Raw genomic sequence first — 54,276 nt, 5'->3', positions numbered from 1 at the left:
GATGTCCTCGTGCTTCATCACGCCGATGCAGCCGGCGTTGACCAGCGGGTTGCCCTGGTAGCAGGAGTCGAAGACGACCTCGCCGCCGATGTTCGGCAGGCCCAGGCAGTTGCCGTAGCCGCCGATGCCGGCGACGACGCCGGGCAGCACGCGCTTGGTGTCGGGGTGGTCGGCGGCACCGAAGCGCAGCGGGTCGACCACGGCGACCGGGCGGGCACCCATGGCGAGGATGTCGCGGACGATGCCGCCGACGCCGGTGGCCGCGCCCTGGTAGGGCTCGATGTAGCTGGGGTGGTTGTGCGACTCGACCTTGAAGGTGACCGCGTAACCCTGGCCGACGTCGACGACGCCCGCGTTCTCGCCGATGCCGACGAGCATGGCGTCGTTCTCGGGGGTCTTCTCGCCGAACTGCTTCAGGTGGACCTTGCTGCTCTTGTAGGAGCAGTGCTCGGACCACATGACGGAGTACATGGCGAGCTCGGCACCGGTGGGGCGGCGGCCGAGGATCTCGCGGATGCGCGCGTACTCGTCCTCCTTGAGGCCGAGCTCCTGCCAGGGCTGCTCGACGTCCGGGGTCTCGGTGGCGTGCTTGACGGTGTCGAGGCTCATCAGGCGTTGACCAGCTTCTTGAGGATCGAGGTGAAGAATCCGAGCCCGTCGGTCTTGCCGGTGCCGACCAGCGGCTCCACGGCGTGCTCGGGGTGCGGCATGAGGCCGACGACGTTGCCCGCGGCGTTGGTGATGCCCGCGATGTCGCGCAGCGAGCCGTTGGGGTTCATGTCCAGGTAGCGGAAGGCCACCCGCCCCTCGGCCTCCAGCTCGTCGAGCGTGCGCTCGTCGGCGACGTAACGGCCGTCCATGTTCTTGAGCGGGACCTCGATCTCCTGGCCCTCGGTGTAGTCCGAGGTCCAGGCGGTCTCCGCGTTCTCCACCCGCAGCTTCTGGTCGCGGCAGATGAAGTGGAGGTGGTTGTTGCGCAGCATGGCGCCCGGCAGCAGGTGGGCTTCGGTGAGGATCTGGAAGCCGTTGCAGATGCCGAGGACGGGCATGCCCGCCTTCGCCTGCTCGATGATCGGCTCCATGACCGGCGAGAAGCGGGAGATGGCTCCGGCCCGCAGGTAGTCGCCGTAGGAGAAGCCGCCCGCGAGGACCACGGCGTCGACCTGCTTGAGGTCCTTGTCGCGGTGCCAGAGCGAGACGGGCTCGGCGCCCGCGAGGCGGGCGGCGCGCAGCGCGTCCTGGTCGTCGAGCGTTCCGGGGAACGTGACGACGCCGATGCGTGCGGTCACGACTCCACCTTCACGATGAAGTCCTCGATCACGGTGTTGGCAAGGAAGGTTTCGGCCATCTCATGGATGCGGGCGAGGGCGGCCTCGTCGACCGGTCCCTCCACCTCGAGCTCGAAGCGCTTTCCCTGGCGGACGTCGGCGATGCCCTCGAATCCAAGGCGGGGCAGTGCACGCTGCACCGCCTGCCCCTGGGGGTCGAGGATCTCCGGCTTGAGCATGACGTCGACTACGACGCGTGCCACTGGCACTCCCGGTGGTGTGTTGCGTGGGCGGTTCCCTCAGCGTACCTGCCTCCAAATTCTACGCGGGTAGAAGTCTGAAGGATCCTACAAAGCGCCCTCAAACACCGAGCCGGTGAATTCATGCGGAATATCGCCCGCCGGCCGTGACACGCGGAAACAATTGCCTGGGCTTCACAATGCGACACCTGCGGCTGTACAAAGGGAATACAGAGACTCGCAGGGGAACGGCAACATTACCCCCGGGGAGCCGTCACATCGGCGTCACCGCACGTCAGACGCGGTGAACTTGCCTACGGGACACGGCGATCCGCAGGAAAGGACCGATATCCGTGGCACAGCGTGTGGTGGTCACCCTCTTCGACGACATCGACGGCGGAGAGGCGGCGGAAACGGTCGCGTTCGGCCTCGACGGGAAGACGTACGAGATCGACCTGAATCCCGCCAATGCAGAGAAACTGCGCAAGGCCCTCGCGCCCTACCTCGCAGCCGGGCGCAAGATCACCTCGAAGCCGGGCCGCGGCGCGCGGCCCCTCCGGGCCGACCGGGGTGACTACACGCACACCGCGCTCGCCCCCGACCCCGCCGCCGTCCGCGCCTGGGCCCAGTCCAACAAGCTGGACGTGCCGGCCCGCGGCCGCATCCCCAAGCGCATCTACGAGGCGTTCCAGGCCGCGAGCTGAGCCGCCGCCGGGCCTCGGACCCCGGTCCGGGACCCGGATTTGCGTTCCGGGCCGCAAGATCCGTAGAGTGTGGATCACGCCGAGGGGCGAGGCCGAAAGGCCAAGTCCCGACAGCAGAGCGTGCGGGTGTAGTTCAGTAGTAGAACAGCCCTCTTCCAGAGGGAAGCCGCAGTGTGCAATTCCTGTCACCCGCTCTCTGCATCACGGTTACCGAGCACTCCGGTGCGTCAGGTAGAGTGGTGCACGCACCGCCCGGTGAAAGCCGGTCGGAGCAAAATGCGGACGTGGCTCAGTTGGTAGAGCATCACCTTGCCAAGGTGAGGGTCGCGAGTTCGAATCTCGTCGTCCGCTCAGGGAGCGAAGGCCCCGGTTCTGAGGAACCGGGGCCTTCGTCGTTCCCGGTACCGCACCGTGTGTCGGCCGTCACAGGTCACGACGCAGAAAACCCGGTCATCCGCACCTCGAAACCTGTGTATAGTTAGCAGCGCGCTACGGCGCATGCGGACGTGGCTCAGTTGGTAGAGCATCACCTTGCCAAGGTGAGGGTCGCGAGTTCGAATCTCGTCGTCCGCTCCATGAAGAAGCCCCCGGTCGATCCGACCGGGGGCTTTCTCGTTCCCTCACGGGAGTTCCCTCACGGGAATCCCGGCTCAGGAGTCCCCTCGGGGGAGTCCCCTCCCGCGAGGGAACTCCCCGGGGCATCAGGACCAGGCGTTCCCGGTCAGCAGCTCGTACGCCTCGATGTACTTGCCGCGGGTCTTCTCCACGACCTCCTGCGGCAGCGCCGGCGGCGGCTGCTCGCTCTTGCGGTCCCAGCCGGAGGCCGGCGAGGTCAGCCAGTTCCGCACGATCTGCTTGTCGTACGAAGGCTGGGCGCGGCCCGGCTGCCACTCGGCGGCCGGCCAGAAGCGCGACGAGTCCGGGGTGAGGACCTCGTCGGCGATGACCAGCCGGTCACCGTCCGGGGTGCTCTCGAAGCCGAACTCGAACTTCGTGTCGGCCAGGATGATCCCGCGGTCGCGGGCGATGTCCCGGGCCCGGGCGTAGACGGCGAGGGTCGTCTGGCGCAGCTGCGCCGCCGTCTCGGCGCCCACCTGGCGGGCGACCTCCTCGTACGACACGTTCTCGTCGTGGTCGCCCACGGCGGCCTTGGTCGCCGGGGTGAAGATCGGCGCGGGCAGCTCCGAACCGTCCGTCAGGCCCTCGGGCAGCGCGAGGCCGCAGACCGTGCGGGACTCCTCGTACTCGAGCAGGCCGGAGCCGGTGAGGTAGCCACGGGCCACGCACTCGACCGGCACCATGTTCAGCGACTTGCAGACCAGGGTGCGGCCGGCCCAGTCGGCGGGGGCGCCGGCGGGCAGCTCCGTCGACAGGACATGGTTGGGGACCAGGTCGGTGAGCTTGTCGAACCACCACAGGGAGAGCTGGGTGAGCACCCGGCCCTTGTCGGGGATCTCGGTCGGCAGCACCCAGTCGTACGCGGACATGCGGTCGCTCGCCACCATGACGAGGTCGCCCGCCTCGTCGCGGTACAGGTCGCGGACCTTGCCCGTGTGGAGATGGGTCAGGCCCGGGACCTGGACGGGTTCGGGCTTTTCTACGAATCCGGACACGGTTCCTCCGCGTAGGTTGATCCAGGAGCGTGTCCGATTCTCTCGCACATGGGGACGGATCCGGCCGCCGGGCCCTGTGAGCCGGCGCTCACCCCTCGCGCATCCGGGTCATTCCCGCTTGCAGATCCGGTCGAGCAGGTTCGCGGTGGCGCGCTGGATCCGGGTGTCCACATGGCCCGGCCGGTCCAGCGCCGGCGACCAGGCGAAGGTGCCCGAGGCGAAGACCCACGCCCCGGACGGGGCCCGGTAGAGGCTGGTCTCCTGATGGCGCAGGGCGCCCTCGCCGTCCCGGTAGGGCGAGTGGGCCAGCAGGATGCGGCCCTGGTGCTCGGGGAGCGCGGTGCGCGGGTAGTAGCGGTCGGCCTCGCCCGCGACCAGGCCCGGGATCTCGTCGCCCTCGCCGGCGCCGGTGGCCTCCCAGAGCCAGTGCTCGGCGTTGCGCACGACCAGCGGGTGCGGTTCGGGCACCCGGCCCGCGTACTGGATGCCGAGCAGCTGCTGCTCCGGCCGGTCGACCTCCCGCCAGAGCGCCGGACGGCCCGGGCCGCGGCGCTTGCGGCAGGTGAGCAGCCGGTCCGGGGCGCCGGAGGGCGAAGGGCCGAGCTCCACCTGCCAGTACATGGTGTTCGCGGACAGGAAGACGAGCGAGGTGCCCTGGTCGCGGGCGAGCTCGACGGTCCGGCGCATGGGCACCGACCAGTACTCGTCGTGGCCGGGGAAGACCAGGCCCCGGTAGCGGCTCGGATCGACGCGGCCCGCGTGCAGGTCGCGGGTCTCCGCGTACGCCAGGTCGTAGCCGTACCGCTCGGCCCAGCGGATGAAGTCGTAGGCGTGGCCCACGTGCAGCGGCAGGCCCGCGCCCGCGTACGGGCGGTCGAAGGAGACGGTGACCGCCGCGTCCTCCTCGCCGAGCAGCCGGCCCTCCTCGTCCCACGCGTGGTAGAGGCTGGCGCCGGTGTGGCCGTTCTCCGGATAGAGGTTGTACGCCTGCCAGGTCACGTCCGGCAGGACCAGGAGCAGGTCGGCCGGGTGGCTGTCGCGCACGGTGAAGGGGATGTGGGAGCGGTAGCCGCCGACGGTCGTGAGCACGGCGACGTAGGCGCCGATCGACCAGTACGCGGGGACCTGCAGCCGCCAGGACTGCCACCAGTGGTGACAGGAGACGGTCCGGTCGGCGGTCAGCGGGGCCGGCTGGACGATGCCGGAGAGCCGGGGACTGGTGGTGATCTTGGCGGCGCCGTCGCCGCCGTAGTGCCCGATCCGGTAGATGTCGACCGAGAACTGCTGGGGCGGGTCCACGGTGATGTGGAAATCGATCGCCTCGCCGGGCGCGACCGCCGCGTTCGACACGAAGCCCTTGATCTGGCCGTGCACGTCGTCGGCCGTGCGCGGGCCGCCGGCGCCGCCGCGGGCCAGCGTCTCGTCCGCGTACCACGGGACCATCTGTCCGGTGTCGTCGAAGTAGTTGTCCGAGCCGCGCAGCCACGGCAGCGGGCCCTGGCCGAACGGGTCCGAGACCGCGTGGGCGAGCGCGCCCGACTCCCATCGCCTGATCTGCTCCGCCCCCATGGTGCACCCCTCCCTCGGCTCCCCCGGATCGGCTGGTCCGTGCCGCTGGATACTGCCTCTGTCAGTGCCGGTCTCCAGCACATCACATAACGCACGCACTCCGTCACCCTTCGTCGTGAATTGACGAAGGTGGAAGACGGCCTTCCGGCTGTGGGCGCGGCGGGCCGGCCCTTCAGATCAGGCGGACGGGCTTCTCGGGACGGACGCCGGTCCGGGCCAGCCAGGCCCACAGCGGCTCCGGATCGCCGTCCTCGACCAGCGCCAGGACCGTCCCGGTCAGATCCGTGCACCGCGCGTCACCCACGAACAGCGCGGGCCCGTCCAGCCAGTCGAGGCCCGGTGCCGCCTCCGCCGTGTCCACGGCGGCGCAGCACACCAGCGCCGCCACGTGGTCGGCCAGCAGATCGCGCCCGCTGCGCGGCGGCTGGAGCGGGAACAGCGGCACCGTCCCGTCCGGCCCGCCGGCCGTCGGCGCGACCGGCCGCTGCCCCTCCTCGCGGGCGCTCTGCGCGGTGAGCGCGGCGGCGAGGATGTCGGCGGCACCGTCCTGCGGGGCGGCCAGGTGGGCGATGATCCGCGAGATGGTCGGGCCGTCGTCCGCCGGGTCGGCGGCGCGCTTGGGGCGGGGCTCCGGCTCGGCGGCGTCCGGGTCGGCCGGGCCGAGGCGGTCCAGGACGTGGTGGAGGCGGGCCGCGTCGGCGCGCCACTTCCGGTCGACGACCTCCTCCGCGTACGCCGACCACTCCACCGGCGCCCAGTCGGGGCCGGGCTCCGCCGGGCCGCCGTGGAACAGGTGGGCGGCGAGCAGCGAGGTGGCCTCGTCGACCGCGCCGGGCTCCTCCAGGAGATCGCAGGCCGGGCGCTCGCCGAGCCGGGACGTGAAGCCCTCGGCGAGGCGGTCGCGGCGGGACAGCTCGGTGAGCGCGGAGACCACACCGGCGTCCAGGTGGGCGGGCCAGCGGCCCATCCGCCAGGCGGGCAGCGCGACCCGGGTGAGCAGCCGGTCCCAGCCCGCGTAGGCGAGGCCGACCTGCTCCTGCGCGACGATCCGCACCCCGTAGTCCACCGCCTGGGCCCGCTCCGAGCCGGCCGCCGCGACACCCCGCTCCATCTCGGCGGCGTGGGTCCGGCAGCTCTGGAGCAGCACCCGGGCTATCCGGCCGACACCCTGCGCGCCGAGCCTTCGCACCGGGTCGAGACCCGGCTCCCGCGGCACCGCCACCGCGGCGTCCAGACCGCGGACGAAGCGGCGGGCGGCGGCTATGTCGGAGTGCGCGGCCGGGCCCGTGCCGGCGACGACGGGGGCGAGGACGGCGCGCAGCTCGCCGACGCGCATCCACCACAGGAACGGCGAGCCGATGACGAGGACGGGCGCGTCGCCGGAGCGGTGCAGGCCGTGGGCCCGGTGGGAGCGGTCCTCCAGCCAGCTGTCGCAGTCCGGCGTCAGGGCTATCGCGGAGGGCGCGGGCACGCCGAGCCGGTCGGCGAGGTCGCGCACCAGGCGGTAGAGATCGGGGGCCGCGCTCTCGGCGAGCTCCACGGTCGGCGTCACGGCCGGCCTGGAGCGCGCCACGACGAGCGCGACGGCGGCCGCGACGAGCAGGACGACGACGGCGAGGGCGGTCACCACCCAGCGCGCGGCGTCCCAGCCGGCGCCGGTGAAGTGGCCGGTCACCCCGCCCGCGTACAGGACGACGGCGACGGCGGCGGGAAGCACCGCGAGGCCGAGGGCCCTGCCGCGGACGCGGAGCACGGCGAGTGCGCGGACGCGCGCTGCGCGCGCCCCCAGCTCGTCGCCGGCCGGTGAACCGGTGCTGGTCACGCCGTACATCACCCCCTCCTGCCCTCGTCGGGACGGCCCGTGCGGCCCGTGGCGGTGTTGCTCACTCCCCCACTGTGGCACCCGCCACCGACATCGCAATGTCGGTGGGCCAAGTGCCGGAAGGCCTGCGCCGCACCCTAGTTGGGGCTTCGGCGGTCGTCATCCGGATGGGCGAGCCGTCACTCGATGGAATGGCTTTGGGCAAAGGTGATGACGAGGGCGCGGCGGTGCGGTTGACTGCGCCGCCGCGCCCCCGGGCGCCCCGGGGCACCTGGGGCGTCAGCCCCGGGCGGCCTTCTCGGCGATGTCCGTACGGTGCTGGGAACCGTCAAGGCGGATACGGCCGACCGCCGCGTAGGCGCGCTCGCGGGCCTCGGTCAGGTCCGAACCGGTGGCGGTGACCGACAGCACCCGGCCGCCCGCGCTCACGACGGCGTCGCCGTCCCGCTTCGTACCGGCGTGCAGGACGTACGCGTGCGGCGCGTCCTTCTCCGCGACCTCGGCCAGACCCTCGATCGGGTCGCCGGTGCGCGGGGTGTCCGGGTAGTTGTGCGAGGCCACGACCACGGTCACCGCGGCGTCGTCGCTCCAGCGCAGCGGCTCCTGGTCGGCCAGGGTGCCGTTGGCGGAGTTGAGCAGCACGCCGGCCAGCGGCGTCTTCAGACGGGCGAGCACGACCTGGGTCTCCGGGTCGCCGAAGCGGGCGTTGAACTCGATGACCCGCACACCGCGGCTGGTGATCGCCAGACCCGCGTACAGCAGGCCGGAGAACGGCGTGCCGCGGCGGCGCAGCTCGTCCACGGTCGGCTGGAGCACGGTCTCCAGGACCTCGTCGACCAGGCCGGCGTCGGCCCACGGCAGCGGCGAGTAGGCGCCCATGCCGCCGGTGTTCGGGCCCTCGTCGCCGTCGAGCGCGCGCTTGAAGTCCTGCGCGGGCCGCAGCGGGAGGACGGTGGTGCCGTCGGTGATGGCGAAGAGGGAGACCTCGGGGCCGTCGAGGAACTCCTCGATGACCACGCGGTCGCAGGAGAGCGCGTGCGCGCGGGCCGTGGCGAGGTCGTCGGTCACGACGACGCCCTTGCCGGCCGCGAGACCGTCGTCCTTGACCACGTAGGGGGCGCCGAAGGCGTCGAGCGCCTCGTCGATCTCCTCCGGGGTGGTGCAGACGTAGCTGCGGGCGGTCGGCACGTTCGCGCCGGCCATGACCTCCTTGGCGAACGCCTTGGAGCCCTCCAGCTGCGCGGCCTCCCGCGACGGGCCGAAGACCGGGATGCCGGCCGCGCGCACGGCGTCGGCGACGCCGGCGACCAGCGGGGCCTCCGGGCCGACGACGACCAGGTCGGCGCCGAGCTCTGCGGCGAGCGCGGCGACGGCCACGCCGTCGAGCTGGTCGACCGGGTGGAGCTCGGCGACCTCGGCGATTCCGGCGTTGCCGGGCGCGCAGTGCAGAGCGGTGACGTCGGGATCGAGGGAGAGGGAGCGGCACAGGGCGTGTTCGCGGGCGCCGCCGCCGATGACGAGGACCTTCACGCCAGCCAGGGTAGCCCGAGGGGCCCGGTGCCCCTTGTGCGGGCCACCGAGCGAGACGCGGCTACTCGTTCGTGTATTCCTCCAGGACCGTGGCCCCGAGCTCGCGCACGATCAGCTCGTGCCCGGACAGCGCCGAGTCCACGAGGTCCGGATCGTCCTCCTCCGGCACGTCGTCCTCGGGCGCGACCGGGGGCGGCGCCTGGACGGGCGCGGGGGCCTGCGGCACGGGAGCGGGCGCGGGCGCCTGGGGCGCCGGGGCCGGGGCGTACTGCGCGGGCGGTGCCTGGACGGGGGCGGGGGCCTGCGGACGCGACGGGGCGGGGGCGGACGGGCGGCCGCCGCCGAAGCCGCCGGCGGCCGGCGGCGGGTTGGCGCCGCCCGACGGGTCGACGATCGCCTCGAACTTCCAGTGCACGTTGAACTGCTCGGCCAGGGCCGCCTTCAGGACGTCCTCGCTGCCACTGCTCGCGAAGTTGTCGCGGGCGCCCGCGTTCAGGAAGCCGAGCTGGAGCGTGGTGCCGTCGAAGCCCGCGACCTGCGCGTTCTGCGAGAGCAGGATCCAGGTGAAGCGGCGGCGGTTCTTGACCGCCTCCAGGATCTGGGGCCACATGTTCCGCACCTGGGCGGCGCCGGCGGCCATGTCGCCCGAGGAGCCGGAGGCGGGCTGCTGCTGCGTGGGCGCCGGGGCCTGGGCGTGGGACTGCGGGGCGGGCGCGGGCGCCGGGGCGGCGGGAGCGGCGGCTCCCGGCCAGGCGCCGGGCGCGCCGCTGCCGGGCCGGGCGGCACCGGGCCACGCACCGGGCGCGGACGCGGCGGGCGCCTGGGGCGCGGGGGCTGGTGCGGGGGCCTGCGCGGCGGGGGCGGGCGCGGCGGCGGGCGGCACGGGGGCCGGCTGCGCGGGGGCCTGCTGCGCGGGCGCGGGCGGCACGGGCGCGGCCGGCGGGACGTGGGCCTGCGCCGTCGGCACGTACCCCATCTGCGGCGCGGGCGAGGTGGTCGTGAACACCGCGGCCGGCGGCGCGGCGGCGGCCCCGCGCTCCAGGCGGTCGAGGCGTGCCTGCAGCGAGCGCTCGTCGTCGAAGGCGGCGGGCAGCAGCACGCGCGCGCAGATCAGCTCCAGCTGCAGCCGCGGCGAGGTGGCGCCGCGCATCTCGGTGAGCCCGGCGTTGACCAGGTCGGCGGCCCGGCTGAGCTCGGCCGCGCCGAACACGGACGCCTGCGCCTGCATGCGCTCGATGACGTCGACCGGCGCGTCGATCAGGCCCTTCTCGGCGGCGTCCGGCACCGCGGCGAGGATCACCAGGTCGCGCAGCCGCTCCAGGAGGTCGGCGACGAAGCGGCGCGGGTCGTTGCCGCCCTCGATCACCCGGTCCACGACCTCGAAGGCCGCGGCACCGTCGCCGGCCGCGAACGCGTCCACGACCGAGTCGAGCAGCGAGCCGTCCGTGTAGCCGAGCAGGGAGGTCGCCATGGCGTACGTCACACCGTCGTCGGCGGCGCCGGCGAGCAGCTGGTCCATCACGGACATCGAGTCACGCACGGAGCCGGCGCCCGCGCGCACGACCAGCGGCAGGACCCCGTCCTCGACCGGGATGCCCTCGCGGCCGCAGACCTCGCCCAGGTACTCCCTGAGGGTGCCGGGCGGCACGAGCCGGAACGGGTAGTGGTGGGTGCGCGAGCGGATGGTCCCGATGACCTTCTCGGGCTCCGTCGTCGCGAAGATGAACTTGAGGTGCTCCGGCGGCTCCTCGACCACCTTCAGCAGGGCGTTGAAGCCCGCCGAGGTGACCATGTGCGCCTCGTCGATGATGTAGATCTTGTAGCGGCTCGACGCGGGCCCGAAGAACGCCTTCTCGCGCAGGTCACGGGCGTCGTCCACACCACCGTGCGAGGCCGCGTCGATCTCGATGACGTCGATCGACCCCGGCCCGTTGCGCGCCAGGTCCCGGCAGGACTGGCACTCGCCGCACGGCGTCGGCGTGGGGCCCTTCTCACAGTTCAGACAACGGGCCAGGATCCGCGCGCTGGTCGTCTTGCCACAGCCGCGCGGCCCGCTGAAAAGGTACGCGTGATTGACCCGGTTGTTCCGCAGCGCCTGCTGCAGCGGGTCGGTGACATGCTCCTGCCCGATGACCTCGGCGAAGGACTCGGGGCGGTAGCGGCGGTACAGCGCGAGAGACGACACGTATACGAGGTTATAGGCGCCCACCGACAACCCGGGAAAACCCGGACCCGCGGGCGGTCCCCGACAGGAACGGCCGGCCTCCGGAGCGGGCGGCGGTCCCCGACAGGAACGGCCCGGGAACGCAAGCGCCCCCCACGCACCCGCCAGAGCCGACCTACCCTTGCTGCCTTCCGGCCCTGGGGGAGTTCAGTCAGATAGCGCCACGTGAGGGGCTCCGCCCAGAGTACCCGATCCGAACCCCGTTCCGTCCCCCTCCCCCACTCCCTCCCCGACCTGCGCCCTTCGGCCGGCCCCCGCTCCGGATCATGTGCGCGAGCACCCCTCCCGGTCATGTAATGTTCTCCACGGAGGATTCGCCTAGAGGCCTAGGGCGCACGCTTGGAAAGCGTGTTGGGGGCAACCCCTCACGAGTTCGAATCTCGTATCCTCCGCCAGCCCAGAGGGCCGGACCGCGAAAGCGGCCCGGCCCTCTGGCTTTTCCGGTTCCTGTGCTCGTGCCCTCACGCGGAAACGGGACAGGGGCGGTACTCCAGGCTCAGCTCGCGGTCGACCGCGTAGCTCGTGCGCATGGAGGCGTCGATGACCTTGTCCCAGGAGCCGTACTTCGCGTAGAGCTGGTCGGCCGTCGGGCCGAGGGGGTTGCCGTACTTGGCCATGTTGCGCTCTTCGAGGATGCGGACCTCCTCGGGGGACATGCCGGCGCGGGTGATCTCCTTCGCCTGGTTGCGCATGTCGACGAGCTCGCGGGCGATCTCCTCGTCGGAGGCGCCCTGCGCGCGCATGTCCGCCTCGGTGCGATGCATGTCCTCCAGGAGCCGGTGGTAGCTCATGCGGGTCCGCTGGGCCTCGACCTTCTGGTCCATCGGCATCACGCGGATGCGGCACACGACGGGGTCGGTGCTGGGGCAGGGGTCGTCGGCGGGGACCGGGTCGGCGAGCGGGGCGGTGATGATCGAGCCGCATGCCTGGGCCGCGGTGGCCGTCGTCGCGACGGCGGTGGTCAGGAGGGCGACGGCCGCGACGAACGGGGCCAGGGCGGGTACGAGGGCACGGCGCGGCCGGGCGAGGGAGAGGCGCATGGGCGCATCCTCGGGGCCGCGCCGGGCCCGTACACGCAGGCACACCGATGATCACCGGCGATCACCCCTACGGGTCGTACCGGTCCTTGCCGGTCCTACGGGTCCCGCGCGGCGTCAGCCGATCGGCGTGGTGATCGTCGCGTCGTTGTTGTCCGGCCTCGGGTCCTGCGTGTCGCTGGTCGCGGAGACCTTGTTCGTCACGCCGCCGCCGCTCGCCCGCACCTTCACGGAGATCGTGACGGTCGCGGCCGCGCCCCGGCCCAGGGTGCCGAAGTGGCAGGTCACCGTGTCCGTCGTACCGGTCGGCGGGGTGTCGCAGAAGCCGACCGACGTGCTGGCGCCCGCGTAGCGGGCGTTGGCGGGCAGGTGGTCGGTGAGGACGACGTCGTCCGCGGAGGTCGGACCGTAGTTGTGGACCCGTACGGAATAGGTGAGCGTGCCGCCGTCGGCGACCGGTTCCGGGCTCGCGCTGATCGAGGTGGCGAGGTCGGCGAGCGGGCGGGTGACCGCGAGGGTGTGGCGGTCGCCGGCGCCGATCGCGGTGACGCCTTCGAGCAGGCGCGCGCAGGGCGCGGTCTGGCCGAGGGCGCAGACCCGGATCGGCAGGTGGCGGTCGGTGGTGGTGCCGTCGCCGAGCTGACCGGCGTCGTTGCGTCCCCACGCGCGTACGGAACCGTCGGACCGCAGCGCGACGCTGTGCGTGTCGGTGATCGCGGCGGCCACGGCGGTGACGCCGGACAGGTGCTTGGCGCAGTTGTCCGGAGCGCAGACCTGGACCGGCACGTCCCTGGTCGTGACGGTGCCGTCGCCGAGCTCGCCGTTGTTGTTCACGCCCCAGGAGACGACGCTGCCGTCGGTCCGTGCGGCCAGGTTGTGCGCGGATCCGGCCGCGACGGACTTCACGCCCGTCAGGAACGCGGAGCACGGCGCGGTCTGCCCGACCGCGCACACCTGCACCGGAGAGGCGCTCTGGCCGGACTGGCCGTTGCCCAGCGGATGGCCGGAGCCGAAGGTGTAGACGGTGCCGTCGGTGCGGGCCACGACGCTGTGGTTCAAACCGGCCGCGACGGAGACCGCGTTGTACAGGTTGACCTGCACCGGCGTGGTGCGGGACGTGGTGGTGCCATCGCCGAGCTGGCCGGAGGCGTTGTAGCCCCAGGTGACGACCGAGCCGTCGGAACGCGCCGCGATGCTGTGCGCGTAGCCGGCGGAGAGGGTGGTGACCCGGGTCAGGAAGCTCTGGCACGGCGCGGTCTCGAACTGTTCGCAGACCAGGCCCGGGATGTTCCGGTACGTGTTCGTGCCGTCGCCGAGCTGGCCGGAGGCGTTGCTGCCCCACGAGGCGACGGTTCCGTCGGCGAGCAGCGCGAAGCTGTGGTACTCACCGGCCGCGACGGACACCGCCCCGGTCAGGAACTTCGTACACGGCGCCGTCTCGCCGACCGCGCAGGCGCGGACCGGCGTGCTCCGGTCGGTGTTGCTGCCGTCGCCGAGCTGGCCGGAGGCGTTGTCCCCCCAGGTGAGCACGGAACCGTCCTCCAGCAGCGCCACGCTGTGCCCGTCACCGCCCGCGACCTGCACGACCTTGTCGAGCGGCACGGTGCAGGGGGCGTTCCCGCAGACCCGTCCCGGCACCTTGCTCGCACCGACGGTGTTGCCGTCGCCGAGCTGGCCGAGGTCGTTGGCCCCCCATGTCAGCGCGGTGCCCGGCGGGCCCGTACGGATGTCCCGCGCGTCCGCGCCCGCCCCCGCGTGATCGGCGTACGCGGGGGAGAAGGCGGACAGGACCAGGGCGGCGACCACACCGGTCACGGCGGCGAGTGGTCTTCGGAGGGTGGGGACGTGCATGCGCGTTCCTCTCACCGGGCCGGAACAGCTCCGGCCGACGCGCTCACCATGCGTACGCGCCCGGGCGCGTACGCGTCAGCGACACCTCGCCGCGCCCCGCCTTCACCCGATGCGGTGCGCGGCGCGCAGCCGAGTAGAGGGGGGCGCACGCCGTGCGGCCGGCGCACGTCAGAGCGAGGCTGGAACTCGTACGCGGCGCGCAGCCGAGTAGAGGGGGGCGCACGCCGTGCGGCCGGCGCACGTCAGAGCGAGCGCTGGAACTCGTGCGCCTCGTGCGTCGGCAGATAGCCGAGCGCGTCGTTCACACCGCGCATGTACGGGTTGTTGTCCGCCGTGTCCGTGACGAGGCCGCCGAGCTCCGGCTGCCGCTCGCGCGCCCGCACGATCGAGGCCGCCTTCATCCAGCGGGCGAGCCCGCGGCCGCGGTGCCCGGGCAGCACGGCCGTCCCGTAGTGCAGGCCGTCGCCCGTGCCGCTGCCGGGCGTCACCAGCTCCGTGAAGCCGACGACCGAGCCGCTCGCCGCGTCGACCGCCGCCACCGTGTGCAGCACCTCGCCCCGCGCGGCGACCGCGCCCGCCGCGGCCCGTACCCGGTCGAGGTCCCACACCACCGTGCCGTAGTCGATCGTCCCCACCGGCATGTCGTCCATGGCCCGGCGCGACGCCACGTAGCTCTCCGCAAGCTCGTCCGGCACCAGGCCCTCCCACTCGACGAGCCGGTAGCCCGGGTGCTCCCTGCCGGCCTCCTGCTCGGTCTCCTTCGCGAGCTCCCGCCCGGCCAGCGGCAGCCGCGCGTACGTCAGCCGCATCGCCACCGAGAAGCCGCGCGCGGCGAGGAAGCCCGCCCCCGGCGAGCCCGCCTCCGCCTGCGCGACCAGGCTGCGCCGGCCGTCCTCGCGCGCCGCCGCGACGGCCGCGTCGAGCAGCGCCGAGCCGACGCCGTGGCGCCGCTCGGCCGGGTGGACCCGGACGTCGACCTCGGCGAGGTGGCGCCGGCCTCCCTTCTCGAACAGGCGCAGGTACGCGTTCCCGAGCGGCGTGCCGTCGGGGCCGGCGGCCAGCCAGGCGAGACGGCGGCCGAGAGCGGTGGGCTCCGGGTCGGCGAGGGCGGTGAGGCGTATCGGCAAGGTGGCTCCACGGGAGGGCACGACGGTCGGGGCACAGGGACAGTACGCCGGACGAGCGTGAAGTTCCCTGGGTTTTCCACCGGTTGGCCGGTGGCCTCGAAACCGGTGGCGGCCTCGACCGGCTGACTCGAAACCGGTGGCGGCCTCGACCGGCTGACTCGAAACCGGTGGCGGCCTCGAACGGCTGACTCGAAAGGTGGCGCCCACCCGATGGCCTCAACCCAATGGCCTCAGTCGAAGTTGTCGCTGGCCAGCCGCAGCGCCAGCTCCTGCAGGATGTGCTCGGTGTCCGGCTCCGCGCCCGCCGCGTCATGCGCGTCGGCCACCGCGTCGAAGGCCGTGATGAAGCCGTTGACGAGCGCGCTCAGCGGGTCCGACAACTGGGCCAGGACCGCGAACCCGATCTCCTCGGCGCTCGCCTCGGCCGGCACCGCGAACTGCCCCGGGATGACCTCCCCCAGCAGGTCCGAAACCAGGCTCTCCTCGACCCCGCCGCGCAGGGCCGTCAGTGCGGCGATCGCCTTGAGCTTGATCTCGTTCTCGGTCACGCTCCGAGCCTAGGAGCCCGTACGGGCCCGGGGCCGTAATTCGCGCGACACGCGGGCCGGACGTCTGGCAGCCTGCGCCCGCGACCGACGCCGTGCGAGCAACCGGGGGAAAAGCGATGACGTTCGTGCTGGAAGGCCCGCTCCTGGAGGGCGAGATCGTGCGCCTGGAGCCCCTGGACCACCGTCACACGGCGGACCTCGCCGGGGCGGTGGACGAGGACCGCGGCTCATACGGGTACACCTGGGTGCCGACGGCCGCCGGAGTCGCCGCGTTCGTCGACACCCAGCTCGGCCGCGCCGCGGCCGGCACCCTCGCCCCGTACGCGCAGATCCACCGTGCCACCGGCCGCGCCGTCGGCGTCACCTCCTTCTGGGACCCGCGGCTGCGCCCCTCCGGCGACGCCCTGCAGGCCATCGAGGTCGGCTTCACCTGGCTCGCCGCCTCCGCCCAGGGAACGGGCCTCAACACCGAGGCCAAGTACCTGCTCTACTCCCACGCCTTCGAGCACTGGCGGGTCTCCCGCCTCGACCTCAAGACCGACGCCCGCAACCTCCGCTCCCGCGCCGCCATCGCGAAGACCGGAGCGCGGTTCGAGGGCGTGCTGCGGAACTGGTCGGTGTCGTCCGCGCCGGGCGAGGAGGGGCGGATGCGGGACACGGCGGTCTTCTCGGTGACGGACGAGGAGTGGCCCGAGTGCCGGAAGACGCTGCTGAGGCGACTCGGGAAGTAGCGGCGGGATGCCGGAAACGGGGTGCCGAAACGGGAAGGCGAAACGGGGGAAGGCGAAACGGGAAGGTGAAACGGGAAGGTGAAAGAGACGCCGCCCCACCGATGAGTTCCCGGTGGAGCGGCGGTCTGTCCTCTCGTAAGCCGTCACACACGCCGTCACACAAGCCGTCACCGCGACACAGGAGCCGCACCATGACCACCACCGCAGCCAAGGGTCCCGCCAGCTACTTCCCCTCCATCGAGAAGAAGTACGGGCGCCCCGTCGCCGAGTGGCTGGAGCTCGTCGACGCCTCCCCGCTCACCCGGCACATGGAGCTCGTCGGCTGGCTCAAGTCCGAGCACGGGCTCGGCCACGGGCACGCCAACGCCCTCGTCGCCCACGCCCTCAAGCGCTAGCGGGCGTCCCCCTAGTGCGCCGGCCCGCTGGCGCGAGAGCCGGCCCGCCAGGGCCAGCGTTCCGGCCGCCGCACCGAGGCCGGCGAGCAGCGCCGACCACCAGAGCGCGGCGGGGCCGAGGCTCGTGTAGACGGTGACGCCGAGGGTGAGCGCGGCGAAGCGGGCGACGCCCCAGGTCCAGCTGAAGGCGCCCTGGTAGCGGCCGCGGGCGTGGGCCGGGGCGAGGTTGGAGAAGATCGTCGCGGCGATGCCGGAGACGACGACCTCGCCGAGGGACCAGACGACGACCGAGACCGTGAAGCCGACGATGCCGTCGGCCAGGCCGGTCAGGGCCACGCCGACCGCGATGAGCGCGCTGCCGGCGGCCTGCACCGGAAGCCGGGGCAGCCGGGAGAGACGGGCGACGCTGAAGGGCTGGAGGGCCACGACGAAGACGGCGTTGACCGCCGCCATCGCGCCGTACACCGCGGGCGGCAGGCCGCTGTCGTGGACGGCGAGCGGCAGGGCGACCTCGGTGAGGGAGTAGACGAAGAGCTGGACGCCGAAGAGCGGCAGGAGGACGAGGGCGAGACGGTCGCGGAACACGACGCCGTAGCCGATGCCGCCGTCACCGCCGTCACCGCCGGTCTTGTCCACAGGCCGTGGAGGACGCGCCGGCTCGCTGAGCCGGGTCGCGACGACGACCGCGTACAGCAGCATCGTTCCCGCGTCGACCGCGAACAGCAGCCAGTAGCCCTGTGCCGCCAGCAGGCCGCCGAGCACGCCCGCGACCGCCGTGCCGAGGTTCACGCCCCAGCCGAAGAGGGCGTACGCGCGCTGCCGGCGCTCGGCGTCGACGGCGTCGGCCATCAGGGCGAACGCGGCCGGCGAGACGACCATGCCGCAGGCGCTGACCAGCAGCGCGGCGGCGGCCATCGGCCACACGCCGGGCGCCACGAACAGCGCGCCCTGCGCCACCGCGGAGCCGACGAGACCGATGAGCATGGTGGGACGTCGGCCGATGCGGTCCGCGAGGACGCCGCCGACGGCCGGGCCGAGGAGGTTGCCGGCGCCGAGCGCGCCGAGGACGTAGGTGGTGTCGGTGCCGGTCACCCCGCGCGAGGCGAGGATGAAGACGAGGAAGGGCGTGACGAGGAAGCCGAGTCGGTTGACGACCGTGCCGGCGAAGATCGTCCACACGACGGGCGGGAGGTCTCTGAAGGAGCGGGGCAGCCTGGGCATGCCGGGAGCGTGCTCCTCTGCCCGCACCGCCCTCCAATGATTAAGCTCAGACCGAATCCACGCCCGTAGTGGGGGGCATACGGGGCACGGTGCGTACGTTCCACGGGCCGCACGGCCACGGGCCGTACGGGGCACGGGTCATACGGGGCACGGGTCATACGGGGCACAGGGGTTCGCATGCCGGGGACACCTTGCCGGGGGACGCCGCTGCAAGGGACACCCCTGCCAGGGACCTCTGACGGAGGCAAGCATGACGGAGGTACGCATGGAAGCCGGGCTCGTCTTCTCCGCCGCCGACCTCGCGCAGACGCGCTTCGCCGTCTCGCCCATGTGGGAGGTCGTCACCAGCTTCCGGCAGCTGCTGCGCGGCGCCAACAGCCATCCACTGCACCGCCGTTGGATCGACCAGGTCCGGCCCCGCTTCCAGCGCGCGGGGCTCGATCGGGGGCAGCTCGCCGCGCTGATCCCGGCGCACGGCTACCTCGCCGACTTCCTGAACCCCACCCCCACCGCCCCCTTCATCGCCCTGAGCACCGAACTCGACGCCATCCGGCGCACCCCGGCGGACCGGATCGCCCACGACCTGGCCGTCCTCCAGCGGGACCACGGCATCCGCGCCGCACCCTCCGGCGTCGACCTCGACCGGCTCTGCGACGAGATCGGCACCTACTGGGAACTCGCCCTCGCCCCCTACTGGGCCCGCATCCGCACCCTCCTCGAAGCCGATGTCTTCCACCGCGCACGGCAGGTCGCCGAGCACGGTTCGGCGCGCGTGCTGGGCGAACTCCACGAGACCGTGCGGTGGGACGACGACACCCTGCGGCTCGTCTGGCACGCCTGCGGCCTCACCCGCGACCGGGCGGGGTCCGGGCTGCTGCTGATCCCGTCCGCGTTCGCCTGGCCGAAGGTCCTGACCCGCTCCGTCACCCCCGACCCGCCCCAACTCGCCTATCCGGCACGCGGGATCGGCAACCTGTGGGAGCCCCGCACCACGACCGCCGCCACCGACGCCGTCGCCGCCGTGCTCGGGCGCTCGCGCACCCTGCTGCTCACCGAGCTCGACACGCCCGCCTCGACGACCCGGCTCGCCGCCGTCTTCGGGCTCTCGGCGCCCGCCGTCTCCCAGCACCTCATCGCGCTTCGCAACGCCGGCCTGGTCACCGCCCACCGCAGCGGCCGGTCCGTCCTCTACGCCCGCACCGCCGTCGCCGACGCGCTGCTCTGCCCCGCCAAGGAGCCCGTGTGACCAGCACCGATACCCGTACCCACCCGACCTGGACCGACCGGACGCTTCTCGTACGGGACGGGTCACGGCTCTCCCTGCGCGACTGGGGCGGGGCGGGGCGGCCCCTGCTGCTCCTGCACGGGCTCGCCGGGCACGTCGGCGAATGGGACGCGCTCGCCCGGCTCCTGCGCGCCGACGGACACCGGGTCGTCGCGCTCGACCAGCGCGGTCACGGCGCGAGCGAGCGGCGGCCGAAGGACGTTTCGCGGGCCGCGTACGTCGCCGACATCATCGAGGTGTGCGAACAACTCGGCTTCGAGAAGCCGGTGTTGATCGGCCAGTCGTACGGCGGCCACGCCGCCCTGCTGGCGGCCGGCGCGCACTCCGACCGGATCTCCGGCGCCGTCCTCGTCGAGGCGGGGCCCGGCGGCACCACGCCCGAGGCGCTCGCGGAGATCGGCGGCTGGCTGAAGGCGTGGCCGGTGCCGTTCCCGACGCGCGAGGCGGCCGTCACCCATCTCGGCGGCGGCCCCGGCCCCGTAGGGGAGGGCTGGGCGGACGGCCTCGAGGAACGGGACGGCGGACTGTGGCCCCGATTCGACCCCGAGGTGCTGATCGCCTCGCTCGCCGAGAACGCCGGTCGGGCCTGGTGGGAGGAGTGGGCGGCGATCGACGTGCCCGTCCTCTCCGTGCTCGGCCAGAACGGGATCATCGAGGCGGAGCAGTACGACGCGATGGCGCGGCGGCAGCCCGGGCGGCTGCGGGGCGTCTGCCTGCCCGGCACCGGCCACGACCTGCACCTGGAACGGCCGGACGTGCTCCACTCCCTCGTCGCCGGATTCCTCACCGAAGTCCCTGCCGAAGTCCCTGCCGGAGTCCCTGCCGAGATCCCTACCGGAGTCCCTGCCGAAGCCGGTGCGGAGGCCCGTGCGGAGGCCGCCGCCGGCTGACACCCCGGCGGGCATCCGGGCGTACATCCCGGCAGACATCGCGGCGAACATCCCGGCGGCATCCGGCGGACACTCCGACGGCATCCCAGCGGGCACTCCGGCGGCCTGCCCGGCGGAGATCCCAGCGAACATCCCGGCGGACACTCGGGCGGCCTGCTCGGCGGACTTCGCGACGGTCTGAGGCCATGCTTGGCCCCATGGCTGACACGAGGGTGATCGGTACGGACGAGCGGCGGGCCCGGCTCGCGGTGCGGCACCGGCTGGCCGGGGCCGCGCGGGCGGCGACGGCGGAGGAGGTCGCCGGTTCGCTGGTGGCTCTGCACGCGACCGACCCGGCGACGGTGTTCCTGGCGGCGGGCGCGCGGCTCGCGGCCGGCCGGGACCCGGTGGCGGAGGTGGAGCGGGCGCTGTACGAGGAGCGCACGCTGATCCGGATGCACGGCATGCGGCACACCGTCTTCGTCGTGCCCTCCGCGCTCGCCGCCGTCGTCCACTCCTCCACCGCCGACGCGGCCTCCGCCCGCGAACGCACCACGCTCGTCAAGCACCTGGCCGCCGGCAGCGACTACGACGAGGCCTGGCTCGCCGAGACCGAACACCAGGTCCTGGCCGAGCTGGCCGCCCGCGGCGAGGCCACGGGCACCGAACTCGGCGCGGCCGTACCGCGCCTGCGGGCACAGTTCGTGTACGGCGTCGGCACCAGCCAGGAAGGCCCGCAGTCCGTCTCCAGCCGGCTCCTGCGCGTCCTCGGCATGGAGGGCCGTATCGCCCGCGGCCGTCCGCAGGGCGGCTGGACGTCGAGCCGCTTCCGCTGGTCGCTGCTCCCGGCCCACGAGGACCTGCCGGCTGCCGAGGCCCGCGCGGAACTCGTACGCCACTGGCTGGCGGCGTACGGCCCGGCGACGGAGGCGGACCTGAAGTGGTGGACGGGCTGGAAGGTGACGGACGTCCGCGGGGCGCTGGCCGCGCTCGGAGCGGAGCGCGTCGGGCTCGCGGAGGGCACGGGCTTCGTCCTGCCGGGCGACCTCGGTCCCGTGGCCGTGCCCGACGAACCCTGGGCGGCGCTGCTGCCGGCGCTCGACCCGACGGCGATGGGCTGGCAGTCCCGCGACTGGTACCTCGACCCGGCCCACCGTGCCCCGCTCTTCGACCGGAGCGGGAACATCGGCCCGACGGTGTGGTGGGACGGCCGGATCGTGGGCGGCTGGGCGCAGCGCGCCGACGGCGAGATCGTCTGGCGGCTGCTCACCGGCCTCGGCAAGGACGCCGTACGAGCGGTGGAGGCGGAGGCGGCCCGGCTGGCCGGCTGGGTCGGCGACGTCCGGATCACGCCGCGCTTCCGCACCCCGCTCGAAAGGGAGCTCACCGCATGACCGCCACCGACAGCGACAGCGACACCTCCACCGGCACCGGCACCGGCACCGGCACCGACACCGACAGCCACAGCCACACCGACGCCGCCACCGACACCAACTCCCACACCGACCTCCTCCTCATATCCGCCCAGCGCACCTCCACCGCCCTCCTGCTCACCGAGGCCGCCCGGCGCCGCGGCATGGCGACCCGGGTGTTCGACGGGCGGCCGGCCGACCGGGTCGCGGGCCCGGGCGAGGCCGTGCACTGGCAGGGCGGGCCGCTGCTCGCCGACAAGGTCGCCGGGCCGCTCGGGCTCGGGCTCCTGGAGCCGCCGGACGGCTGGCTGACGGAGCTGCCGCGGGAGTTCACCCGGCGCCGGATCACCCTTGAGCCGTTCTCCTCCGTCTGCCGCGAGGTGTTCGCGCCGGTGTTCCTGAAGCCGCCGTCGGACAAGTCGTTCCGGCCGGGGGTGTACGGCGACCCCGAGCGCGGCTTCTCCGACCTCGCGCGCACCCTGCCCCCGCACACCCCGGTCCTCGTCTCGGACCCGGTGACCTTCACCGCCGAGTACCGCCTCTTCGTCCTCGACGGGCAGGTGGTGACGGGCAGCCGGTACGCCGTGCACGGGCGCCTCGACCCCGGGCCGCTGACGCCGGACGCCCGCCGTTTCGGCGCGGAGCTGCTCGCGGCGGCGGGCGGTTCGCTGCCGAGCGCGGTGGTCGTGGACGCGGGCCCGCTGGAGGACGGCGGGTGGGCGGTGGTGGAGGCGAACATGGCGTGGTTCGCCCAGTGCTACGCGGCGGACCCCGACGCGGTCCTGGACGTCGTCCTGCGCGCGGCGGGCCCGCGCGAGCGGGTCGCGGAGCGGGACCGTTCGTTCCTCCGGGTGACATCGCGGGAGGCATCGGGCTGAGTGTCGAGAAACCCGGCCCGGCTCCGACGTCCCCTGTGAAAGAACCACAGCACACCCTCCGGACGAGGAGAACGTCATGAAGTACCTGGTGATGGTGCAGGGCGCACAGGCCGACTACGACGCCATGATCGGGAAGGCGTCCGCGCACAGCCCGGCCTGGAGCGAGCAGGACCTGAAGGCGATGTTCGCGCACATGAACGCGATCAACGACGATCTCGCCGAGACCGGGGAGCTGGTCGACGCGCAGGGTCTGGTCGAGCCCGGGCGGACCCGGTTCGTCAGCGTCGACGGCACGGGGCGGCCGGTGGTCACGGACGGGCCGTACGGGGAGACGAAGGAGGTGCTCGCCGGGTACTGGATCGTCGACTGCGAGAGCCTGGAGCGGGTGACCGAGATCGCGGCGCGGGCGGCGAGCTGCCCGCAGCCGGCCGGGGCGCCGGTGTATCCGGTGGTGATCCGGCAGATCGACGAGCGGGGCGGGGCGGACCTGCTGGCCGGGCAGGGCTGATCCCCCTTTGGCTCCTCTGACTCCTCCGTACGCCGTCGAGGACCTGCTGCGGCTGCACGCGCCGCAGGTCCTCGGCGCGCTCGTGCGCCGCTACGGGCACTTCGACGCCGCCGAGGACGCCGTGCAGGAGGCGCTGCTCGCCGCCGCCGGGCAGTGGCCGCGGGACGGGGTGCCGGGCAATCCGCGCGGCTGGCTGATCCGGGTGGCGTCGCGGCGCCTGGTGGACGCACTGCGGTCGGAGGAGGCGCGGGCGCGGCGCGAGGAGACGGCGCTGCGGCTCGAACCGCGCGAGGTACGGGCGGCGCCGGCCGACGACGACACGCTCACGCTGCTCTTCCTGTGCTGCGATCCGGTGCTGCCGCCGCCGGGGAGGATCGCGCTGACGCTGCGGGCGGTGGGCGGGCTGACGACGGCGGAGATCGCCCACGCGTTCCTGGTGCCCGAGGCGACGGTGGCGCAGCGGATCAGCCGGGCGAAGGCGCGGCTGCGGGCGACCGGGGCGGACCACCCGTTCCGCCCGCCCCGCCCCGAGGACCGGGACGCCCGCCTGGACTCGGTGCTCCACGTCCTGTACCTGATCTTCAACGAGGGCTACACCGCCACCGCAGGACCCGCCCTGCACCGCGCCGACCTGGCCCGCGAGGCCATCCGGCTGACCCGGGCGGTCCGGCGGCTGCTGCCCCGCGAGGGCGCGGTGACCGGGCTGCTGGCCCTGATGCTGCTGACCGAGGCCCGCAGCGCGGCCCGCACGGGGCCGGAGGGCGAGCTGGTCCCGCTCGACGAGCAGGACCGCTCCCGCTGGGACCGGCCGGCGATCGCGGAGGGCACCGCCCTGGTCGAGGAGGCCCTGACGGAGGGCCCGCCCGGCCCGTACCAGCTCCAGGCCGCCATCGCCGCCCTCCACGACGAGGCCCCGGACCCGGCCCGCACCGACTGGCCCCAGATCCTCGCCCTCTACGACGTCCTCCTCACCAAGCTCCCGGGCGACCCGATGGCGGAGCTCGGCCGCGTGGTCGCGCTCGCGATGGTCGACGGCCCGCAGGCGGCCCTGACCGCCCTCACCGCCCTCGAACCCCGCCTCCCCACCCCGGTGACCGCCCACCGCCTCCCCGCCGTCCGCGCCCACCTCCTCGAACGCACCGGCGCCCACCAAGCCGCGGCCGCCGCCTACCGCACCGCCGCCCGCGCGACCGCGAGCCTCCCGGAACGGCGCTACCTGCAGATGCGGGCGGCCCGACTCGATCCGTGACGCCCGGGCCACCGAAGGCCGCCCTTTGCGGGCGGCCTTCGGTGGCGTCAGCCGTTGCGGAGGCGGGTCAGGGTGGTGTTCAGGTCCATGCCGCAGGAGGTGGCGCGGTTGTAGGGGAGCTTGCCGAGCATCGCCGCCATGCCGCAGGTGTTGGTGAGGGCCGAGAAGACGAGGCCGCCGGCGATGGCCGCCGAGAGGAGCTGGAAGGCGGGGTGGACGAGGAGGGCGAGGAGGAGGCCGACCAGGACGAGGGTGCCGGCGGTGAGGCGGACCTGGCGGTCCATGGCCCAGGGGGTGCGGGCGGGGGCGCCGGCGGGGCGGGCGAGGGTGTGGCCGCGGGTGGCGTAGCCGGCGGTGCCGCCGGTCAGGTCGAGGGTGGGGATGCCCTGGGCGGCGAGGCGGGTGCAGGCGGTGCGGGAGCGGTTGCCGGACTGGCAGACGACGAGGAGCGCGCCGCGGGCGGCGGCCTCCTTGAGGGCGGGGACGGCCTGGTCGAGGCGGTCGAGCGGGACGTTGAGGGCGCCGGGGACGTGGCCGCCGGCGTACTCGGCGGGGCTGCGGACGTCGACGACGGTCAGCTCGGCGAGGCGGGCGTGGGCCTGGTCGGCGTCGAGGGCGGTGGTGAGGGTCATGGCAGGTGTCATCCTTGGTCTTCGACGGGACCCCGAGGCGGGGAGTAAATTACCCCCTGGGGTATCTGTGGAGGAGTGGTCGTGGAACTGGATCTCGCGGGCGCCGAGCTGAAGGCCGTACTGAACCGGCTGCGCCGGGCGCAGGGACAGATCTCCGGAGTCATCCGGATGATCGAGGAGGGTCGCGACTGCGAGGAGGTCGTGACCCAGCTGGCCGCCGCCTCCCGGGCCCTGGACCGGGCCGGGTTCGCGATCATCGCGACCGGTCTCCAGCAGTGCCTCACGGACATGGAGAACGGGCGCAGGACCGGCGAGGACCCCGACCAGATGCGGGCCAGGCTGGAGAAGCTCTTCCTGTCGCTGGCCTAGGACCGGCCTAGAGCAGCAGGTCGACGAGCATCAGGGCGGCCACCAGGAGGAGCAGGAACCCGAAGGCCCGGCGCAGCCTCTCGGCCGGTATCCGGGTGGCCAGCCGCCGGCCGTCCCACGCGCCGAGCACCGCCGCCCCCGCGAACGGTGCGACGACCGCCCAGTCGAGCGGCGCGGCGGTCCCCGAGCGGGCGAGCAGCGCGGCGAGCGCGTTGACGGCGACGACGAGCAGGCTCGTGCCGACGGCCGGGCGCATCCGCAGGCCGACGACCTGGACGAGCGCGGGCACGGTCAGGAAACCGCCGCCCACCCCGAGCACGCCGGTGACCGCGCCGAGCCCGGCGCCCGCACCCGCGACCGCGGGGCCCGAGCGCCGTACCGCCTCGGCCGCCGGGGCGCGGCGGACCATCCGTACCGCCGCGAATCCCGCCACCGCCACGAAGCCGACGGTCAGCAGCCACTCCGGCAGCCGTGCGGCGAGCAGTCCGCCGAGCGCGGCCGGTACGAGGCCGGCCGCGGCGAAGACCGCGCCCGTGCGCCAGCGCACCTGGCCGTCGCGGGCGTGCCCGTACAGCGCGGTCGCGGAGGTCGCGAGCACGATGAGCAGGCTCGCGGTGGCGGCGGCGGTCGGCGTGAAGCCCAGCAGATAGATCAGGGCCGGGACGGCGAGCACACTGCCGCCTCCGCCGAGCGCCCCGAGCGCGAGCCCGACGACGGCGCCGGCCGCGAGGGCGGTCACGGTCACCAACACGCCCGTTCTCCTTCCAGGAACAAGAAACCCTCATTACCCCCCGGGGTATACATCCGACCTTGCCGACGATAACAGAAGTACCCCCGGGGGTATGTAATCCCGAGGCGGCGGAGGGGTAAGCGGATAGCAATCCGTTTTGATCAGGGGGCGGGTATGCTCTGAGACAGGAAACGACCGAGGGGGACAGGCCGGAGAGGCAGGCAGCAGCAGATGGGCACCAAGAAACCGCAGGCCGACGGCGGGCCGACGCCCCGGCCGCCCGCGCCGCTGCTCAGCCTGCTGCCGACCGCCGGCGCCCCCGCCCCCGAGCGCGCCGACGCCGCCCGCAACCGCCGCCGGATCCTCGACGCCGCCGCCCGCATCGTCGCCGACTCGGGCCCCGAGGCGGTCACCATGAACCAGGTCGCGCACGCCAGCGGCATCGGCGTGGGCACCGTCTACCGCCGCTTCGGCGACGTCTCCCAGCTGCTGTGGGCCCTGCTCGACGACCGCGAGCGGCAGTTCCAGGAGGCGTATCTGAGCGGCCCGCCCCCGCTCGGCCCCGGCGCGCCCGCCGCCGAGCGCCTCGACGCCTTCCTCGACGCCCTCGTCGACCGCGTCGTCGAACAGCGCGCGATCCTCCTCGCGGCCCAGACCGCCGCCCCCAGCGCCCGCTACACCAGCGGCGCCTACCTGGCGACGCACGCCCACGTCACGATGCTGGTCACCCAGTCCCGCCCCACCGCGAACGCCCCGCTCCTGGCCCACCTCCTCCTCGCCCCGTTCTCGCCGAGCCTGATGCACCACCTGTCCCAGGAGCAGCGGCTGTCCGCGGAGGAACTGAAGACGGGCGTACGGGAGTTGCTCAGCCTGCGCAGCGCCTGAGCCGCGCGTGCCGGGCCGGGCCCATCCGCAGGCGCGCCCCGCCCCCGGGCCGCCGAGGTCCAGCACCCGGAACGTCTGGACCGGCCCCGCGCCCGCCGCGCATGATCAGGCCATGACGACCACGTTCCTCATCCTCCACGGCTTCCAGAACCACCGCCCGCCCGGCCACTGGCAGCACTGGCTCGCCGGCGCGCTGCGCGAGCGCGGGCACGAGGTGCGCTATCCGCAACTGCCCGAGCCCGACGCGCCGCGGCTCGCCGACTGGCTGGACGCCCTGGAGGAGCACGGCGAACGACCGGCCGGCGAGGGCGAGTTCGTCGTACTCGGACACAGCCTCGGCGTACTGCTGTGGCTGCGCGCGGTAGCCGCCGGACGGGCGCCCGCCGCGGACCGGGTGCTGCTCGTCGCGCCGCCGTCGCCGCAGGTCACGGCCTCGATTCCGGAGATCGCCGGCTTCGCCGACGGCCTGGAGCTCACCGGTCTCGACATGAGGAACGCCCGGCTCGTGTACGGGGACGGCGACCCGTACTGCCCCGAGGGCGCCGACGTCCCCTACGGCACCCCGCTCGGTCTCGACGTCGACCACGTCCCCGGCGGCGGGCACCTCAACCCCGACACCGGGTACGGGGAATGGCCGGATGTGCTCGCCTGGTGCGAAAACGCCGAGGTGCGGGTGGGCGGCAACCGCTAGCGTCGGACGGATGACCGCCGAGCCGCCTCCCGAGCCGTTTCCCGGCCTCGCCCCGTACGACGAGGGCATGCTCGACGTCGGCGACGGCAACCGCGTCCACTGGACCCGGCGGTACGGGCGCGGGCGGCGAACGACTGGTGCGCCTGGGAGGACGCCGTCCTGTCGATGGAGGGCCAGGGCACCCCGTACGGCGACCGCGCCGACGACGCCCGGCTCGGCCTCGTACGGATCTGCTCGCACTACTTCGCCCGGGGCGCGTTCCTGGAGGAGGGCGCCCTGATCAGGGACGCGCACCGGCTCGCCGGCATCCCGGGCGTGCTGGTGCACGGCCGGCTCGACATGGCCGGGCCGCCGGCCACCGCCTGGGAGCTGACCCGGGCCTGGCCGGACGCCGAGCTGCACGTCGTCGAGGCGGCCGGCCACCTCGGCGACGAGGAGACCCGCCGCCATCTGCTCACCGCCCTCGAACGCTTCGCGCCCGAACGCCCCGCCCGGGCTGCGCCGGAGGAGTGACCCACCGGGCGGGCCCGGTCGCCCGACCCGATGATCGGGACATGAGCCCCACCAGCCGCCCCACGAACCCCCAGCACCCCGCGATCCACCTCGCCCAGCAGCCCGACGCCGACGCGCTCCTCGCACGCTCCCCGCTGGCCGCGCTCGTCGGCATGCTCCTCGACCAGCAGGTGCCGATGGAGTGGGCGTTCTCCGGTCCGTACACGATCGCGACCCGCATGGGCCGCGACGACCTCGACGCGGGCGAGATCGCCGCGCAGGACCCGGAGGCCTTCGCCGCGCTGCTCTCGCAGAAGCCGGCCGTGCACCGCTACCCGGGCTCCATGGCCAAGCGGATCCAGCAGCTGTGCCGCTTCCTGGTCGACGAGTACGGCGGCGAGGCGGAGGCGGTGTGGCGGGACGCGGCCACGGGCGAGGAGCTGCGCGCCCGTCTGGAGGCGCTGCCCGGCTTCGGCAAGCAGAAGGCGGGCATCTTCCTGGCGCTGCTCGGCAAGCAGTACGGCGTGCGGCCGAAGGGCTGGCGGGAGGCGGCGGGCCCGTACGGGGAGGACGACTGCTACCGCTCGGCCGCCGACATCACCGGGCCGGAATCACTGGCGAAGGTGCGGGCGCACAAGCAGGAGATGAAGGCTGCTGCCAAGGCCGCGAAATCGGCCACGTCGGCAAAGACGGCCAAGTCGTCCACGCCGTCCACGCCGTCCACGTCGGCAAAGACGGCCGGCTCGGCAAAGTCCGGGAAAAGTGGAGTGAATTGATAATTCCAGATGTCAATCCTGTTCTACCTGACAGGAATTGTGTCGGACGTGTTCACAGAACCACCTCAAGGTCGCTAACTTCCCCTCAACCTCGACCACATCGGGAAGGACTTCTGTGAACGCATCCCAGCGCAGGGCCGCCGCCGTCCTCGCCGCAGCCGCACTCGCCACCCCGCTGGTGCTCGCCGCGCCCGCCACCGCCTCCCCCGCACCCGGGGCCGCCGAGGCCCGGGACGCCGCCCGGCTGTCGAAGAAGCTGGTCCGCGCGACGTCCGCCGAGGACGCGTACAAGCACCTGCAGAAGCTCCAGGCGATAGCCGACTCCGCCGGCGGCAACCGGGCGGCCGGCACCCTCGGCCACGACGCCTCCGCCGCGTACGTCTACACGCAGCTGAAGAAGGCCGGCTACGCCGTCACGTACCAGAAGTTCGACTTCGTCTTCACGCAGACGCTCGCCGAGAAGGCCACCGTCACCTCCGCCACGCCGGCCCGCGACCTCGGCCTGCACGCGATGACGTACACCGCCTCCACCCCGGTCGGCGGCGTCAGGGCCGACCTCGCCGCCGCCCCCGTCGACGCCGACGGCAGCAACGGCTGCGAGCCGGGCGACTTCGCCGCCGGCGCCTTCACCGGCAAGGTCGCGCTGATCAAGCGCGGCGGCTGCACCTTCCTCGTCAAGCAGGCGAACGCCGCCGCGGCCGGCGCCGTCGGCGCGATCATCTACAACAACACCGCGGGCGCGCTCTCGGGCACCCTCGGCGACCCGGCCGGCGTGAAGATCCCGACCGCGGGCCTCTCCCAGGCCGAGGGCGAGCAGCTCACCGCCGAGCTCGCCAAGGGCCCGGTCAGCCTCTCCTTCGAGGTGCGCCAGCTCCAGGAGAAGCGTTCCACCAACAACGTCATCGCGGAGACCCCCGGCGGCAACGCCGCCAACACCGTGATGCTCGGCTCCCACCTCGACTCCGTCACCGCCGGCCCCGGCATCAACGACAACGGCTCCGGCTCCGCCGGCCTCCTCCAGACCGCCCTGGAGCTGTCGAAGACCAAGGAGCTCGGCAAGGTCCGCAACAAGATCCGCTTCGCCTGGTGGTCCGCCGAGGAGAACGGCCTGCTCGGCTCCGAGCACTACGTCGCGAACCTCACGGACCTCGGCAAGAAGGAGATCAAGCTCTACCTCAACTTCGACATGATCGCCTCGCCGAACTACGGGCTGTTCGTCTACGACGGCGACGACTCCGACGGCGTCGGCGCGGGCGCCGGCCCCAAGGGCTCCGCGCAACTGGAGCGCGACATCACCGACTTCATGGACCGCAACGGCACCCCGCACGAGGGCACCGACTTCACCGGCCGCTCCGACTACGGCCCGTTCATCGAGGTCGGCATCCCCTCCGGCGGCACCTTCACCGGCGCCGAGGGCCTCAAGACCGCCGCGCAGGCGGCGAAGTACGGCGGCACGGCGGGCGTCGCGTACGACGTGAACTACCACGCCAAGGGCGACGACATCACCAACATCGACATGCACGCCTTCGACGTCAACATCGACGTCATCGCCAACGCCGTGGGCACCTACGCCCACGACATCAGCTCCCTCACCCGCCCGGTGGCCTTCACACCGACCACCGGCGACGCGGGCAGCGGCGGCGGCCTGCACGCCGACGGCGACGACGTCACCCAGTAGTCACCGCTTACGGCGCGCGGTCCCGAACAGCGAACGGGAGATCTCCCGGCCCAGCTGGGTGCCGACCGACCGCGCCAGGGACTTGAACAGGCCGCTTCCCACCACCTGTTCGACGAGCGAGGGCTCCTCCTGCGGCTGCTCCGGCGCCCTGGGAGCCCTCGCTCCCTCCTTCCCGGGCTCCTTCCCGGGCTCCTTCCCGGCCTGCTTCCCGGCCTCCTTCTCGGCCACGGCCTGCTCGGCCGCCGCCTCCGCCGCCCGCTGCTCCGCCGTCAGCTTCTCGTACGCCGACTCCCGGTCCACCGCCTGCGCGTACCGCCCGTACAGCGGCGAGGCCTTCACCGCCGCCGCCAGGTCGGCCGCCGGGACCGGGCCCATCAGCGACTGCGGCGCGCGCAGCCGGGTCGCCGCGACCGGCGTCGGGGCGCCGTTCTCGCTGAGCACGGTGACGACCGCCTCGCCCGTACCGAGCCCGGTCAGCACCTCCTCCAGGTCGTACGCCGACTTCGGGAACGTCCGCACGGTCGCCTTCAGCGCCTTCGCGTCGTCCGGGGTGAAGGCGCGCAGCGCGTGCTGGACCCGGTTGCCGAGCTGGGCGAGGACGTCCGCGGGCACGTCCCTCGGGGTCTGCGTCACGAAGAAGATCCCGACGCCCTTGGAGCGGATGAGCCGCACGGTCTGCGTGACCGACTCCAGGAACGCCTTCGATGCCCCGTTGAAGAGCAGGTGCGCCTCATCGAAGAAGAACACCAGCTTGGGCTTGTCGAGGTCGCCGACCTCGGGCAGGTCCCCGTACAGGTCCGCGAGCAGCCACATCAGGAAGGTCGAGAAGAGGTGCGGCTTGTCCTGTACGGCGGGGAGTTCGAGTACGGAGACGATGCCGCGTCCGTCGCCGCCCGGCGCGGTCCGCAGCAACTCGCTCGTGTCGAACTCCGGCTCGCCGAAGAAGCCGGCCGCGCCCTGCTGCTCGAAGGCGGTGATCGCGCGCAGGATCACGCCGGCCGTCACCGTCGAGAGCCCGCCGATGCCCTTCAACTCGGCCTTGCCCTGGTCGGAGACGAGGAACGCGACCACCGCCCGCAGGTCCTTGAGGTCGACGAGCTCCAGGCCCTTGGTGTCGGCGTAGTGGAAGATCAGGCCGAGCGACTGCTCCTGGGTCTGGTTGAGCTGGAGCACCTTGGACAGGAGCAGCGGCCCGAAGCCGGTGACGGTGGCCCGGATCGGGATGCCGCCGCCCGCACCGCCGTCGCCCCCGAGCTCGTAGAACTCGCACGGGAAGCCCGTCGCCGTCCACTCCTGCCCCACCTGCCCGGCCCGTTCGCGCACCTTCCCGCCGTCCTGGCCGGGCGCGGAGATGCCGGAGACGTCGCCCTTGATGTCGGCGAGGAAGACGGGCACACCGTTGGCGGAGAGCTGTTCGGCGAGCAGTTGGAGGGTCTTGGTCTTGCCGGTGCCGGTCGCGCCGGCGACGAGGCCGTGCCGGTTGAGCATCGGCAGCGGCACGCGCACCCGCGCGTCCGGGTGACAGGCGCCGTCCCAGAGCACCGCCCCCAGTTCGAGTGCGGCTCCGTCGAAGGCGTACCCGGCGGCGATCCGGTCCCAGGGCTGCGCGCTCTCGGTCATGACGGACCCCTGTCATGGTGTCGTGCGGTCATGTTTCATGCGTTTTGCCCCAGCTTCGCACCGGGGCCGCGTGGCTGCGCCGGGAGCCGCTCGCCCGGTAGGCTTTCCGTGTGATCTTCAAGCGCATCGGAAACGGCCGGCCGTATCCCGACCACGGCCGGGAAAGCACCCGGCAGTGGGCGGACGTGGCACCGCGCCCGGTCCGCCTCGATCAGCTGGTGACCACCAAGGGCCAGCTGGACCTGGAGACGCTGCTCGCCGAGGACTCCACCTTCTACGGCGACCTCTTCGCGCACGTCGTGAAGTGGCGCGGCGATCTCTACCTGGAGGACGGACTGCACCGCGCGGTGCGTGCCGCGCTGCAGCAGCGCCAGGTGCTGCACGCGCGCGTCCTCGAAATGGACTGAGCCCCGGGCCTCCCGGACGGTCTCCGGACCGTCTCCGGGCCACCTCCGGGCGCTCCCCTGCCGGTCCGCGGACCGCCTGCGAACCACCTCCGGACCGCCTCCGGGTGCTCCCTCTGCCGGCCCGCGGACCGCTCCCGGACCGCCTCCGGCTGATCCTTTCGGGGTCTCTTCGCGCCCATCCGGACGCGATCACATGATCATCCAGTAGGCATCCCCGGCGGGTCGCATTACGCTGCGTTCATGAGCATGCTCACTCCCCCCGGAATGGGCGGAAAGTACCGCATCACGGGGGATGTCTACCCCCGCATGCGCCGCCCCCACCGCCGGCGCAGGATCGTCCTCGGGGCGGCGGCCGCCGTGCTCGTGCTCGGCGCGGCCGGCTGGGGGACGCTGCAGCTCGTCGACGTCTTCTCCGGCGGCGACGAGAAGACGACCACGGCAGCCGGCAAGCAGAACGACTGCAAGCCCGCCCCGGCTCCGAGGGCGAGCACGCAGCCCGGCGCCGCCGCGCTGCCCAAGCCGGCCCAGATCACCGTGAACGTCTACAACGCGACCCCGCGCGGCGGGCTCGCGAAGGCGACCGCGGACGAGCTGAAGAAGCGCGGCTTCGTCATCGGCAAGGTCGGCAACGCGCCCGCCGCGTACGACAAGAAGGTCCCCGGCACCGGCCTGCTGCTCGGCGCGCCCGGAGCCACCAAGGGCACCTTCTCGGTCGTCGGTACGCAGCTCAAGGGCGCAACGACGAAGGTCGACACCCGCGCCACGGCGGATGTCGACCTCATCATCGGTACGGCCTTCAAGCAGCTCGACCCGAAGGCCGCGGCGGACGCGGCGCTGATCGCGCTCAACAAGCCGAAACCGGCCGCGCCCTGCAAGAGCTAGCCAAGAGCCGGCCGGGAACCGGCGAAGGCTCCCGGGCCCGGACTACTCGGCGCTGCCGTACATGCGGTCGCCCGCGTCGCCCAGGCCCGGCACGATGTAGCCGTGCTCGTTGAGCCGCTCGTCGACCGAGGCCGTCACGACGGTCACCGGCGTGCCCGCCAGCTCGCGCTCCATGACCTCGACGCCCTCCGGGGCGGCGAGCAGCACGACGGCGGTCACGTCGTCGGCGCCGCGCCGGATCAGCTCCTGGATCGCCGCGACGAGCGTGCCGCCGGTCGCGAGCATCGGGTCGAGGACGTACACCTGGCGGCCGGACAGGTCCTCCGGCATCCGCGTCGCGTAGGTCGACGCCTCCAGCGTCTCCTCGTTGCGGATCATGCCGAGGAAGCCGACCTCGGCGGTCGGCAGCAGCCGCACCATGCCGTCCAGCATGCCGAGACCGGCGCGCAGGATCGGGACCACGAGCGGCCGCGGGTGGGACAGCTTGACGCCGGTCGTCGGCGTCACGGGGGTCTCGATGTCGACCTGCTCGGTCCGCACGTCCCGGGTCGCCTCGTAGGCGAGCAGGGTGACCAGCTCGTCGGCGAGCCGGCGGAAGGTGGCGGAGTCCGTGCGCTTGTCGCGCAGGGTGGTGAGCTTGTGGGCGACCAGCGGGTGATCAACAACATGGAGACGCATGCCTCAACAGTAGCCGGGAACGGTGGCCGGAACTGGCGTCAACCCTCGCGGGGGAGGGAAGGTGGGGGCACAGGGAACCCAGCCTGGGGTGGTGTGGCCCATGCCCGACCCGCAACACGACCCGGAGCGCGACCCGGAGCGCAACCCTCGACGTCCCCGGGAGCGCGCCCCGGAGCGCGACCCGGGGAAGGACCGGCCCGGCGGGGCGGCTCCCGACGAGGAGCCCCGCCGGGAGACCGACGCGGAGCGCCGCAGACGCCGCGCCCAGTTCCTGCGCGAGCTGAACGAGGCCAAGGCGCTGCGCGACCGCGTGCAGCCCCGGCGCGCCCGGGCGGCACGCATGCGACAGGCGATGCGCATGCGCACGTTCCGCTGGTGACGGGCGGGTGACCAGCAGGAAGCCGGCACGTCCGTGCGCCCCCTGTGTGCGCCGGGGTCGCACGCCCGCCCGATCCGGGCGTCGTTCAGACTGATGCACGACGCAAGAGCCGAAGACCTCTCCAACGGGCGAGGTTTCTGTCACGATGCCGATTGGGCGGGGCTCAGCAGCGCGCCGCCGGATCATCACACCTCTGATCAGTGGGAGAGTCAGGTGTACTTCGCCGCACTGCTCGCGCGCACCGAAGACGGGTGGGAAGCGCGCGACATCGAGCTCGACGACGTGGAAACGCTGGCGGACCTCGCCGACCTGGCCCGCGAGTCGGCGGCCGACGACGGCGAGACGGTGATCGTCTTCATCGAGCAGGAGGACGCGTGGTTCGGCCTCGTCCGCGTCGACGGCGAGGACGACCCCCGCGTCTACGTGTCGAACGGCGCCGCCGCGGCCCGCTCCTCGTACGGGGAGATCCTCACCGGCGAACTCCTCGGCAAGGACGACGACGCCCTGTCCGACGAGCTGGACGAGCTGGACCTGGACGGCACCGAGGACGGCGAGCCGGAGGCCCTGGAGGCCGACGCGGACGCGGAGGACGCCGACGGCGGCATCGCGCCCGCCGGTCCGCTCGGCGAGGGCCGCGTCCTGGCCGACCTCGGCATGTCCGAGCGGGACCTGCTCGGCCTGGAGACCGGCGACGCCCTCGGGGAGATCGCGGACGCCATCGGCGCCGGGGAGATCCTGGAGGCCGTGCGCTAGTGCCGCTCGCCGTACGTGGCCCGGGCACGGGCGCGGAGGAGGATCCCGTACGAGACCCGGAGCACGCCCCCGATCCCGTACGGGACCCCTGGCGCGCGTCGATGCGGCGTGCGCTCGCCGAGGCCGACCGGGCCGCGCAGGCCGGTGACGTACCGGTCGGCGCGGTCCTGCTCTCCCCCGACGGTCATGTCCTCGCGCTCGGCCACAACGAGCGCGAGGCGACCGGCGACCCCACGGCCCACGCCGAGGTCCTGGCGCTGCGCCGGGGCGCGGCGGCGCTCGGCGAGTGGCGGCTGACCGGCTGCACGCTCGTCGTGACGCTGGAGCCCTGCGTGATGTGCGCGGGCGCGCTCGTCCAGGCGCGGGTCGAACGGGTGGTGTTCGGCGCCTGGGACGAGAAGGCCGGCGCCACCGGGTCCTTGTGGGACCTGGTCCGCGACCGCCGTCTGAACCACCGGCCCGAGGTGATCCAGGGCGTCCTGGAGGCGGAGTGCTCGGCGCAGCTGACCCGCTTCTTCCGCGACCGCTGACGCTCCCGGGACCCGGCTTCGGTTGCGCTCAAGCCTGCGCTCCGATCTGCGCTCCGATCTGCGCTCCGACCTGCGCTCCGACCTGCGCTCCGACCTGCGCTCCGACCTGCGGAGACATACGGATTTCAGTCCTGGGCGCCTTTGGGCTAAGCTCTCTCTCGGTAGCGTGTCCGAGCGGCCGAAGGAGCTCGCCTCGAAAGCGAGTGTGGGGAAACTCACCGAGGGTTCAAATCCCTCCGCTACCGCTCTGATTGAAGGCCCGGTGTCGTATGACACCGGGCCTTCGTCGTATGCGTGAACGGTCCGGACGGGGGGAGCGGCGTCGGGGGGGCAAGCCGCTCCCCCCGATGAGAACCGGCCCTGCCGATCCGGCGCCGCGGTCAGGGGGGAAGCTCGCGGCGTGGACCCCGCAGTGAGGGCCGGTTCCACAGCCCTTTGGATTCCTGCCAGATCCGCCGGGCTCGTCATCCATCCTGCTCGTCCGCGAGCGTTCCGGGGGTCGGCAAAAGGCCCCCATCGCCGGGCCCTTGGTCCATAAAGGATCGGTCAGGTGCGATCAGGTGCGGCCAGAATGTGCTCGGCTAGACTCGGCGACCGCCCTCGGGCGGCGACAGGGGAGACACACGGGGAGGGGCAGACGGAATGGCGCAGGCGAAGAAGATCGCGCTCTACGCGGTCGTGGTCTTTGTGCTGTACACGATCATCACGTCCCCGGCCCGGGCGGCGGAACTCGTCCAGGTAGGGTTCGAAGGCATATCGAGCGCCGCTCAAGGTGTCGGTCAGTTCATGACCGAGCTCGTGAATTAGGAGACGACAGTGATCCGCCATCTGGTCCTCTTCAAGCTCAACGACGGCGTGCGGCGGGACGAAGCGCGCGTCGTCGCGGGCGTCGAAGCCTTCCGTGCCCTCGGTTCGGAGATCCCCGAGCTGACGTTCTGGGAGTGCGACTGGAACATCACCGACCGGCCGATCGCGTACGACTTCGCCATCAACTCGGCCGTCGCGGACAAGGACGCCCTGCAGCGCTACCTGGACCACCCTGCCCACCAGGCGGGTGTGGCCCTGTGGCGCGAGTTCTCCACGTGGGTCATCGCCGACTACGAGATCGAAGGCTGACCTTTCGCCTTCTGCTTCTGCGGGCCCCTCGCCGACCACGGCGGGGGGCCCGCATTCTTACCCGTCGAACCCACCCTCAACACGTCGATATGCGGTGCTTGCACACAGTGGACATGTCTTGTGATGCTATGACCGCTTTTGACGGATGAGTCGACCGATGTTGACGCGAACGACGTTGACGTGAAGGGGTGGCGTGAACGTGCCGGCCAGTACAGCGCCTCAGGTCCCGCCCCAGAACGAAGCCGGGGCCCCCGACACCCCCCGTCCCCCGGACCCCCCGCGGACCCCGGACGCCCCGCACGCGGCGGACCCGCCCCGCCCCGTGGACACGCCCCGCCCCCGGCCCCAGAGCACCCGCGGCGCCGACACCCGCGCGCTCACCCAGGTGCTCTTCGGGCAGCTGAAGAACCTGGAGCCGGGCACCGCCGAGCACCACCGGGTGCGCGGCGCGCTCATCGAGGCCAACCTGCCCCTCGTGCGCTACGCGGCCGCCCGCTTCCGCTCCCGCAACGAGCCGATGGAGGACGTGGTCCAGGTCGGCACGATCGGCCTGATCAACGCCATCGACCGCTTCGACCCGGACCGGGGCGTGCAGTTCCCGACCTTCGCGATGCCGACCGTCGTCGGCGAGATCAAGCGCTACTTCCGCGACAACGTCCGCACGGTCCACGTCCCGCGCCGCCTCCACGAGCTGTGGGTGCAGGTCAACGGCGCGACCGAGGACCTCACCACGGCCCACGGGCGCTCGCCCACCACCGCCGAGATCGCCGAGCGGCTGAAGATCGGCGAGGACGAGGTGCTCGCCTGCATCGAGGCCGGCCGCTCGTACCACGCCACCTCCCTGGAGGCGGCCCAGGAGGGCGACGGGCTGCCCGGGCTGCTCGACCGGCTCGGCTACGAGGACCCCGCGCTCGCCGGCGTCGAGCACCGCGACCTCGTCCGGCACCTGCTCGTCCAGCTGCCCGAGCGCGAGCAGCGGATCCTGATGCTCCGTTACTACTCGAACCTGACGCAGTCCCAGATCAGCCAGGAGCTGGGCGTCTCGCAGATGCACGTGTCAAGGCTCCTCGCCCGGAGCTTCGCCCGGCTGAGATCCGCAAATCGGATCGAGGCGTAACTGGAACGGGTAAACCGTTTTGGCGTAGTTCAACGGCCTCTCAAATGCCGCACACCCCTTGTTTCCTGCGGATATTCCCCCCCGTTGTGTCGACAAGTCACTACAGCGCGTTGCCGACATGTGACATTCTGCTGGAAGCGCGTTTGCCGCGGCCCTGCCGCCGGTATTCAGGTGGAGGCTGCGTTCCTCAGATGGTCGTGGCCGACACGACCGTCCGCGACCTCAAGGGGGTGGCATGTCCGCAGAACAGGGCAGCTCGAAGGTGCTCACGCTCACGCCCGTTCCCATGCCCGCGCAGACGACGGCGCCCGCCGCGGAGAGCACCGATTCCGCGCCGGAGCACCCGGACAGCGCCGGGACGGCGACGGGACACGACGAGACGCTCGTCGCCGCCCCGCCGGCGGTCGTGACGCCCGAGGCCATCGACACCCGCACCCTCTCCCGCTCCCTGTTCCTGCGCCTGCGCGCCCTCGACGACAAGGGCGCCGCCGAGGACAGCCCCGAGCGGACCTACGTCCGCGACACCCTCATCGAGCTCAACCTCCCCCTCGTGCGCTACGCGGCCGCCCGCTTCCGCTCCCGCAACGAGCCGATGGAGGACATCGTCCAGGTCGGCACCATCGGCCTGATCAAGGCGATCGACCGCTTCGACTGCGAACGCGGCGTGGAGTTCCCGACGTTCGCGATGCCGACCGTCGTCGGCGAGATCAAGCGCTTCTTCCGCGACACCTCCTGGTCCGTCCGCGTCCCGCGCCGCCTCCAGGAGCTGCGCCTCGCGCTCACCAAGGCCAGCGACGAGCTCGCCCAGAAGCTCGACCGCTCGCCGACCGTGCCCGAACTCGCCGCCGTGCTCGGCGTGTCCGAGGAGGACGTCGTCGACGGCCTCGCCGTCGGCAACGCGTACACCGCCTCCTCCCTCGACTCCCCGTCCCCCGAGGACGACGGCGGCGAGGGCTCGCTGGCCGACCGCCTCGGCTACGAGGACACGGCCCTGGAAGGCGTCGAGTACCGCGAGTCGCTCAAGCCGCTGCTCGCCAAACTCCCGCCCCGCGAGCGGCAGATCATCATGCTGCGGTTCTTCGCGAACATGACCCAGTCGCAGATCGGCGAGGAGGTCGGCATCTCGCAGATGCACGTGTCGCGGCTGCTCACGCGGACGCTCGCACAGCTGCGCGAGGGCCTGATCGCGGACTGATCCCGCCTGGAATTCCCTGTTCTGCTTCCTTGCTGACGCTCCGTCAGCCACACTGGCGCCATGCTCCAGAGGAAGCAGCTTGGACTCGTGGTGGTCGCGCTCTGCCTCGGCGGAGCGCTGACCGCGTGCGGCACGGGCGACGACGGCGAGGGGTACGCGGCGGTCGGCGGCGGCCAGACAGGCCCACAGGGCGCGGTGAAGCCGTCGGGCGCGGTGACGCTGGTGCCCCTGGACCCGACGGGCTCCAAGAACCCGGAGCCGACGTCCAGCACGACGTCCCCGTCCCCGGGACCCGCCCCGTCCGGTTCGGGCGGTGGTACGACTCCGAGCACGACGGCGCCACCGCCGGTACGGGCCACGCCGGCCCCGCCGCGTACGTCAGGGGCGGCACCGACCACACCCGTCACGACTCCGGCCCCGCCGCCGGCGCACGTGCCTTCGCCGCAGCCGACCACCACCAGCCCACCGACCACCAAGCCGCCGACGCCCGCCGCGCTCACCCTCTCCGCACCGGTCCTCACCGACACCGACCGGCGCTGGTGCGAGAACGTGACGGTCACCTTCCGCAACACCGGTGGCACGGCGGCCCGTTCGGGCACGGTCGGCTTCGCCACGCATGTGATCGGCGCGCTCGGCATCGACTGGGCCACGGTCAATTCGAGCCAGCCGCTGCCGGCCCCGATCGCGGGCGGGGCGGCGAAGACCCGTACCTACACGGTGTGCGTGGACTCGTGGCGGGTGCCGCTCGGCATGCGGATCGACACCCGCGAGGTCACGGCCTCCTGGCAGTGAGCCGCCCGGCCGTGAGTGCGTCGACGAGCTGCCCGGCGAACTCCTCCGGGTGCTCCACGCACCCCACGTGCCCGCCGGGGAACTCGACCGTCGCGGCCCCGGTCAGCTCGGCGATCCGCCGGGCCGGCCCGACCAGCGCTTCGTGAGCACCGCTCTCCCGGCCGATGCCCAGGACGAGCTTCCCGGCGGCGGCGCGCAGTGAGTCGAGGTCGGGCGCGGAAGAGGAGAAGGGGCACAGGACGTGCTCCAGGAAGACGGGCATGTTGGCCGCCATGCGGGAGGCCATCGGCCGGATGGCGGCCGGGAGTTCGCCGCTCTGCCGCTGCCCGTCCGGCTTCCGCCCGTCGGGCGTCTCGGCGAACCGCGCCATGGCCGGCCCGAGCCCCTGGGTGCGGTGGAGTTCGCGCACCTCGGCGAAGTGGGAGCGGTACGGGGCGGGGTCGGCGAGCAGCTCGACGAGCGGCGGCTCGTGGGCGACGACCCGGCGGACCCGGTCCGGGTGGGCGGCGAGCAGTGCGAGCGCGACGATGGCGCCGGAGCTGCTGCCGAAGACGTAAGCCTCCTCGCCCGGGGCCGTGTCGTCCAGGACCGCGAGGGCGTCCGTGGCCCACTCGGCGACCCGCTGGTCACCGGCCGGCCCGTCGAGCGGGCTGCGCGAGAGCCCGCGCTGGTCGTACGAGACGACGGTGTGCCCGGCGGCGGCGAGCAGGTCCGCCATCCCCTCGAACAGCCCGGCGTCCCCGGCGCCGCCGGGAATCAGCAGCAGCACGGGTCCGCTGCCCCGGACCTCGTAGCGGAGGGTGGCGCCGGGCACCTTCACCGTGCCGGCGTTCACGTCCATGGTCATTCCCCGTTCCCCCAGTTCTGCAGAAGCTCGTGCAGGGCGTCGAGCGAGCGCGCCCAGGAGGCGGCGACGGGGCGCGCGTGCGCGAAGCCGCCGCTCAGTTCGATGTGGATGTATCCGTGGAAGGTGGCGCGCAGCAGGCGCCCGGCGTCGGTCAGTTCGGGCTCGGCAAGGCCGTAGCCGCGCAGCATCCCCTGCGTCAGCTCCACCGCCCGCAGGAACACGGCCGTGTCGGCGACCTCGTCGAGCTCGATCCGCTGCTGGGTGGCCGCGTACCGCCCGGGGTGCGCGAGCGCGTAGTCGCGGTAGGCGTCCGCGAAGGCGACCAGCGCGTCCTTGCCGGAGCGCCCGGCGACGGCCGCCCCGATGGCGTCGTTCATCTCGCCGGAGGCGAGGAGGGCGAGCCGGACGCGGAGGTCGCGGAGGTTCTTGACGTGCGAGTACAGGCTCGCGTCCTTGACCCCGAAGCGCCGGGCGAGCGCGGAGACGGTGACCTTGTCGAACCCGGCCTCGTCGGCGAGTTCGGCGGCGGCGAGGACGAGCCGCTCGGCGGTGATTCCGGCGCGCACCATGCTTTTGCCTCACTTCCTAGAGGAGGCCTTCCTGGGGCTCCTAGGAAGAAACCTAACACCTCTAGGGATGTACGTCAGCCTGGTGGCGGCGCAGAAGGACGTTCGCGTCGGTCTCGGCGCTCCAGTCGAACCGGGCGCGCGCGCCGGCGCGGGAGGCGGCCAGTTCGGTGCACTCGGGGCAGTGCGGTACGGGTACGGGTGGGCGCATCAGCTCGTACGCCGCGCTCGCCCGCTCGTTGACGGCGCGCACCCCGGCGCTCAGCCGCTCGTCCTGCGTCGCCGGCCGCACCCGCTCCGGATCCGCCTGCCACTCGCGACCGCCGCCGATGGGCCGCAGCATCGCGTACGGCCCGGCCTTGCCCCGGAACTCGCCGACCTTCCGCGCCACCAGGTCGTACAGGAAGTCCCCGCGCTCCGGCCCCACGTACGCGCCGCCCGTGCACCCCACGATTCCACCGTTCCTCTCACGTCTCACCCGATCGGGCGATTACTCTGTGTGCCCTCAGCGTTGCTCAATGGAGAGGGCGGCCACAACACTGATCGCGTGACAAGGGCTGCTGTCACGAGGGGGGTTGCTGTGAGCCAGAAGGGCACGACGGTCGCCAATGCGGACGCCGCGACGACGGCGGAGATGTTCGGCGAACTGCTCCGGCATTACAGGGAGTCAGCGGGCCTGACCCAGGAGGTGCTGGCTCGGCAGGTGCACTGCGACCGGTCGCTGGTAGCGCGGGTGGAGGCGGCGAAGCGGGTGCCGGCGGACACGTTCGCGAAGGGGTGCGACGAGGTGCTGGGGACGGGAGGGGTGTTACTGCGGTTGTGGCGGCGGATCGACTGGTATCCGGAGGTGCAGCATCCGGACTGGTTCGAGCGGCGGGCGGCGATGGACGCGGAGGCGGTTGCCTTGCGGGAGTACCAGGTGCAAGTGGTCCCAGGCCTGCTCCAGGCCCCGGACTACGCGTACGCCCTGCTCTCGCAGATCGCCGATCCGGACGAGGCTGAGCGAAGGGTCAGGGCCCGTCTGAGCCGTCAGCAGCGCTTCCTGGCGGAGGACGGCCCGCTGTACATCGCCGTCCTCGACGAGAGTTGCCTGCGGAACGTGGTGGGCGATGCCGCCGTCATGCGCGACCAGTGCGCGCACCTGCTGGAGCTGGGCAGGCGGCCGAACTTCGTGATTCAGGTCGCACCGGCCGACCGGGCTGAACTGGTCCCGCCAAGCACTTCGATGTCGCTGATCCGGCTACCGAAAGGCAAGGAGTGGATCTACTCGGAGTCGCTGGGACAGGGTCATTTCATCGATGATCCAGCCCTCTTCGCACGGCACAGCCAGACCTATGATGTGCTCCGGGCGGACGCTCTGTCAGCGACGGAATCCGCCGCTCTGATCAGCGAGGCGATGGAGAGGTACGAGCAGCATGCAGAGGCACGAACTCGACGCGTCGACCTGGATCAAGAGCAGCTACAGCGGCAACGACGGAGGCAACTGCCTCGAAGTCGCCCCCGGATTCCCCGGCCTCGTCCCCGTACGTGACAGCAAGGCCCCTGAGGGCCCTGCTGTCGTCTTCGGGCGGGTGGCCTGGGGCTCGTTCGTTCGCAGCCTCTAGTCCGGCGCCTCACGCCGCCAGGGCCAGGACCGCGACCGCCGGGGCCATGTAGATCAGCGGGAACGGGATGTGGCCGTACGCGCGGGCGCGGGCGACCGTGATGACGGCGCCGGCGAAGTAGAGGACCAGGCCGATCGCGGCGGCGATCCCGATCGCCGGGATCGCGTACCCGACCAGGAGACCGACCGCGCCCGCCAGCTTCGCGGCGCCCAGGAAGTTCCAGATGGAGCGCGGGACGCCGTACTCGGCGAGCGGCTCGACGACGAACTTGGCGCGGAAGAAGATCGACGCCCCGGAGAACCCGGCCATGAACGCGGCGACGGCGGTGACGACGATGGCGGTGGTGGACATCTCGGGCTCCTCGTTCGTGCGGCGGCGGGCGTTTCCCGCGCTCGCACTGCACTGACACCGCGCGCGACGTACGTGTGACCGCGCCGCCGACTTTTTTTCGGAGCCGTTTTCCGGGCGGCGGCAGAGGCCCTCGGGGTGACCGTTCCTCGTGTCCGCGACGTGTGGCCGCCCTCTCTCCGAGTGTGGCCCCCTCCACCGGCCCCTCAAGGGCGCTCCTTCGTCGCGTCGCTGCGCGATGGCCTTCGGCCACCCTTGACCGTCCGGCTCCGGGAGCCATTTCACACTCGGAGGGCGGCCGGGGGCCGGGCCGCGCGAACAGGCCCGGGTAGCCGCCCCCGCCGTAGGCGAGTGGCCGGCCGGTGGTGGGTGAGCCCGGGTATCGCTCCGCAGCAGGGGTTCGTGCTGCCCGGTGGGTGGGGGCTCGGTTTGTAGCCGAGGTGGGGGATGCCATGTCCGGCGTCCCTGGGTGCGCGGCCGTGGAATGGAGTGCCCCCTCCCTGTTCGGCGAGTGGCCGCCGCCGTCCGGCCGGGGCTCATGCCCCGCTGGTCACTGCCGGTGGGCGGTGGGGGTGGGGCGGTGTCGGGTGAGCCCTTTCTCCGTCATGAACCCACGGCAGGGTTCTTGTTCGGGGGCGTCGGCGGCGCCCCGCCGCGTCAGCGCGCGGTAAGGGCTCGTCGGGCGGGTCGCACCCGGCCGGGCTACCGGGATACCTGCCACCAGCGGTCCGCCTCCGCGCGCGCCACTTCGGCGTCGTACTGACTCGCTTCGAAGTGCAGCTCCGGCGGCGGATAGGGCACCGGGGTGTGCGCCGCCCACGGAACCTCCCAGTCCGACCACTGCACGATCTCCCCGAACCGCTGCACGACCGCAGTCAGGAATCCGCAGCAGCCACCGGTGCAGTCCGGTTCCCCCAGCTCCAGGCGGCGCGCCTCTCCGGTCGCGCGGAACGGGCTGAGGCCGCCGGCCGGCAGCGCGTCCGCCGCGAACGGTCCACGGCCGCCTTCGCCGACCGCCGCTCCGACCACGTCCTCACCGTTGACCCAGAACCGCAGCTGCGCGGCGAACCGGGGGCCCGGCGCCACCACCCTGATCTCCAGACGATCGAACACCGGACGAGCCTAAGGGCGCTCTGGCTCCGAGGCCGTTCCCAGGGCTCATACGGCTGCCTCCCGGGGCGCAGCGGCCGGGACTTCGAGCCCTTTCTCCGCGCTGGTCCCGCATCACCCACACGCGTGGGGCGCATGGGGACTTCTGTGACTCCAGAGGTCGTCCAGCGCGGGGAAAGGGTTCGCACCGCCCCCCACTCCCACCGCCCACCGCCCACCGCCCACCGCCCACCGGCAGTGACCAGCGGGGCATGAGCCCCGGCCGGGACATGGCCGCCAGTCGCCCGCGCCCGCATGGGCACCCCATTCCACGGCCGCGCACCCAGGGACGGCGGACACGGGATCCCCCGCCCGGCCACAAACCGAGCCCCCACCCACCGGGCAGCACGAGCCTCCTCGCGGAGCGATACCCGAAGCCCCACCCACCGGGCCGACGGCCCGCCCACGGGGCCCGGCGGACTCCCGGACCTCCGCGCGGCCCCGCCCCCGGCCGCCCTCCGAGTGTGAAAAGGCTCCCGGAGCCGGACGGTCAAGGGTGGCCGAAGGCCATCGCGCAGCGACGCGACGAAGGAGCGCCCTTGAGGGGCCGGTGGAGGGGGCCACACTCGGAGAGAGGGCGGCCGCACGTCGCCCGTGCAAGGCGCGTTCACCCCGAGGACCTCGCGGTCACTCCCGGTGGGGGTTTCCCCGCCGTTGCCCCGTCGTTAGTCAGGGCGTATCGATCACCGGGCGACCGTGCGTTGCCGAGAAAGGTAGTTCCCCATGAAGAAGATGAAGGTCGCCGCCGCTGTCATCGGCACCCTCGCCGTCGCCGCTGCCGCCGCGCCCACCGCGAGCGCCGCGCCGCTGCCGCTGGGCCAGGTGACGGACGGCCTGGGCGGCCTCACCAACCACGGCGCCAAGGCCCCCGGCGCCAACGGCCCGACGACCTCGGGCCTCGGCGGCCTGGCGACGAACGGCCTCGGCGGCCTGCCGCTGGGCGCTCTGCCGCTCGGCGGCTGAGCGAGCCCTTCTCTCTCGGGGCCGGTGCCACCCATCCCGTGGCACCGGCCCCGAGGTGTGTGCGCTCCTCCGCCGGGGCAACCCACCCGTCACCGGCCCGCCGGCCCGGTCGGCGGCGCCCGGCCGGTGTCCGGCCCTGCGCGGCCGCGCCCCACACGCGAAGAGGGCGGCCGGGACGCGGCGCCCGTCAGCGGCCTCCGTCCCGGCCGCCCTCCCGGCGGCGCTACGCGCGGGCGTCAGCCCAGCGCCAGCCACGCGACGCCCGCGAGGACCGCGATCGCGACGACGATGCCGACAATCAGGCCGACGCGGGGGCCGGAGGACTGGACGGCGACGGCCTGCTGACGGCCGGCGCCGGGACGCTGCGGAGTGGTGCCCTCGTCGACGAAGGCGCGGAACATCTGGGTGCTGCCGGCGGGGTCGTAGGAGCCCTCGGGGCCCTGGGCGCCCTGGCCGTACGGTGCTTGGGGGTTGTGTGCCATGGCCCGGACCCTAGCGAAGTCGTCGCCGCCGTCCCAAGCCCCGGTCTCCCGCCCTGCCCCGTACCCACACCTCGCCTCCCCGCGCCCCGCCCCGCTTTACCGATTCTTTAGCCCTCTTTGACCGATTTAGTTTGCCTGAAGCAACCATCCATCTCTATGGTTGCCCTAAGCAACAAGATGGAGGGGTCCATGGACAGGCAGAGCCGGTACGAGGTCCTCGCCCGCCAGGTGAGTGCCATCGGCGCCGTGAAGCGGGGCATGGCGCGTTCCCTGCCCGCCGACTGCCCCGGCGGCTCCGCCATCGTGATGGCCCTGCTCAAGCACCACGGGGACATGCGGATGGGCCGTGTCTCCGAGCTGATGGCCGTCGACATGTCGGTCAGCAGCCGCCATGTCGCCCACACCGCCGAGCGCGGCTGGGTCGAGCGCCTGCCCGACCCCGCCGACAAGCGCTCCCGCATCCTGCGCCTCACCCCCGCGGGCGCGGACAAGCTGGCCGAACTCGACGACCGGCTGACCGCCATGCTCGCCCACCACCTGGCCGACTGGTCCGACGACGACGTCGACCAGCTCACCACCCTGCTCGCCCGCCTCCGCGACTCCTTCGGGGACTGCCGGGCCCACCACGCCTGACCGCAGCAGCACTCAGCAGACTTCACGCAAAGGAATTCCATGGCTACCACCGCACCTGCCACGGGTGCTCAGGCGGGCCGGACCGACTCCCCCGCCGCGCCGATGACGCACCGGCAGATCATGGAGGCGCTGTCCGGGCTGCTGCTCGGCATGTTCGTCGCCATCCTGTCCTCGACGATCGTCTCCAACGCCCTCCCGCAGATCATCAGCGACCTCGGCGGCGGCCAGTCCGCCTACACCTGGGTCGTCACCGCCTCGCTCCTGGCGATGACCGCGACCACCCCGCTCTGGGGCAAGCTCGCGGACCTCTTCTCCAAGAAGCTGCTGGTCCAGATAGCCCTGATCATCTACGTGACCGGCTCGATCGTCGCCGGTCTCTCCCAGGACACCGGCATGCTCATCGCCTGCCGCGTCGTCCAGGGCATCGGCGTCGGCGGTCTGACCGCCCTCTCCCAGATCATCCTGGCCGCCATGATCGCCCCGCGTGAGCGCGGCCGGTACAGCGGCTACCTCGGCGCGACCTTCGCCGTCGCCACCGTCGGCGGCCCGCTGCTCGGCGGCGTCATCACCGACACCGACTGGCTCGGCTGGCGCTGGTGCTTCTACGTCGGCGTGCCCTTCGCCGTCATCGCGCTGATCGTGCTGCAGAAGACCCTGAAGCTCCCGGTCGTGAAGCGGGACGTCAAGGTCGACTGGGCCGGCGCCTTCTTCATCAGCGCCGCCGTCTCCCTGCTCCTCGTGTGGGTCACCTTCGCCGGCGACAAGTACGACTGGATGTCCTGGCAGACGGCCGCCATGGTCGGCGGTTCGATCCTGCTCGGCGCGGTCTTCGTGCTCGTCGAGTCCAAGGCGAGCGAGCCCATCATCCCGATGCGCCTGTTCCGCAACCGCACCATCACCCTCGCCTCGCTCGCCTCGCTCTTCGTGGGTGTCGCGATGTTCGCCGGCACGGTCTTCTTCAGCCAGTACTTCCAGCTGGCCCGCGGCGAGTCGCCGACGATGTCCGGCGTGCTGACCATCCCGATGATCGGCGGCCTGTTCGTCTCCTCGACCGTCTCCGGCCAGATCATCACCAAGACCGGCCGCTGGAAGGCGTGGCTGATCAGCGGCGGCGCCCTCGCCACCGCCGGCCTGGGGCTGCTCGGCACCCTGCGCTACGACACCCCGTACTGGCACATCGCGATCTTCATGGCGCTCCTCGGCCTCGGCCTCGGCATGATGATGCAGAACCTGGTCCTGTGCACCCAGAACCAGGTCGCCCCCTCCGACCTCGGCGTCGCCTCCTCCGTCGTCACCTTCTTCCGCTCGCTCGGCGGTGCGGTCGGTGTCTCGGCGCTCGGCGCGCTGATGGCCCACCGGGTCACCGGCTACGTCAAGGACGGCCTGGCCGAGCTCGGCCCGAAGGCCGCGGCGGCCATGGGCCACGGCGGTGGCGGCATCCCGGACCTGGACAAGCTGCCCGCCCCGATCCGCACGGTCATCGAGAGCGCGTACGGGCACGGCGTCGGCGACGTCTTCCTCTACGCGGCGCCGTTCGCCTTCCTCGCCTTCCTGGTGACGCTGTTCATCAAGGAGGTCGCGCTGAAGAGCAACACGGTGAAGGCCGACGAGAAGGCCGACGAGAAGGTGGCCGCGAAGGCCGCCAAGTAAAAAAACTCCCGGCCGCGCTTCGAGCGGAGGCGCGGCCGGGTTCAGTACGGAGCGGCGGGCAGGGGACGGCCCGCCGCTCCGTCGTTTCCGCTTCGTCACGCGTGCTTCGTCATTCCTGCTCGGCTTCCTCCGTGCGGCTCCGCTCGACCATGACCTCGATGCCCGCCACCAGCACGTCGAGCGCGTAGTCGAAGTCCCGGTCCCAGATCTCCGTGACGTTGCCGTGCGACTGGCGCTCGTCGAGGATGTCCTTCATCTCGTCCAGGGCGCCCATGAAGCTCTCGTCCTCGCGGAACGCCTTCAGCGAGTCCACCCAGTACTGGTCCTGGGACATGCCGGCCGCCGCCGCGACCCGGCTGAACTGGCCCTCGATCGTGCCGTAGCCGTAGACGAACTGGAAGACCGCCGACATCGCGCTCGGCTGGCGCGAGAGCGGCAGCCCGGTGTCCCGGATCGCCTCCTGGATCCGCACGCCGACGGCGATCGCGTTCGGGCCGATGTTCAGGTACTGGCCGGCGACCGACGACATCCAGGGGTGGCGCACCAGCATCCGCCGGTATTCGAGCGCGAGGGCCCGGATCCGGTCCTGCCAGGCCGGCCCGGCGCCGGTCACCACCGCCAGGTCGATCTCGCCGTACACGGTGTCGATGGCGTACTCGAGGATGTCGTCCTTGGTGTCGACGTACCAGTAGAGGGACATCGCGGTGACGTTCAGCTCGGTCGCGATCCTGCGCATCGACAGCTTGGCCAGGCCCTCCTCGTCGAGCATCCGGACCGAGGTGGCGACGATCCGCTCGCGGTCGAGCCCGGCCGGGCCGCCGCCGCTGCGGGCGGCCCGGTTCTCCAGCCAGACACTGGAACGCGCAGGGTTGTTGGCCCTGTCCGCTGCCTTCACCATCGCGTTCCTCCGCCTGTCAGCGCGCTTCTACGGGCGCTTGTGCGGGCGCCTGTCCGTGGTTCCCGACCATGCTAAGCAGCCACCGTCTCCTGCTCCGCCCGCGCCGCGGCCCGCGCCTGTGTCCGCTCGGCCCGCTTGAGCAGGGCCGCGGCGAGCAGTCCGCCGGCGAAGACGGCGATCGCGCCGACCAGCTGACTGGTCTGCAGGCCGGAGGCGAAGGCGTCGTGGATCTGCGCGCGCTCGCCGTCGCTGCCCGCCGCGGCCAGGGCGGCCGGGAGCGAGGTCGCGGTGACGGCGACGAGGGCGGCGAAGCGGGCGTTGAGGACGGCGCCGAGGACGGCGACGCCGAGGCCGTTGCCGAACTCGGCGAGCGTGCCGTTGACGCCGGCGCCGACGCCGGCCTTCTCCGGCGGGATGGCGCTCATGACGGCGTTGGCCATGGCCGGGTTGGAGAAGGCGATGCCCGTGCCCATGAGGACCAGGCCGAGGAGCATGCCGCCGTAGCTGCCGTCCGTGCCGCCGCCGAGCAGGGCGATCGAGGTCAGGCCGGCGGCGACCAGCGACACGCCGAGCGCCACGGCCGGCGGCGTACCGATCTTCACGACGAGCTTCGGGCCGATGCCGGAGAGGTTGAGCACGACGATGGTGAGCGCCAGCGGCGCCATCCGCAGACCCGCCTCGAGCGGCTCGTAGCCGAGGACGAACTGCAGGTGCTGGGTCAGCAGGAAGAGCGAGCCGCCCATCCCGAACATCACCAGGACCATGCCCGCGACCGCGCCCACGAACTTCTGGTTGCGGAAGAAGTGCATGTCGAGCATCGGGTACGGGGTGTGCAGCTCCCAGGCGGCGAAGGCGGCGAGCACGACGATGCCGATCGCGGCCGGGACGAGGACCTGCGCGGACGTCCAGCCGTGCGCCGGGCCGGTGATGATCGCGTACACGACCGAGGTCATGCCGATGGTGGAGAGCAACGCGCCGAGCAGGTCGGGGCGCTCGCCCTGCGGGTTCTTGGACTCGGGGACCAGCTTGAGCACGGCGACCAGGCCGATGACCGCGACCGGGATGTTGATCAGGAAGATCATCCCCCACCAGAAGTGGTTGAGGATCGCGCCGCCGATCAGCGGTCCCGCGGCGAAGCCGAGGGAGCTGATGGTGGCCCAGATGGCGATGGCCTTGACCCGCTGCGAGTCGTCGAAGATCTGCATCACGACGGCGAGGGTCGTGGTCATCAGCAGCGCCCCGCCGACGCCCATTCCGGCGCGCGCGGCGATCAGCTGGCCGGTGGAGTCGGCCAGTCCGGCGGTGAGCGAGCCGATGCCGAAGAGCGCGAGGCCGAGGGCGAGGAGCTTCTTGCGGCCGTAGCGGTCGGCGGCGTTGCCGGCGGAGAGCAGCAGGCCGGACTGGACGAGCGAGTAGGCGTTGATCATCCACTGGATGTCGCTGGTGGACGCGTGGAGTTCGCTGGTGAGGGAGGGGATGGCGACGCTGAGCACGGTGTTGTCGAGCAGCACGGTGAGCTGGGCGAGGCAGATGACGCCGAGGATCAGCCAGCGCTGCGGGTGGCCGCCGGTGGCGGCCGGTTCGTTCGCGGCGGTCGACGCCGTCATGGCAACTCCTTATACGGTGTACGAGGCGAGTTCTCGTACACCGTATAGGAGCCCTCTTACGCTGTATAGGGGTTTTATTTCTCCTAGGTCTTCCGGGTCTTCCGGGTCAGGTCGAAGAACGTGGCGCCGTCGACGGTGACCTTCTCGAAGGTCGACTCGACCCAGGAGCCGATCGCGCTCCCGCCGCCCGCCCCGCCCCCGCCGAATCCGCCGCCCGACGCGATGAAGTAGTGGATCCGCCCCTCGGCCACGTACTGCTTGAACCGCGCGAGCGTCGGCGACGGGTCGCTGCCGTTGAAGCCGCCGATCGCCATCACCGGCTTCTCGGTGGCGAGCTGGTAGCTCGCGGCGTTCTGGGAGCCGACGGAGGCGGCGACCCAGGTGTAGGAGTCGGCGTCGGCCAACAGCTTCTGCCGGGCGGCCGAGCCGACGGTGGCGCCGTCGAGGAGCCCGCCGGGACCGCCGCCACGCGAGGCTCCCGCGCCCTGACCACCGCCGGGACCCCGGCCACCCTGACCGCCCTGACCGCCGCCGGGAGCCTGGCCCGTGCCCTGGCCGCCCGCCGGAGCCTGGCCCGTGCCCTGGCCGCCCGGCCACGGCCCGTACAGCGCGAGCATCCGGCCGTTGCCCGGCATGCGCATCCCGCCCGGGCCGCGCATGCCCGCCGGGCCCGCCGTCACGATCGAGCCCCGGTGGCCTTCGGCGAGCGTGGTGAGGGTGTACGCGAACGGGCCCGCGAGGCCGGCCGCGAGACCGAGACCCGCCGCCGCGAGGCCGAGGCGGCGGTCGGCCCGGCCCGCGAAGAGCAGCCCGAGCGCGCCCAGGGCACCGGCCACGAGCACCGTCCAGCGCAGCCACGGCAGCCAGTCGGACGTACGCCCGAGGAGCACGAAGCCCCACCCCGCCGTCACCGCGACCGCCGCCGCCAGCGTCGCCGAGGCGGACCAGCGCGTGCGCTCCTCCCACAGCACCGCCGCGCCCATGCCGACGACGGCGGCGAGGTACGGGGCCATGGCCACCGTGTAGTACTCGTGGAAGATGCCGGCCATGAAGCTGAACACGCCCGCCGTGAGCAGCAGCGAGCCGCCCCACACCAGGAACGCCGAGCGGGCCGTGTCCGTGCGCGCCGCCCGCCAGGTCACCACGAGGCCGGCGACGAGGAGGATCAGCGCGGCGGGCAGCAGCCAGGAGATCTGGCCGCCGACCTGCTCGTTGAACATCCGGCCGAGGCCCGCCTCGCCCCAGCCCCCGCCGCCGGCGCGGCCGGGCCGCCCGGGCAGCTCCATGCCCGCGGGCAGGTCCAGGACCGTGCCGCCGGGACCACCGCCGGGACCGCCGCCCCTGCCGCCGCCTCCGACGCTGCCGGTCTCGTTGCCGTTGAGCCGGCCGAGGCCGTTGTAGCCGAAGGTCAGCTCCAGGAAGCTGTTCTTCTGCGAACCGCCCACGTACGGGCGCGAGGACGCCGGCCACAGCTCGACCAGGGCCACCCACCAGCCCGCCGAGACCAGGAGCGCGAGCCCGCCCAGTCCGAGCCGGCCGAGCCGCCGCGCCACGCCGCCCGGCGCGCACACCACGTACACCAGCGCGAGCACCGGCAGGATCAGGAACGCCTGCAGGGTCTTGGCGAGGAACGCGAACCCGAGTGCCGTCCCGGCCCACACCAGCCACCGCCCGGCGCCCCGGTCCAGCTCCAGGGCACGGAGCACGCAGTAGACGGCGACGGTCATCAGGAGCGCGAGCAGCGCGTCCGGGTTGTTGAAGCGGAACATCAGCGCGGCGACCGGGGTGAGCGCGAGCACCGCGCCCGCGAGCAGGCCGGCGCCCGCGCCGAAGCGGCGGCGCACCGCCGCGTACAGGACGGCGACCGTGGCCGCCCCCATCAGCACCTCGGGGACGAGGATCTGCCAGGAGCCGAGCCCGAACAGCCGGACCGACAGGGCCATCGGCCACAGCGCGGCCGGCGGCTTGTCGACGGTGATGGCGTTGGCCGCGTCGAGCGAGCCGAAGAAGAACGCCTTCCAGCTCTGGCTGCCGGCCTGGACGGCGGCGGAGTAGAAGGAGTTGGCGTAGCCGCTCGCGCTCAGGTTCCACAGGTAGAGGGCGGCGGTGGCGAGCAGCAGGCCGAGGAAGGCGGGCCGCACCCAGGGCGCGTCGTCGGCCCGCCCGCGCCAGAGGCGTCGGAAGTACGAGTTCATCGGGTGGTCCTGTTCGGGGAACGCTCGGGGGCCGGGAAGACCCAGAGGCGGAAGAGGAGGAAGCGCACGACGGTCGCGGCGAGGTTGGCGACGATCAGCACGGCGAGTTCGGTGGAGTGGGACGGCTCGCCGCTCGCGGCGCCGAGCGCCGCGAGCGAGCCGCTGGTCAGGGCCAGGCCGATGCCGAAGACGACGAGGCCCTGGGCCTGGTGGCGGGCGGCGCGTTCCCGGCCGCGGACCCCGAAGGTGAGACGGCGGTTGGCGGCCGTGTTGGCGACGGCGGAGACGAGGAGGGCGGCGGCGTTGGCGAGTTGGGGGCCGGCGCCGAGCCGGAAGAGCGAGTAGAGGGCCAGGTAGAAGAGGGTGGAGAGGGCGCCGACGACGCAGAAGCCGACCAGCTGGCGGGCCAGGCCGCCCGGCACGCCGGTCAGTTCGCGGTCGCGCGGGTCGTCGCCGAACGGCCGGGCCAGCCGGTCGAGCGGCAGCGACCCGGTCGCCAGCGCCCGCCCCACCCGCAGCACGCCCCTCAGGTCGTCGGTGGCGGTGCGCACGATCCGTACGGTCGAGTCCGGGTCGTCGACCCAGTCGACCGGCACCTCGTGGATCCGCAACCCGGCCCGCTCGGCGAGCACCAGCATCTCGGTGTCGAAGAACCAGCCGGTGTCCTCGACCATCGGCAGGAGCCGCTCGGCGACCTCACGCCGTATCGCCTTGAAGCCGCACTGGGCGTCGGAGAAGCGCGCGGCGAGCGAGCCGCGCAGGATCAGGTTGTACGCGCGGGAGACGAACTCCCGCTTCGGCCCGCGCACCACCCGCGAGGAGCGGGCGAGCCGGGAGCCGATCGCCAGGTCGGAGTGGCCGGAGATGAGCGGGGCGACGAGCGGGAGCAGCGCGTTGAGGTCGGTGGACAGGTCCACGTCCATGTACGCGAGGACGGGCGCCTCGGACGCCGACCACACCGTGCGCAGCGCCCGGCCGCGGCCCTTCTCCTCCAGGCGTACGGAGCGGACCGCGTCCGGGAGGCGGGCGGCGAGCGCCCGGGCCACCCGCGGGGTGGTGTCGGTGGAGGCGTTGTCGGCGACGGTGATGCGGAAGGCGTACGGGAAGGTGCGGGAGAGGTGGTCGTGGAGCCGCAGCACGCACGGCTCCAGGTCCTTCTCCTCGTTGTGGACGGGGATCACCACGTCGAGGACGGGCCGGCCGGCCGCGCCCACGGGGAGGTGCTCCCGCGCGGGAAGCGTTCGCATGTCCCAGAGGTTCGGCGCGGCCGCTGTCAGGGGCGTGTGCCGAGGCTGTGGCAGGCCTGTGAGTTCAGCGCGTCCGGGGGATCCTGACCGAGAACAGGGTGCGGCCGGGCACGCTGTCGACGGTCACGTCGCCGCCGTGGGCGAGGGTGACGGCCCGGACGATGGCGAGCCCGAGTCCGGTGCTTCCGGCGCTTCCGTCGGCCCGGGAGCGAGAGGCGTCGCCGCGCGCGAACCGCTCGAAGACGGACGGCAGGAGCTCGGGCGGGATGCCCGGTCCGTCGTCCT

At 72.8% G+C, this 54,276-nt stretch carries 55 protein-coding genes, 5 tRNA genes, 1 other RNA gene and 3 pseudogenes (2 of these 64 only partly in view); 35 read left to right on the top strand and 29 right to left on the bottom strand.

Going from position 1 to position 54,276, the window contains the following annotated elements; translation table 11 throughout:
* The 3 genes in view from purL to purS are tightly spaced (each overlapping or abutting the next) and all read right to left on the bottom strand, a layout consistent with a single transcriptional unit that may run on beyond the window.
* A protein-coding gene (gene purL, locus ACFYU9_RS23635) for a phosphoribosylformylglycinamidine synthase subunit PurL (protein WP_389210467.1) crosses the window boundary here: on the bottom strand, nt 1-609 show its beginning. 1,641 nt of this gene lie to the left of the window's left edge; 609 of the gene's 2,250 nt are visible here — the first part of the coding sequence; the start codon lies at nt 607-609; the stop codon falls past the left edge of the window.
* Nucleotides 609-1,289 carry a phosphoribosylformylglycinamidine synthase subunit PurQ gene (gene purQ, locus ACFYU9_RS23630; RefSeq protein WP_389345883.1) on the bottom strand — a complete coding sequence of 227 codons (681 nt, stop codon included), beginning with the start codon at nt 1,287-1,289 and terminating at the stop codon, nt 609-611. Before purQ ends, purL begins: the two co-directional genes overlap by 1 nt.
* Nucleotides 1,286-1,531: a phosphoribosylformylglycinamidine synthase subunit PurS gene (gene purS, locus ACFYU9_RS23625; RefSeq protein ID WP_362467710.1), complete on the bottom strand. Its 246-nt coding sequence runs from the start codon at nt 1,529-1,531 to the stop codon at nt 1,286-1,288. Before purS ends, purQ begins: the two co-directional genes overlap by 4 nt.
* A 329-nt stretch (nt 1,532-1,860) precedes the next feature.
* Between purS and ACFYU9_RS23620 the strand changes: the two genes are divergently transcribed.
* The 4 genes from ACFYU9_RS23620 to ACFYU9_RS23605 all read left to right on the top strand — a co-directional run bounded on the left by ACFYU9_RS23620 (nt 1,861) and on the right by ACFYU9_RS23605 (nt 2,787).
* Nucleotides 1,861-2,211 (top strand): Lsr2 family protein, encoded by a 351-nt coding sequence (locus ACFYU9_RS23620; RefSeq protein ID WP_389210470.1) that lies wholly within the window; start codon nt 1,861-1,863, stop codon nt 2,209-2,211.
* 122 nt (nt 2,212-2,333) lie between these two features.
* A tRNA-Gly gene (locus ACFYU9_RS23615) sits at nt 2,334-2,405 on the top strand.
* Nucleotides 2,406-2,489: 84 nt separating this feature from the next.
* Nucleotides 2,490-2,562 (top strand) — tRNA-Gly (locus tag ACFYU9_RS23610).
* A 149-nt stretch (nt 2,563-2,711) separates the two neighbouring features.
* Nucleotides 2,712-2,787: transfer RNA gene (locus tag ACFYU9_RS23605), tRNA-Gly, on the top strand.
* A 125-nt stretch (nt 2,788-2,912) separates the two neighbouring features.
* Here the strand turns inward: ACFYU9_RS23605 and ACFYU9_RS23600 are convergent.
* The 6 genes from ACFYU9_RS23600 to ffs all read right to left on the bottom strand — a co-directional run bounded on the left by ACFYU9_RS23600 (nt 2,913) and on the right by ffs (nt 11,147).
* Nucleotides 2,913-3,824, bottom strand: a complete 912-nt coding sequence (locus ACFYU9_RS23600) for a phosphoribosylaminoimidazolesuccinocarboxamide synthase (RefSeq protein WP_389210472.1) — start codon at nt 3,822-3,824, stop codon at nt 2,913-2,915.
* Nucleotides 3,825-3,932: 108 nt separating this feature from the next.
* Complete coding sequence (locus ACFYU9_RS23595) at nt 3,933-5,393, bottom strand: N,N-dimethylformamidase beta subunit family domain-containing protein (RefSeq protein ID WP_389210474.1); 1,461 nt, start codon at nt 5,391-5,393, stop codon at nt 3,933-3,935.
* Nucleotides 5,394-5,565: 172 nt separating this feature from the next.
* Nucleotides 5,566-7,224 carry a hypothetical protein gene (locus tag ACFYU9_RS23590; RefSeq protein ID WP_389345882.1) on the bottom strand — a complete coding sequence of 553 codons (1,659 nt, stop codon included), beginning with the start codon at nt 7,222-7,224 and terminating at the stop codon, nt 5,566-5,568.
* A gap of 270 nt (nt 7,225-7,494) precedes the next feature.
* Nucleotides 7,495-8,745 carry a phosphoribosylamine--glycine ligase gene (gene purD / locus ACFYU9_RS23585; RefSeq protein WP_389210477.1) on the bottom strand — a complete coding sequence of 417 codons (1,251 nt, stop codon included), beginning with the start codon at nt 8,743-8,745 and terminating at the stop codon, nt 7,495-7,497.
* A 61-nt stretch (nt 8,746-8,806) separates the two neighbouring features.
* Nucleotides 8,807-10,930, bottom strand: a complete 2,124-nt coding sequence (locus ACFYU9_RS23580; protein ID WP_389345880.1) for a DNA polymerase III subunit gamma and tau — start codon at nt 10,928-10,930, stop codon at nt 8,807-8,809.
* Nucleotides 10,931-11,048: 118 nt separating this feature from the next.
* An RNA gene (ffs, locus tag ACFYU9_RS23575) (signal recognition particle sRNA small type) lies at nt 11,049-11,147 on the bottom strand.
* 129 nt (nt 11,148-11,276) lie between these two features.
* On the opposite strand from ffs, the gene ACFYU9_RS23570 reads away from it, so the two are divergent.
* Nucleotides 11,277-11,364 (top strand) — tRNA-Ser (locus tag ACFYU9_RS23570).
* 66 nt (nt 11,365-11,430) lie between these two features.
* Here ACFYU9_RS23570 and ACFYU9_RS23565 read toward each other — a convergent pair.
* The 4 genes from ACFYU9_RS23565 to ACFYU9_RS23550 form a co-directional block, all read right to left on the bottom strand.
* Nucleotides 11,431-12,009: a hypothetical protein gene (locus ACFYU9_RS23565; protein ID WP_389345879.1), complete on the bottom strand. Its 579-nt coding sequence runs from the start codon at nt 12,007-12,009 to the stop codon at nt 11,431-11,433.
* A 114-nt stretch (nt 12,010-12,123) separates the two neighbouring features.
* Nucleotides 12,124-13,857, bottom strand: a complete 1,734-nt coding sequence (locus tag ACFYU9_RS23560; RefSeq protein ID WP_389345878.1) for a hypothetical protein — start codon at nt 13,855-13,857, stop codon at nt 12,124-12,126.
* A gap of 242 nt (nt 13,858-14,099) precedes the next feature.
* On the bottom strand, nt 14,100-14,984 hold the full coding sequence (locus ACFYU9_RS23555; RefSeq protein ID WP_389210485.1) for a GNAT family N-acetyltransferase: 885 nt from the start codon (nt 14,982-14,984) through the stop codon (nt 14,100-14,102).
* Between the two features lie 230 nt (nt 14,985-15,214).
* Nucleotides 15,215-15,532, bottom strand: coding sequence for a hypothetical protein (locus tag ACFYU9_RS23550; protein WP_389210486.1), 318 nt, complete (start codon nt 15,530-15,532; stop codon nt 15,215-15,217).
* Nucleotides 15,533-15,648: 116 nt separating this feature from the next.
* On the opposite strand from ACFYU9_RS23550, the gene ACFYU9_RS23545 reads away from it, so the two are divergent.
* Nucleotides 15,649-16,263 (top strand): GNAT family N-acetyltransferase, encoded by a 615-nt coding sequence (locus ACFYU9_RS23545; RefSeq protein WP_389210488.1) that lies wholly within the window; start codon nt 15,649-15,651, stop codon nt 16,261-16,263.
* Nucleotides 16,264-16,454: 191 nt separating this feature from the next.
* The gene (locus tag ACFYU9_RS23540) at nt 16,455-16,658 is read left to right on the top strand and encodes a DUF4287 domain-containing protein (protein WP_389211469.1); all 204 of its coding nucleotides are present in this window, start codon (nt 16,455-16,457) and stop codon (nt 16,656-16,658) included.
* Nucleotides 16,659-16,820: 162 nt separating this feature from the next.
* Here the strand turns inward: ACFYU9_RS23540 and ACFYU9_RS23535 are convergent.
* Nucleotides 16,821-17,879 (bottom strand): annotated as a pseudogene (locus ACFYU9_RS23535) (MFS transporter); the annotation flags it as partial.
* Between the two features lie 250 nt (nt 17,880-18,129).
* Between ACFYU9_RS23535 and ACFYU9_RS23530 the strand changes: the two are divergent.
* From ACFYU9_RS23530 to ACFYU9_RS23505, 6 genes are all read left to right on the top strand, one after another.
* A complete protein-coding gene (locus tag ACFYU9_RS23530; protein ID WP_389210490.1) occupies nt 18,130-19,125 on the top strand; it encodes a DUF5937 family protein in 996 nt (331 codons plus the stop codon).
* A complete protein-coding gene (locus ACFYU9_RS23525; protein WP_389210492.1) occupies nt 19,122-20,054 on the top strand; it encodes an alpha/beta fold hydrolase in 933 nt (310 codons plus the stop codon). The genes ACFYU9_RS23530 and ACFYU9_RS23525 overlap by 4 nt, the downstream gene beginning before the upstream one ends.
* Nucleotides 20,055-20,251: 197 nt before the next feature.
* On the top strand, nt 20,252-21,427 hold the full coding sequence (locus ACFYU9_RS23520; RefSeq protein ID WP_389210494.1) for a winged helix DNA-binding domain-containing protein: 1,176 nt from the start codon (nt 20,252-20,254) through the stop codon (nt 21,425-21,427).
* On the top strand, nt 21,424-22,323 hold the full coding sequence (locus ACFYU9_RS23515) for an ATP-grasp domain-containing protein (protein WP_389210497.1): 900 nt from the start codon (nt 21,424-21,426) through the stop codon (nt 22,321-22,323). The genes ACFYU9_RS23520 and ACFYU9_RS23515 overlap by 4 nt, the downstream gene beginning before the upstream one ends.
* Before the next feature lie 76 nt (nt 22,324-22,399).
* Nucleotides 22,400-22,831: a YciI family protein gene (locus ACFYU9_RS23510; protein ID WP_389210499.1), complete on the top strand. Its 432-nt coding sequence runs from the start codon at nt 22,400-22,402 to the stop codon at nt 22,829-22,831.
* A gap of 7 nt (nt 22,832-22,838) precedes the next feature.
* Nucleotides 22,839-24,080, top strand: a complete 1,242-nt coding sequence (locus ACFYU9_RS23505; protein WP_389210501.1) for an RNA polymerase sigma factor — start codon at nt 22,839-22,841, stop codon at nt 24,078-24,080.
* Between the two features lie 47 nt (nt 24,081-24,127).
* Here the strand turns inward: ACFYU9_RS23505 and ACFYU9_RS23500 are convergent, their stop codons facing one another.
* On the bottom strand, nt 24,128-24,712 hold the full coding sequence (locus ACFYU9_RS23500; RefSeq protein WP_389210503.1) for a rhodanese-like domain-containing protein: 585 nt from the start codon (nt 24,710-24,712) through the stop codon (nt 24,128-24,130).
* Nucleotides 24,713-24,793: 81 nt separating this feature from the next.
* Here ACFYU9_RS23500 and ACFYU9_RS23495 point away from each other — a divergent pair, with 81 nt between their 5' ends.
* Nucleotides 24,794-25,081: a metal-sensitive transcriptional regulator gene (locus tag ACFYU9_RS23495; protein ID WP_389210505.1), complete on the top strand. Its 288-nt coding sequence runs from the start codon at nt 24,794-24,796 to the stop codon at nt 25,079-25,081.
* A 7-nt stretch (nt 25,082-25,088) separates the two neighbouring features.
* Here ACFYU9_RS23495 and ACFYU9_RS23490 read toward each other — a convergent pair whose 3' ends face one another.
* Nucleotides 25,089-25,832 carry a sulfite exporter TauE/SafE family protein gene (locus ACFYU9_RS23490; RefSeq protein WP_389210507.1) on the bottom strand — a complete coding sequence of 248 codons (744 nt, stop codon included), beginning with the start codon at nt 25,830-25,832 and terminating at the stop codon, nt 25,089-25,091.
* A 210-nt stretch (nt 25,833-26,042) separates the two neighbouring features.
* Here ACFYU9_RS23490 and ACFYU9_RS23485 point away from each other — a divergent pair, with 210 nt between their 5' ends.
* From ACFYU9_RS23485 to ACFYU9_RS23465, 5 genes and pseudogenes are all read left to right on the top strand, one after another.
* Nucleotides 26,043-26,696, top strand: a complete 654-nt coding sequence (locus ACFYU9_RS23485) for a TetR/AcrR family transcriptional regulator (RefSeq protein WP_389345877.1) — start codon at nt 26,043-26,045, stop codon at nt 26,694-26,696.
* Between the two features lie 112 nt (nt 26,697-26,808).
* A complete protein-coding gene (locus ACFYU9_RS23480) occupies nt 26,809-27,387 on the top strand; it encodes an RBBP9/YdeN family alpha/beta hydrolase (protein WP_389210511.1) in 579 nt (192 codons plus the stop codon).
* A gap of 102 nt (nt 27,388-27,489) precedes the next feature.
* Nucleotides 27,490-27,900, top strand: a pseudogene (locus ACFYU9_RS23475) (prolyl aminopeptidase); the annotation flags it as partial.
* Between the two features lie 41 nt (nt 27,901-27,941).
* Nucleotides 27,942-28,655 carry an HhH-GPD-type base excision DNA repair protein gene (locus tag ACFYU9_RS23470; protein WP_389210516.1) on the top strand — a complete coding sequence of 238 codons (714 nt, stop codon included), beginning with the start codon at nt 27,942-27,944 and terminating at the stop codon, nt 28,653-28,655.
* Nucleotides 28,656-28,770: 115 nt separating this feature from the next.
* Complete coding sequence (locus ACFYU9_RS23465; RefSeq protein WP_389210519.1) at nt 28,771-30,333, top strand: M28 family metallopeptidase; 1,563 nt, start codon at nt 28,771-28,773, stop codon at nt 30,331-30,333.
* On the opposite strand, the gene ACFYU9_RS23460 is transcribed toward ACFYU9_RS23465, so the two are convergent.
* A complete protein-coding gene (locus ACFYU9_RS23460; protein WP_389345876.1) occupies nt 30,334-31,953 on the bottom strand; it encodes a helicase HerA-like domain-containing protein in 1,620 nt (539 codons plus the stop codon).
* A gap of 110 nt (nt 31,954-32,063) precedes the next feature.
* On the opposite strand from ACFYU9_RS23460, the gene ACFYU9_RS23455 reads away from it, so the two are divergent.
* A complete protein-coding gene (locus tag ACFYU9_RS23455) occupies nt 32,064-32,360 on the top strand; it encodes a type II toxin-antitoxin system VapB family antitoxin (protein ID WP_009067182.1) in 297 nt (98 codons plus the stop codon).
* Nucleotides 32,361-32,600: 240 nt separating this feature from the next.
* Nucleotides 32,601-33,242 (top strand): LytR C-terminal domain-containing protein, encoded by a 642-nt coding sequence (locus ACFYU9_RS23450; RefSeq protein ID WP_389210524.1) that lies wholly within the window; start codon nt 32,601-32,603, stop codon nt 33,240-33,242.
* Between the two features lie 42 nt (nt 33,243-33,284).
* Here the strand turns inward: ACFYU9_RS23450 and upp are convergent, their stop codons facing one another.
* A complete protein-coding gene (gene upp, locus ACFYU9_RS23445) occupies nt 33,285-33,920 on the bottom strand; it encodes a uracil phosphoribosyltransferase (RefSeq protein ID WP_389210526.1) in 636 nt (211 codons plus the stop codon).
* A gap of 100 nt (nt 33,921-34,020) precedes the next feature.
* On the opposite strand from upp, the gene ACFYU9_RS23440 reads away from it, so the two are divergent.
* The 9 genes from ACFYU9_RS23440 (at nt 34,021) to ACFYU9_RS23400 (ending at nt 39,802) form a co-directional block, all read left to right on the top strand.
* Entirely contained in the window at nt 34,021-34,299 is a 279-nt protein-coding gene (locus tag ACFYU9_RS23440; protein ID WP_389210529.1) for a hypothetical protein, read from the top strand.
* Nucleotides 34,300-34,512: 213 nt separating this feature from the next.
* Nucleotides 34,513-35,052 carry a hypothetical protein gene (locus ACFYU9_RS23435; protein WP_389210531.1) on the top strand — a complete coding sequence of 180 codons (540 nt, stop codon included), beginning with the start codon at nt 34,513-34,515 and terminating at the stop codon, nt 35,050-35,052.
* 101 nt (nt 35,053-35,153) lie between these two features.
* Entirely contained in the window at nt 35,154-35,582 is a 429-nt protein-coding gene (tadA, locus tag ACFYU9_RS23430) for a tRNA adenosine(34) deaminase TadA (RefSeq protein ID WP_389211471.1), read from the top strand.
* Between the two features lie 160 nt (nt 35,583-35,742).
* A tRNA-Ser gene (locus ACFYU9_RS23425) sits at nt 35,743-35,827 on the top strand.
* A 397-nt stretch (nt 35,828-36,224) separates the two neighbouring features.
* On the top strand, nt 36,225-36,389 hold the full coding sequence (locus tag ACFYU9_RS23420) for a hypothetical protein (RefSeq protein WP_389210533.1): 165 nt from the start codon (nt 36,225-36,227) through the stop codon (nt 36,387-36,389).
* Between the two features lie 9 nt (nt 36,390-36,398).
* Entirely contained in the window at nt 36,399-36,698 is a 300-nt protein-coding gene (locus ACFYU9_RS23415) for a Dabb family protein (RefSeq protein ID WP_389210535.1), read from the top strand.
* Nucleotides 36,699-37,020: 322 nt separating this feature from the next.
* Entirely contained in the window at nt 37,021-37,815 is a 795-nt protein-coding gene (locus ACFYU9_RS23410; RefSeq protein ID WP_389210537.1) for an RNA polymerase sigma factor SigF, read from the top strand.
* Nucleotides 37,816-38,050: 235 nt separating this feature from the next.
* On the top strand, nt 38,051-39,010 hold the full coding sequence (locus tag ACFYU9_RS23405) for an RNA polymerase sigma factor SigF (protein WP_389210539.1): 960 nt from the start codon (nt 38,051-38,053) through the stop codon (nt 39,008-39,010).
* A 60-nt stretch (nt 39,011-39,070) separates the two neighbouring features.
* On the top strand, nt 39,071-39,802 hold the full coding sequence (locus ACFYU9_RS23400) for a hypothetical protein (protein WP_389345874.1): 732 nt from the start codon (nt 39,071-39,073) through the stop codon (nt 39,800-39,802).
* Here ACFYU9_RS23400 and ACFYU9_RS23395 read toward each other — a convergent pair.
* From ACFYU9_RS23395 to ACFYU9_RS23385, 3 genes are all read right to left on the bottom strand, one after another.
* The gene (locus tag ACFYU9_RS23395; protein WP_389345873.1) at nt 39,783-40,649 is read right to left on the bottom strand and encodes an alpha/beta fold hydrolase; all 867 of its coding nucleotides are present in this window, start codon (nt 40,647-40,649) and stop codon (nt 39,783-39,785) included. The two genes, ACFYU9_RS23400 and ACFYU9_RS23395, sit on opposite strands and share 20 nt — an antisense overlap.
* Nucleotides 40,646-41,218, bottom strand: a complete 573-nt coding sequence (locus ACFYU9_RS23390) for a TetR/AcrR family transcriptional regulator (RefSeq protein WP_389345872.1) — start codon at nt 41,216-41,218, stop codon at nt 40,646-40,648. The genes ACFYU9_RS23395 and ACFYU9_RS23390 overlap by 4 nt, the downstream gene beginning before the upstream one ends.
* 61 nt (nt 41,219-41,279) lie before the next feature.
* Complete coding sequence (locus ACFYU9_RS23385; protein WP_389345871.1) at nt 41,280-41,666, bottom strand: hypothetical protein; 387 nt, start codon at nt 41,664-41,666, stop codon at nt 41,280-41,282.
* Between the two features lie 183 nt (nt 41,667-41,849).
* Here ACFYU9_RS23385 and ACFYU9_RS23380 point away from each other — a divergent pair, with 183 nt between their 5' ends.
* The gene (locus ACFYU9_RS23380; RefSeq protein WP_389211473.1) at nt 41,850-42,746 is read left to right on the top strand and encodes a Scr1 family TA system antitoxin-like transcriptional regulator; all 897 of its coding nucleotides are present in this window, start codon (nt 41,850-41,852) and stop codon (nt 42,744-42,746) included.
* Nucleotides 42,718-42,819, top strand: a pseudogene (locus tag ACFYU9_RS23375) (DUF397 domain-containing protein); the annotation flags it as partial. The gene ACFYU9_RS23380 and the pseudogene ACFYU9_RS23375, both read left to right, overlap by 29 nt.
* Before the next feature lie 9 nt (nt 42,820-42,828).
* Here ACFYU9_RS23375 and ACFYU9_RS23370 read toward each other — a convergent pair.
* Together ACFYU9_RS23370 and ACFYU9_RS23365 are read right to left on the bottom strand one after the other, a co-directional pair.
* Nucleotides 42,829-43,170 carry a DoxX family protein gene (locus tag ACFYU9_RS23370; RefSeq protein WP_389210548.1) on the bottom strand — a complete coding sequence of 114 codons (342 nt, stop codon included), beginning with the start codon at nt 43,168-43,170 and terminating at the stop codon, nt 42,829-42,831.
* A 699-nt stretch (nt 43,171-43,869) separates the two neighbouring features.
* Nucleotides 43,870-44,280 (bottom strand): hypothetical protein, encoded by a 411-nt coding sequence (locus tag ACFYU9_RS23365; RefSeq protein ID WP_389345870.1) that lies wholly within the window; start codon nt 44,278-44,280, stop codon nt 43,870-43,872.
* A 759-nt stretch (nt 44,281-45,039) separates the two neighbouring features.
* Between ACFYU9_RS23365 and ACFYU9_RS23360 the strand changes: the two genes are divergently transcribed.
* Entirely contained in the window at nt 45,040-45,279 is a 240-nt protein-coding gene (locus ACFYU9_RS23360) for a hypothetical protein (protein WP_389345869.1), read from the top strand.
* A gap of 236 nt (nt 45,280-45,515) precedes the next feature.
* Here the strand turns inward: ACFYU9_RS23360 and ACFYU9_RS23355 are convergent, their stop codons facing one another.
* On the bottom strand, nt 45,516-45,761 hold the full coding sequence (locus ACFYU9_RS23355; protein ID WP_389210554.1) for a hypothetical protein: 246 nt from the start codon (nt 45,759-45,761) through the stop codon (nt 45,516-45,518).
* A 189-nt stretch (nt 45,762-45,950) separates the two neighbouring features.
* Here ACFYU9_RS23355 and ACFYU9_RS23350 point away from each other — a divergent pair, with 189 nt between their 5' ends.
* Nucleotides 45,951-46,394 (top strand): MarR family winged helix-turn-helix transcriptional regulator, encoded by a 444-nt coding sequence (locus tag ACFYU9_RS23350; RefSeq protein WP_389210556.1) that lies wholly within the window; start codon nt 45,951-45,953, stop codon nt 46,392-46,394.
* A gap of 39 nt (nt 46,395-46,433) precedes the next feature.
* On the top strand, nt 46,434-48,044 hold the full coding sequence (locus ACFYU9_RS23345; protein ID WP_389210558.1) for an MDR family MFS transporter: 1,611 nt from the start codon (nt 46,434-46,436) through the stop codon (nt 48,042-48,044).
* Between the two features lie 109 nt (nt 48,045-48,153).
* On the opposite strand, the gene ACFYU9_RS23340 is transcribed toward ACFYU9_RS23345, so the two are convergent.
* From ACFYU9_RS23340 to ACFYU9_RS23320, 5 genes are all read right to left on the bottom strand, one after another.
* Nucleotides 48,154-48,942: a TetR/AcrR family transcriptional regulator gene (locus tag ACFYU9_RS23340; protein WP_389345868.1), complete on the bottom strand. Its 789-nt coding sequence runs from the start codon at nt 48,940-48,942 to the stop codon at nt 48,154-48,156.
* Nucleotides 48,943-49,013: 71 nt separating this feature from the next.
* Entirely contained in the window at nt 49,014-50,549 is a 1,536-nt protein-coding gene (locus tag ACFYU9_RS23335) for an MFS transporter (protein ID WP_389210562.1), read from the bottom strand.
* Between the two features lie 83 nt (nt 50,550-50,632).
* The gene (locus ACFYU9_RS23330; protein WP_389345867.1) at nt 50,633-52,744 is read right to left on the bottom strand and encodes a glycosyltransferase family 39 protein; all 2,112 of its coding nucleotides are present in this window, start codon (nt 52,742-52,744) and stop codon (nt 50,633-50,635) included.
* Nucleotides 52,741-53,991, bottom strand: coding sequence for a glycosyltransferase (locus ACFYU9_RS23325; RefSeq protein ID WP_389345866.1), 1,251 nt, complete (start codon nt 53,989-53,991; stop codon nt 52,741-52,743). Before ACFYU9_RS23325 ends, ACFYU9_RS23330 begins: the two co-directional genes overlap by 4 nt.
* A gap of 64 nt (nt 53,992-54,055) precedes the next feature.
* On the bottom strand, nt 54,056-54,276 hold the 3' end of the coding sequence (locus ACFYU9_RS23320) for a sensor histidine kinase (RefSeq protein WP_389345865.1). It continues 1,285 nt past the right edge of the window; 221 of the gene's 1,506 nt are visible here — the last part of the coding sequence; the start codon falls outside the window, past its right edge; its stop codon occupies nt 54,056-54,058.

The organism is Streptomyces sp. NPDC004327, assembly GCF_042873935.1.
Classification (GTDB): domain Bacteria; phylum Actinomycetota; class Actinomycetes; order Streptomycetales; family Streptomycetaceae; genus Streptomyces.
The sequence above is the reverse complement of the archived record's forward strand: the minus strand, read 5'-3'. Positions and strand labels throughout refer to the sequence as shown.

Coding starts and splice junctions, on each gene's coding strand:
- ACFYU9_RS23380 (WP_389211473.1), top strand. CDS start 41,850: ATGTTCGGCGAACTGCTCCGGCATTACAGGGAGTCAGCGGGCCTGACC.
- ACFYU9_RS23545 (WP_389210488.1), top strand. CDS start 15,649: ATGACGTTCGTGCTGGAAGGCCCGCTCCTGGAGGGCGAGATCGTGCGC.
- ACFYU9_RS23485 (WP_389345877.1), top strand. CDS start 26,043: ATGGGCACCAAGAAACCGCAGGCCGACGGCGGGCCGACGCCCCGGCCG.
- ACFYU9_RS23390 (WP_389345872.1), bottom strand. CDS start 41,218: ATGGTGCGCGCCGGAATCACCGCCGAGCGGCTCGTCCTCGCCGCCGCC.
- ACFYU9_RS23405 (WP_389210539.1), top strand. CDS start 38,051: ATGTCCGCAGAACAGGGCAGCTCGAAGGTGCTCACGCTCACGCCCGTT.
- ACFYU9_RS23530 (WP_389210490.1), top strand. CDS start 18,130: ATGACGGAGGTACGCATGGAAGCCGGGCTCGTCTTCTCCGCCGCCGAC.
- ACFYU9_RS23345 (WP_389210558.1), top strand. CDS start 46,434: ATGGCTACCACCGCACCTGCCACGGGTGCTCAGGCGGGCCGGACCGAC.
- ACFYU9_RS23350 (WP_389210556.1), top strand. CDS start 45,951: ATGGACAGGCAGAGCCGGTACGAGGTCCTCGCCCGCCAGGTGAGTGCC.
- ACFYU9_RS23565 (WP_389345879.1), bottom strand. CDS start 12,009: ATGCGCCTCTCCCTCGCCCGGCCGCGCCGTGCCCTCGTACCCGCCCTG.
- ACFYU9_RS23395 (WP_389345873.1), bottom strand. CDS start 40,649: ATGACCATGGACGTGAACGCCGGCACGGTGAAGGTGCCCGGCGCCACC.
- ACFYU9_RS23470 (WP_389210516.1), top strand. CDS start 27,942: ATGAGCCCCACCAGCCGCCCCACGAACCCCCAGCACCCCGCGATCCAC.
- ACFYU9_RS23420 (WP_389210533.1), top strand. CDS start 36,225: ATGGCGCAGGCGAAGAAGATCGCGCTCTACGCGGTCGTGGTCTTTGTG.
- ACFYU9_RS23595 (WP_389210474.1), bottom strand. CDS start 5,393: ATGGGGGCGGAGCAGATCAGGCGATGGGAGTCGGGCGCGCTCGCCCAC.
- ACFYU9_RS23450 (WP_389210524.1), top strand. CDS start 32,601: ATGAGCATGCTCACTCCCCCCGGAATGGGCGGAAAGTACCGCATCACG.
- ACFYU9_RS23370 (WP_389210548.1), bottom strand. CDS start 43,170: ATGTCCACCACCGCCATCGTCGTCACCGCCGTCGCCGCGTTCATGGCC.
- ACFYU9_RS23400 (WP_389345874.1), top strand. CDS start 39,071: ATGCTCCAGAGGAAGCAGCTTGGACTCGTGGTGGTCGCGCTCTGCCTC.
- ACFYU9_RS23500 (WP_389210503.1), bottom strand. CDS start 24,712: ATGACCCTCACCACCGCCCTCGACGCCGACCAGGCCCACGCCCGCCTC.
- upp (WP_389210526.1), bottom strand. CDS start 33,920: ATGCGTCTCCATGTTGTTGATCACCCGCTGGTCGCCCACAAGCTCACC.
- ACFYU9_RS23440 (WP_389210529.1), top strand. CDS start 34,021: ATGCCCGACCCGCAACACGACCCGGAGCGCGACCCGGAGCGCAACCCT.
- ACFYU9_RS23520 (WP_389210494.1), top strand. CDS start 20,252: ATGGCTGACACGAGGGTGATCGGTACGGACGAGCGGCGGGCCCGGCTC.
- ACFYU9_RS23340 (WP_389345868.1), bottom strand. CDS start 48,942: ATGGTGAAGGCAGCGGACAGGGCCAACAACCCTGCGCGTTCCAGTGTC.
- ACFYU9_RS23480 (WP_389210511.1), top strand. CDS start 26,809: ATGACGACCACGTTCCTCATCCTCCACGGCTTCCAGAACCACCGCCCG.
- ACFYU9_RS23540 (WP_389211469.1), top strand. CDS start 16,455: ATGACCACCACCGCAGCCAAGGGTCCCGCCAGCTACTTCCCCTCCATC.
- ACFYU9_RS23515 (WP_389210497.1), top strand. CDS start 21,424: ATGACCGCCACCGACAGCGACAGCGACACCTCCACCGGCACCGGCACC.
- ACFYU9_RS23510 (WP_389210499.1), top strand. CDS start 22,400: ATGAAGTACCTGGTGATGGTGCAGGGCGCACAGGCCGACTACGACGCC.
- ACFYU9_RS23325 (WP_389345866.1), bottom strand. CDS start 53,991: ATGCGAACGCTTCCCGCGCGGGAGCACCTCCCCGTGGGCGCGGCCGGC.
- ACFYU9_RS23560 (WP_389345878.1), bottom strand. CDS start 13,857: ATGCACGTCCCCACCCTCCGAAGACCACTCGCCGCCGTGACCGGTGTG.
- ACFYU9_RS23590 (WP_389345882.1), bottom strand. CDS start 7,224: ATGTACGGCGTGACCAGCACCGGTTCACCGGCCGGCGACGAGCTGGGG.
- ACFYU9_RS23360 (WP_389345869.1), top strand. CDS start 45,040: ATGAAGAAGATGAAGGTCGCCGCCGCTGTCATCGGCACCCTCGCCGTC.
- ACFYU9_RS23460 (WP_389345876.1), bottom strand. CDS start 31,953: ATGACCGAGAGCGCGCAGCCCTGGGACCGGATCGCCGCCGGGTACGCC.
- tadA (WP_389211471.1), top strand. CDS start 35,154: ATGCGGCGTGCGCTCGCCGAGGCCGACCGGGCCGCGCAGGCCGGTGAC.
- ACFYU9_RS23335 (WP_389210562.1), bottom strand. CDS start 50,549: ATGACGGCGTCGACCGCCGCGAACGAACCGGCCGCCACCGGCGGCCAC.
- ACFYU9_RS23330 (WP_389345867.1), bottom strand. CDS start 52,744: ATGAACTCGTACTTCCGACGCCTCTGGCGCGGGCGGGCCGACGACGCG.
- ACFYU9_RS23355 (WP_389210554.1), bottom strand. CDS start 45,761: ATGGCACACAACCCCCAAGCACCGTACGGCCAGGGCGCCCAGGGCCCC.